Origin of the sequence: Acidovorax sp. sif1233, assembly GCF_019218755.1 — a bacterium.
In the GTDB taxonomy this organism is placed as follows: Bacteria; Pseudomonadota; Gammaproteobacteria; order Burkholderiales; family Burkholderiaceae_C; genus Acidovorax.
Genome location: NZ_JAHUWZ010000001.1, coordinates 904,350 through 962,020, shown reverse-complemented (window position 1 = coordinate 962,020; position 57,671 = coordinate 904,350). Strand labels below are relative to the sequence as shown.

Here is a 57,671-nt window from a genome sequence, read left to right as displayed (position 1 = left end):
TGCGCAACCTGGTGGCGGTGCAGACCCTGCGCATTGCCGTCGCCTACGAGAACAACGATTTCGGCAAGCTGCTGCTGCCGCTGGTTGAAAAAACGATCGCGGCCGAAGGCGCCACCATGGCGGGCTCGCACGCGCTGGACCCCAAAGGCCAGGACGCCGCCGATGCCGCCAAGGCGCTGGCCGCGCACAAGCCACAGGCCGTGCTGCTGGTGGCGGCGGGCCCTCCGGTGGTGGCGTACGTGCGCGCCAACCGCGCACACCTGGGCGTGCCGGTGTATACCTTGTCGCTGGGCGCGGGCTCGGCGGTGCTGCGGGCGCTGGGCGAAGACGCGCGCGGCCTGGCCGTGGCACGCACGGGCCCCTCGCCCAGCCGGCCGACCATCGCGCTCACGCGGGACTTCCAGGCGTCGATGAAGCGCCACGACAAGCCCGTGGACTACGACCGCTACACCGGCTACATGGATGCGCGCGTGCTCATCGAGGGCCTGCGCGCAGCGGGGCCCGGCGTGACGCGCGCGAGTCTGGTGCAGGCCATGCAGGGGCTGGGCAACCTGGACCTGGGCGGCTACGGCTACCAGTTCAGCGCACAGAACCACCACGGCTCGAACTTCGTGGACATCGCGGTGGTGGGCTCGGGTGGCGTGTACCGGCAATAGGCACCGGTTCGAGGGGCCTACCCGCCCCGTGCGAACGCTGCGGCGACAATGGCGGCCCGCCAACGCCGCCTTCGCCCCACCGTGCCCCACGCTTCCTCCCCTCCATTCGACGTAGTCATCATCGGCGCCGGCGCCGCCGGCCTGTTCTGCGCCGCCCAGGCGGGCCAGCGGGGCCTGAAGGTGCTGCTGATCGACCATGCCGAGAAGGTGGCCGAGAAGTTCCGCATCTCGGGCGGCGGGCGCTGCAACTTCACCAACCGCGACCTCGATCCCGCCGCGCCCCACAAGCACTTCGTGGGGCAGAACCCGCAATTTTGCCGCTCGGCGCTCTCGCGCTACACCCCCGCCGACTTCATCGCGCTGGTACAAAAACACGGCATCGCGTTCCACGAAAAACACAAGGGCCAGCTGTTCGCCGACCGCTCGGCCGAGGACATCATCGCCATGCTGCTGGCCGAGTGCGCGGCGGGCCAGGTGACGCACTGGCAGCCTTGTGCGGTCAAGAATATAGTGTTTTCAGCCCCTGGCGCTGATCCATCAAGCGCTGGCAGCTATCAAATTGATACCGACCGGGGCCCGGTGCGGGCGCGCTCGCTGGTGATCGCCACGGGCGGGCTGTCCATTCCCAAGATCGGCGCGACCGACTTCGGCTACCGGCTGGCGCAGCAGTTCAACATCCCGCTCATCGAACGCCGCCCGGGTCTGGTGCCGCTGACCTTTGATGGCGCGGGCTGGGCGCCGTATGCGCAACTCGCGGGCTTGGCGCTTCCGGTGCAAATCAGCACCGGTGCCAAGAAAGCCCGTATGGCCTTCGACGAAGACCTGCTGTTCACCCACCGCGGCCTCTCAGGCCCGGCCGTGCTGCAGATCTCCAGCTACTGGCAGGAGGGCACGCCGCTGGCCATCGACCTCGCGCCCACGGTGGATCTGCCCGCCGCGCTGGCGCAGGGCAAGGCCCGTTCGCGCAAGCTGATCGCCAACGAGCTGGCCGCCCTCGTCCCGGGCCGCCTGGCGGACGCCTGGGCCCAGCGCGAGGCCGACTGGCAGCGCCCCATCAACGAGGCCAGCGACAAGGCCCTGGCGCGGCTGGCCGAACAGCTGGCGCGCTGGGAGCTCACGCCCACCGGCACCGAGGGCTACAAGAAAGCCGAGGTCACGCTCGGCGGCGTGGACACGCGCGTGCTGTCGCAGCAGACCATGGAGTGCAAGACGCAGCCGGGCCTGTACTTCATTGGCGAAGTGGTGGACGTGACGGGCTGGCTGGGCGGCTACAACTTCCAGTGGGCCTGGGCCAGCGCCCATGCCTGCGCGCAGGCGCTGCCGCTGGCGGCGCATTGAGGCGGCGGAGGACGCCTGTGCAGGTGGCGCCCCAGGGATGGCTCCTGCACTCCGGTCAGACACACAAACAAACGCTTTACCAGCCATGGGGAGCCTCGGCATGGACGGATTCGAACGCGCGGAGAGGTGGCAAGCGGCTGCCACGGCCACGGGCGCGCTGATCGCCCTTGTACCGGCCGCAAGCATGGCCGGGAATATCTTCATCGCGATCCTTGCGGCACTGGGCATGGGGTCGCTGGCCGGGGGCGCGGTGATGGTGCGGTGGCTGCTCACCGACGAAGGTGACGCCTACCTGCGGGCCGACTCGCGCATTTCGGGCCGTTCGACCTCTCGCCTCTCCCTGTGTCTGGGCAATTTCTCGCCAGGCGTCCTCCTGGTCGGGCTCGCCGTTGCGCTGCACATCCGGCTCGCATGATGGGGACCACGGCGGCATTGAGGAGACATCATCCGGCCAGGGGGGCTAGCTGAATGCACTCGGAAGCCAGCCCGCGCACTGGCGCGCCATGGAGCACGCAGTGCTGCAATGCCCAGGCGAGCAGGGCCTCGGGCGGCAGCGGGCGGCTGAAGTGGTAGCCCTGCAGCTCCTCGCAGTCCAGCGCACTCAGCACCTGGGCCGTGGCCAGGTCTTCCACGCCCTCGGCCACGATGCGCAGCCCCAGCGTGTGGCCCAGGGCGATGATGGCCCGCGTGATCGCCATGTCGGCGGGGTTGCTCAGCATGTCGTGCACGAAGGACTTGTCGACCTTGAGCCGGTCGATGTCAAAGCGCTTCAGATAGGCCAGGCTGGAGTAGCCGGTTCCGAAATCGTCGATGGACAGCTGCACGCCCAGCGACTTGAGCGCGGCCAGCTGCTGCTCGGCCGCGTGGGCGTTGTCCATGAGCTGCGACTCGGTGATTTCCAGTTCGAGCCGGTGGGCGGGCATGCCGGTGCGGGCCAGCAGCGCCTCGATGTCGGCCACCAGTTGCGGGTCCGCCAGTTGCGCGGCCGAGAGGTTGACCGAGATGGAGACGTCCGACAGCGGGTGGGCCGGCGCACGCCCGGCGGGATGGCCGGCGGGCGGTGCCTGCCAGCGCGCCCACTGCTCGCAGGCCTGCTGCAGCACCCAGCCGCCCATCGCGCGGATCATGCCGGTCTCCTCGGCGATGGGGATGAACTCGCTGGGCGGGATGGCGCCCAGCGTGGGGCTGTTCCAGCGCAGCAGGGCCTCCACCCCCAGCAGGCCGCCGCTCTTGGCGCTCACCCGGGGCTGGTAGTGCAGGCTCAGCTCATGGCGCTCCAGCGCGCGGCGCAGGTGCTGTTCCATGGACTGGCGGGCCAGCGCGCGCTGGTCCGTTTCGGCCGAATAGAACAGCGCCATGTCGCGGCCCGTGGTCTTGGCCTCGTACATCGCCGCATCGGCGCGGCGCATCAGCTCGTCGATGTCGCCGCCGTCCTCGGGGTACACGGCGATGCCCACGCTGCATGACACATTGAGTTCATGCCCCTCCACCGGGTGGCTCTGGCGGATGAGGGGGATGAGGCGCCGCTCCACGAGCTGCTGCACGTCCTCGCGCCCGGCCACGTCGCGCATCACCACCACGAACTCGTCGCCGCCCAGGCGGCTGACGGTGTCGCGGCTGCGCACGGCCTGCGTGAGGCGCCCGGCCACCGAGCGCAGCAGCCCGTCGCCGATGTGGTGGCCCAGCGTGTCGTTGATGGCCTTGAAGCGGTCCAGGTCGATGAACAACACGGCGACCTTCTCGCCGGTGACGCTGGACTGCGCCAGCGCCAGCTGCAGGCGCTGCACGCACAGCGAGCGGTTGGGCAGCTCGGTGAGCACGTCGTGGTGCGCAAGGAACTGGATGCGTTCCTCGCTGCGCTTGCGGTCCGTGATGTCGATGGCGATGCCGATGTGGTTGGCCACGGCGCCGCCGCCCTTGCCCTCGCGCACGGCCGACACCATGAGCCAGGCCGGGTAGGTTTCGCCCGAACGGCGGCGAAACCGCACCTCGCCCTGCCAGGACTCCTTGTCGAGCATGGTGCGGCGGATCTGGGTGGACAGGGGCTCGCCGCCGGACTCCTCCAGCAGGAAGCCCAGGTCTTCGCCCAGCACCTCGTAGAAGTCGTAGTGCGTGCTGCGGCAGAACGCCTTGTTCACGCTGATGATCTGCTGGTCGGCATTCATGATGATGATGCCCTCGGACGACGCCTCGAACACCTTGGCCCACAGCTCCAGGCGCTGCTCCATGACCTTGAGCACGTTGATGGGCGTGAAGGCCGTGAGCACCGAGTCGCGCCCCTGGAACTGCAGCCGCCGCGCCGACAGCACCGCCCAGGAGGGCTCGGGGCTGCCCTTCCAGCGCACCTCGAACTCGTCCACCGAGCCCTGGTCCGCCAGGCGCTGGAAGAAGCGCGCGCGCACGCCCGGCTCCAGCCCGGCGGCCCAGGGGTCGGTCTTGCGGTCATTGAGCCAGTGGGCGGCGGGGGCGTTGGAATGCAGCACCTCGTGCTCGGGGATGGAGGTGACGACCATGGGGATGGGGAAGGCCTCCACCAGCTCGCGCTGGGCCTCGGCCGCGCGGGCGCTGGCCGCCAGCTCCTGCTGCAGCAGGCGTTCGCGGTCCAGCTGGGCCAGCATGTCGTTGAAGGCCGTGACCAGCCGGCCGATCTCGTCGCTGCTGCTCCAGTGGGCCCGCAGGGTGTGGTCGCCGCTCTTGCGCACCTCATCGGCCACGCGCGCCAGTTGCTGCAGCGGCTTGGCGATCTGCCGGGCCACCAGCGTCACCAGAGAGAGGATGCAGCCCAGCAGCACGAGCGCGGTGCCCAGGTGCAGCCACATGCGCGCGTACAGCCCGTCCACCCGGCGGTTGAGCAACCGCTCCAGGTCGACGATGCCCACCGCCCAGGCATCGCGCAGGGCGCCCAGCACCTGCGCCTGCTGCGCCCCCACCTGGGCCAGGGTCAGGCGCGATTCGCCCGCCGCCACGCCCTGCAGCAGCGCCTGGAAGCTCTCCAGCGAGGCCTTGAGCGCCTCGCGCTGGCCCATCAGGGCCGTGCGCATCTCGGGAGAGCCCGCGATGAAGGCCTGGTTGTAGTCCGACTCGATGCCCTGCATCACCGCGTCGAGCCGGCCCACCAGCGTGAGCAGCTCGGAGGACCACTGCGGCCCGCGCCCCGCGGGCGCGGCATGGAGAAACACCACGGTGTCGTGCACCGCCTGCAGCAGCTCGGGGAAGCGCAGCACCACCAGCGACATGCCGTAGTAGCTGTCCAGGTCCGGGTCCAGGATCAGGTTGGACTGGTTGCCCACGGTGGTGAGCAGTTCTCGGCCGTCGCGCAGCAGCTGGCTGCGCAGCCGGGTGAGGGACGGCGCATCGGTGGCCGCCGGCGGGTGGGCGGCCAGCTGCTGCAGCACCCCGCTGAAGCGCTCGCCCTGCTCCTCGGTATGCAGCTGCTCGTCGTGGGCCGCACGCACGCCCGCCAGCCGCGCAAGAACGTCCGCCACGAGCGGCGGCTGCTGGGATGCATCGAGGAACTGCCCCATGAGCCCGTCGCGCAGCACCGCCGCATAGGTGGTGCCCACGATTTCCTTGCGCGTGAAATCGATGGCCACGTACTTTTCGTGGATCAGGATGCTGGAGACATAGATCACCGCCGACAGGTCGAGCAGATAGATGAGCATGAGCTTGCGGCCCACACTGAGGCGGCCCAGCCAGCCCGATACGCGGTGCATGAATGCCATGGTGTCTGCGGCGAAGGCCCGCCCGGGCGGATGACCCGGGCAGCCCACCGACGGTGGAAGATGAGTGTTACAACATGAAGCAATTTCCACGCCATTTCGCCGATCCGCCTGCGATGCGCCCGGTTCGCCGACGCCGAGCCCCCCGGAAAGTCGGCGCGGCCCTGCCAGGGAGCCCGTGCGGGGCGATTGGCGGGGCCCCGCCACCCGTGCCGCGAGAGGGGGGAAGCACGAAGCACCCCAAGGCGGAACCCGCTTCAGCTATAATCTCCGGCTTTGCTGGCAATGCCCCGTCGGCCAAATACTAGTTACAGACGGGGAAACCGCCACGCACGGTCTTGAGGCCCGATCTCCCCAAGACCCTCTGCGGGCAACATTTTGGAAACCATTAGCTAATGACTACGATCCGCGTAAAAGAAAACGAACCCTTTGACGTCGCCCTGCGCCGCTTCAAGCGCACCATTGAAAAGCTCGGCCTGCTGACCGACCTGCGCGCCCGTGAGTTCTACGAGAAGCCCACCGCCGAGCGCAAGCGCAAGAAGGCAGCCGCCGTGAAGCGCCACTACAAGCGCGTTCGCAGCATGCAACTGCCCAAGAAGATGTACTGATGGATCTTCGGCCCCAAGCCTTCTTGCTTGGGTCCCAGAACCCGCGCTAGGGACGCCAAGCGCGGGTTTTTGCTTTTCCGGGCTTGCACAAAGCCCCTCTGGCGTCGTTGCAGCGCCTTGCCGTAGCAAGAAGACTACTGTCTGCGGCACTGCGCCTGGCCAGAGGGGCTTTGTGCAAACCCTCCGTCCCTGTCTGAAACCCCATAAAAAGGAAGCCATCATGAGCCTCAAGGACCAGATCACCGAAGACATGAAGACCGCCATGCGCGCCAAGGACAGCGAGCGCCTGGGCACCATCCGCCTGCTGCAGGCCGCGATGAAGCAAAGGGAAGTGGACGAGCGCATCGTGCTGGACGATGCGGCCGTGGTCGCCATCGTGGACAAGCTCATCAAGCAGCGCAAGGACTCGATCACCGCCTTCGAGGGCGCGGGCCGCCAGGACCTGGCCGACAAGGAGAAGGCAGAGATGGCCGTGCTGCAGGCCTACCTGCCCGAGCGCATGTCGGCCGACGAGACCCTGGCCGCCGTCAAGGCCATCGTGGCCGAGCTGGGCGCCGCGGGCCCGGGCGACATGGGCAAGGTCATGGGCGTGGTCAAAACCCGCCTGGCCGGCAAGGCCGACATGGGCCAGGTGTCCGCCGCCGTCAAGGCCGCGCTCGCCGGCTGACCGCCCGCCTCGCCACCCGGCGATTTACTATCAATTCAATAGCTGCCAGCGCTTGATCGACAAGCGCCGGTGGCTATTTTTACTTGAAATATCGCATCCACACGCTCCTTGGCGCACCCGCTCAGAAGCGCACCACCACCTTGCCGAACGCGCCGCGCTGCAGGTGCGCGAAAGCAGCCGGCACTTCGTCGGCGCCATACTCGCCCGCGATCACCGGCTGCAGCCCGGTGGCATCCACCGCGCGCACCAGGTCCTCCAGCGCGCGGCGGTGGCCCACACCGATGCCCTGCACGGTGGCCCGCCCCAGCAGGAAGCTGTAGACCGACGCACTCACCGTGTCGCCGGCCAGGGTGCCGATGACCGACACGCGCCCGCCGTGGCGCAGCGCCTGCATCGACCGGCCCAGGTTGGGGCCGCCCACCGTCTCCAGCACATGGTCGGCGCCCTGCCCCCCGGTCAGCGCCCGCACCTGCGCGGGCCAGTCGGCCTCGCGCGCCAGCGCATGGGCAGCGCCCAGGGCGAGCACCTGTTCGCGCTTGCCCGCATCGCCCGAGACCACGATGGGCACGGCCCCGTGCTGGCGGGCGATCTGCACGCCGAACAGTGCCACGCCGCCGGTGCCATGGATGAGCACGGCCTGCCCGGCGCGCACATGGCCGGTCTCCACCAGCGCGAACCAGGCCGTGAGCCCGGCGATGGGCAGGGTGCTCGCGGCGGCGGCGGCCAGCGTGGCCGGCGCGGCCACCGCCCAGTCCGCCTCCAGCAGCATGTGCGAGGCCAGCACGCCCGGCCCCGGCGCGCCCAGGGCCACGGCAGCGGCGGGGCGCTCGCCCTCCAGCCAGCCGCCCCAGAAGGTGCTCAGCACCCGGTCGCCGGGGCGCCAGCGGGTGATGCCCGCGCCCACGGCCAACACCGTGCCGGCCAGGTCCGAGGCGGGGGTGAACGGAAATTCCAGCGGCATGCCCATGCCGTCCTGCGCCATCAGCAGGTCGCGGTAGTTGAGGGCCACGGCCTCGGTGCGCACCAGGATCTGGCTCGGCCCGGGCGCGGGCATGGGCGCCTCGGTGCGCTCCAGGTGGGCGAGGCCGAAGCGGGGCAGTTGCCAGCGCTGGAGGGTGGCGGGTGTGTCGTGCATCGTCGAGTTCCAGGGAAAGAAAGAGATTTCGATGCTATTGGCGCTTCATGGATGCCAGTGGTTCTTGTTTTTCCCATGACTAGATAGCAAAATTCTCCAATGAACGAACGTTTGCAGGGAATCGAGGCCTTCGTGGCGGCCGTGGAGGCCGGCAGCTTCGCGCTGGCGGCGGCGCGGCTGCACCGCACCCGCTCGGCGGTGGGCAAGGGCATTGCGCGGCTGGAACAGCGGCTTGGGGTGCGGCTGTTCCACCGCACCACGCGCAGCCAGAGCCTGACCGACGACGGACAGGCCTACTACGAACGCTGCCGCCGCGCGCTGGCCGAACTCGACGCGGCCGATGCCGCCGTGGAGGCCGGCCGCCACGAGCCCGTGGGCACCCTGCGCATGAGCATGCCGGCGCTGTTCGGCCGCGCCTGCGTCGCGCCCGTGCTGCTGGGCCTGGCGCGCGAGCACATCGGCCTGCGGCTGGACCTGCACTTCAGCGACCGGCGGGTGGACCTGGTGGAAGAGCGGATCGATCTGGCCATCCGTAGCGGGGTGCTGGACGACAGCAGCACGCTCGCGGCCCGCCCGCTCGGGCATCAATGGATGGGCCTGTATGCCGCGCCGGACTACCTGGCGCGGCACGGCCGGCCGGCAAGCTGGGCGGCGCTGCAGGCCGAGGCGCCCCGCCACGCCTTCGCCAGCTACGGACGCGACGACGGGCTCAAGCCCTGGCACTACCGCGATGACGCCACGGGCGAGCCGCGCACGTTCGCGGTGCCCGCGCGCGTGCGCTGCGACAGCCTGGAAGTGGTGGCCGCCACGGCGGCGGCGGGGCTGGGCATCGCGCGGCTGCCCGAGTGGCTGGCGGCCGAGCCGGTGGCCGCCGGCACGCTGGTGAAGGTGTTCGACGAGGCGCGCCCCTTCGGCTACGAACTGCACGCCGTCTGGCCCCAGGCGCGCGCCCTGCCACGGCGCACGCGCATCGTCATCGACGCGCTGGCCGCGCAGCTGCCCGCGCTGCTAGGGACCCGCTGAACGGCGGGCGCGGGCCGCCGTGGGGCGGCACTGGCAGCGGCGCCCGCGCCGCGCCGGCCCATGGCAGCCCCGGCCGGCCTCAGGCCGTCCCGGGCATGCCCTGCAGGCGCCCCGCTTCCTGGCGGAAGTACACCTCCAGAAACTCCACGCACACCCGCACCTTGGCCGAGCGGTCCAGCCGCGTGGGGTACACGGCCCACACGTTGGCCTCCTGCCGCCAGTCGGGCAGCACCTGCACCAGCCTTCCCGCACGCAGGTGCGCCCCCACGTCCCACAGCGAACGCAGCACGATGCCGCGCCCGTCCACCGCCCACTGCACCGCCATCTCGCCGTTGTTGGCCGACAGCGGGCCGCGCACCTTCACCGTCTCGTCCACCGCGCCGCTGCGCAGCCGCCACACGCCGAACGGGTGGTCGCGCTCCTTGATCACCAGGCAGTCGTGGCTGGACAGCTCCGCCAGCGCGCGCGGCGTGCCGTGGCGCGCCAGGTAGGCGGGCGCCGCGCACAGCACGCGGTGGTTGTCCGCCAGACGGCGGGCGATCAGGTGCGGCGCGATCTCGTCGCCCACGCGCACGTCCAGGTCGAACCCTTCGCCGGCCACGTCCACCAGCCGGTCGAACACTTCCAGCCGCACCTGCAGGCCGGGGTGCTGCTCCACCAGCCGCGACAGCGCGGGCGCCACGATCTGGCGGCCAAAGCCAAAGCTGCTGCTCACCCGCAGCTGACCACGCGGCTCGCGCCGGGTGATGGCCACCTCCTGCAGCAACTGATCCATGTCGTCCAGGATGCGCTGCGCCCAGTGGAAGACACGCTCGCCCTCCTCCGTCACGGCCACGCGCCGCGTGGTGCGGTGCAGGAGCTTCACGGCCAGCTCCTGCTCCAGCAGGCGGATGCGCTTGCTCACGTACGCGGGCGAGGTGCCCAGCTCCGCCGCCGCGTCGCCAAAACTCGATTTGCGCACCACCACGGTGAACACGCGCAGGTCGTCGGTGGCCGGATTTTTATGCACGATGTGTGAAGAATATGAGCACAGTTGCCGGATTGTATTTTTTGCCGCACTGCCAAACAATCCGTGCTGATTCCCCCTGGCTTTCTTTTCCCTTCTTTCTCTTCCCCAGGCACCAAGGACCCCGAATGAGCACCAACACCCCCTACAAGATCGCCGTCATCCCCGGCGACGGCATTGGCAAGGAAGTCATGCCCGAAGGCCTGCGCGCGGTGCAGGCCGCCGCCCAGCGCTTCGGCATCCCGCTGGAGACCACCACCATCGACTGGGCCAGCTGCGACTACTACGCCGCCCACGGAAAAATGATGCCCGACGACTGGAAAGCCCAGCTCTCGGGCATGGACGCCATCTTCTTCGGCGCCGTCGGCTGGCCCGCCACCGTGCCCGACCACGTCTCGCTATGGGGGTCGCTGCTCAAGTTCCGCCGCGAATTCGACCAGTACATCAACCTGCGCCCCGTGCGCCTGTTCGAGGGCGTGCCGTGCCCGCTGGCGGGCAGGAAGCCCGGCGACATCGACTACTACGTGGTGCGCGAGAACACCGAGGGCGAGTACACCTCGCTCGGCGGCATCATGTACGAAGGCACCGACCGCGAGATCGTGATCCAGGAATCGGTCTACTCGCGCCATGGCGCCAACCGCCTGCTGAAGTTCGCGTTCGACCTGGCCCAGAGCCGCCCGCGCAAGCACGTGACCCTGGCCACCAAGAGCAACGGCATCGCCATCAGCATGCCCTGGTGGGACCAGCGCGCCGAGGAAGTCGCCAAGGACTACCCCGAGATCACGCTGGACAAGCAGCACATCGACATCCTCACCGCGCGCTTCGTGCTGCAGCCCGGGCGCTTCGACGTGGTGGCCGCCACCAACCTGTTCGGCGACATCCTCTCCGACCTGGGCCCCGCCACCACGGGCACCATCGGCCTGGCGCCCTCGGCCAACCTGAACCCCGAGCGCACGTTCCCCAGCCTGTTCGAGCCCGTGCACGGCTCGGCGCCGGACATCTACGGCAAGAACATCGCCAACCCCATCGCGATGATCTGGTCGGGCGCGCTGATGCTGGACTTCCTCACCCAGGGCCAGGGCGCGGGGCGGCAGGCGCACGATGCGATCGTGGCGGCCATCGAGGAGGTCCTGCGCAGCGGGCCGCGCACGCCGGACCTGGGCGGCTCGGCCGACACCACGCAGGTGGGCGCGGCCATCGCGGCGCTGGTTTCCAAGGGGTAGGCCCTCGCCCCGCACCCCCGGGGCGCGTGCCCGCGCACGGCATTTGCGCCGGGCCGCGCGCAGTGCCGGCGTGGGTTCACACGGGCGGCGGAGCCGGCCGCGCCCCTGCAGAAGAAGACCACCACGCCCCGAACCGCTGGAGGCCGGGCTGCGCCAGCAGGTACAGCCCTGTCAGCAGCAGCAGGCCCAGAGGGGGCAGCGGCGCATAGGTCACCCAGGGCGGCGGGCTGCCCTCCCGCAGGGCCATCGCCGCGAAATTCGCGACGACGGCCAGCGTGAAGGCCATCGACACCCAGCGGTGAAACCGCCGCACGCCCTGGCCCCGGCTCATTGCGGGCCTCCTGCGGCCTGGATCATCTTCCAGCCGTTGCCCGCCGGGTCGCGGAACCCCGCATCCACCTGGCCGAACCGGTCCACCGGCTCCTGGGTGAACTCCACGCCCTGGGCGCGCATGTGCGCGCATGCGGCGCGGCAGTCGCGCACATGCAGGACCAGCGGCGGCATCGCCCCCTTGGCCACCATGGCGCGCAGCGCCTGGGCCGTGGCCTCGTCGTGCATCGGCGGCCCCGGCGTGAACAGGCCGAGCTGAAACGCCGGCTGCTCGGGGTGCTGCACCGTCAGCCACCGGTAGGCACCATTGCGCACGTCCGTGTGGACGCGGAATCCGAGCTTGTCGACATAGAACGCCAGGGCTTCGTCCTGGTCGTTGACATACACACCCACCACACCGATACCTTGGCTCATCACATCTCCTTGGTTGAGGGCCGGTTTGTACCCTCCGCCAGGCGGCGGCGCTTCTCCGAAACTGCGGTGGCAAGGTCCGGGCGCTGCGCGGCCTTCAGAAAACAGGCGGGCACGCTGCCCAGCTGCTGCGCCTCGCGCCGGGCGTCGATGCGCAGGGTGCTCGGGCTTTTTCCGGTGACGTCCCGGAACGTGCGGCCGAAAGTGCCCAGGCTTTCCCAGCCGGTGGCATAGGCGATCTCCGTGATGGGAAGGTCCGTGTCCCGCAGCAGCGTGGTCGCCTGCTCGATGCGCCGGGTGAGCAAATAGCGGTGCGGCGGAATGCCGAAGGCCTGCCGGAACGAGCGCGCGAAATGGGCGTCGGAGACGCCGCTGACCCGGGCCAGCCGCTTCACCGGCCACGCTTCGTGCGAGGCGGCGTCCATGTGGTCCTTCGCCCGCAGCAGGCGGCGCAGCAGGGCCGGGTCCTGCTGCGCGCCGGTCCCGTCCGGCGTGGACGGCAGGTCGGCGGGGTCTTCGCGCGGGGGAATGAGATCCGGAGTCACGGGCGGCATGAGGACAGCATATCGCCTTCACCGCGGCCGCCGCGTTCCCTTTCCCTGGATGCCCGCGGCCACCTCCCGCAAGCATTCCACCAGCAATCCCGTGGTGGGTGTGGGCCTTTGCCCGCGCAGCGTGATCAGCCCCACGGGAGGCAGGTCCACCGGCACGGGCAGCGCAAGCACGGCCACCAGCCCCTGCGCGGCGTAATGCCGGCCCACCGTGCGCGCCATGAAGGCCACGGCGCCGCGCTGCTGGACGAAGCTGATCTGCGACAGGAAGGACGCCGATTCGATGATGTCCTGCGGCGGGTGCAGGCCGTGCGCGAAGAACTGCTGTTCCAGCTTCACCCGCAGCGACGCCCAGGGTGGGGGCAGCACGCACGGCTGCGCGGCCACCTCGGCCCACCCGACCTTGCGCTTGCGGGCCAGGGGGTGCGTGGGGTGCGCCACGGCCACCATGGGGTCGCCATACAGGGCCTCGGTCTCCAGGTCGGGCGAGGCATAGCCGGGCTCCAGGCGGCCCACGAACAGGTCCAGCTCGCCCAGGCGCAGCTTGGGCAGCAGGCGCGTGAGGTCCCCTTCGTCGATCAGCACCGTGGTGCGGCGGGACCGCGCCTTGAGCATCTCCACCGCCTGCGCCAGCAGCACCGGCGTGGCCGCCACCATGGCCCCCACGCTGGTGCGGCCCACGGCACCACTGGCCTCGGCGGCGATTTCGTCGCGCGTGCGGTCATACCCCGCCAGCACCGAACGGGCGAAGCGCACCACGCTCGCGCCCGCGGCCGTGGGCTCGGTGCCGCGCGTGGAGCGCTCGAACAGCGGCAGGCCGAACATGCGCTCGATCTCGGCCAGCGTCTTGGAGACCGCCGGCTGCGTGACCGACAGGAACTCCGCCGCGCGGCCCAGGTGGCGGAACTGGTCGAGCGCCACGAGCATCTGCAGGTGGCGCAGCTTGAGGTTGGAGCGCAGTACGCGGTCGATCTTGGCCATCGTGGTCTTCTTTCTGGCGGGCTCGATACATTACTTCAAGGCAATGAAGCCAGTCCATATCTTCATTGGATTGTTATGCACCGGTTCTGAACAATGGCGGCTCCCGACCCCACAAACAACAGGAGACAGGCATGCACAACACCCCCCGCATCGCAAGGCGCCAGTTCGTGCTGGGCGCATTGAGCGCCAGCGCACTGACGGCCACCCCGTCCGGCAGCCTTTTCGCCCAGGCCTGGCCCGAGCGCCCCCTCACCTTCATCTGCCCCTGGCCCGCGGGCGGCACGGCCGACCAGTCGATGCGCGCGCTGTGCGCGGTGGCGGGCCGGGTGCTGGGCCAGAGCATCGCGGTGGAAAACAAGGTGGGCGCGTCCGGCATGATCGGCGCCAAGGCGCTGGCCTCGGCCAGGCCCGACGGCTACACCGTCGGCCAGATCCCGATCTCGGTCACGCGCTTCTCGCAGCTGGGCACGCTGCAGGCCGACCCGCGCAAGGACTTCACCTACCTCGCGCGCACCTCGGGCCAGACCTTCGGCATCGCCGTGCCCGCCAGCTCGCCATTCAAGACGCTCAAGGACTTCGTGCAGCACGCCAAGGCCCACCCCGGCAAGGTGACCTATGCCCACGCCGGCGTGGGCGGCGCCACGCATGTGGGCATGGAGGAGTTCGCGGGCGCCGCGGGCATCCAGCTCAACCACGTGCCCTACAAGGGCGGCGCCGAGGCGCTGCAGGGCGTGCTGGGCGGCCACGTGGACGCGCTCGCCGACTCCAGCTCGTGGGCGCCGCACGTGGAGGCCGGCAAGCTGCGCCTGTTGGCCACCTGGGGCGAGCAGCGCACGGCCCGCTTCAAGGAGGTCCCGACGCTGCGCGAATCCGGCTATGACGTGGTGGTGGACGCTCCCAACGGCATCGGCGCGCCCCGGGGCCTGGACCCCGCCATCGCCGCCCGGCTGCGTGAAGCCTTCAAGCAGGCCGTGGCCAGCCCCGAATTCAAGACCGTGGCCGACAAGCTCGACGCGCCGCTGCTGTACCTGGACGGCCCTGACTACGAAAAGTACGTGAACACGGTCTACGCCAAGGAGACCGTGCTCATCGAAAAACTCAAGCTGCGAGAGCTGATGCGCAGTTGAGCCCCGCAGCCACCAGAATCACACCCCCACCACAAGGCCCACGATGAACGCCCCCACGGCCCCCGGCCTGCTCGCCAGCCCGCTGCTGCACTTGCACCCCCACGACAACGTGCTCGTCGCCAAGACGGCGCTGGCGCTGGGGCAGGAGATTCCCGAACTCGGCGTGCGCACGCGCGCCCAGGTGCCCGCGGGCCACAAGATCGCCGCGCGCCGCATCGCCGAGGGCGAGCAGGTCAAGAAGTACGACACCGTGATCGGCGTCGCCACGCGCGACCTGGAGCCCGGCGACTACGTGCACAGCCACAACCTGCGGCTGGTGGAGCACTACCGCGACCCGGCGTTTGGCGCCGACGTGCGGCCCGTGGCGTACGTGCCCGAGGGCGAGCGCGCCACCTTCCAGGGCTTCGTGCGCGCGGGCGGCGGCGTGGGCACGCGCAACTTCATCGGCATCCTGTCGTCGGTGAACTGCTCGGCCACCGTGATCAAGAACATCGCCGCGCACTTCACGCCCGAGCGCCTGGCCGACTTTCCGCACGTGGACGGCGTGGCCGCCTTCGCGCAGACCAGCGGCTGCGGCATGTCCTCGCCCAGCGAGCACTTCGACGTGCTGCGCCGCACGCTGGCGGGCTATGCGCGCCACCCCAACCTGGCGGGCGTGCTCATCGTGGGCCTGGGCTGCGAGCGCAACCAGGTCGCCTCCCTGGTGGAGTCGCAAGGGCTGCAGGAAGGCAAGCTCATGCGCACGCTGGTGATGCAGGACGTGGGCGGCACGCGTGCCACCATCGCGGCGGGCATCGCGGCCATCGAGGAGATGCTGCCCATCGCCAACCAGGCGCGGCGCAGCACCGTGAGCGCGAGCCACCTCAAGATCGGACTGGAATGCGGCGGCTCGGACGGTTTCTCGGGCATCACCGCCAACCCCGCGCTGGGCGCGGCCATGGACATCCTGGTGCGCCACGGCGGCACGGCCATCCTGTCGGAAACGCCCGAGATCCACGGCGTGGAGTTCATGCTCACGCGCCGCGCCATCAGCCCCGCCGTGGGCCAGAAGCTGCTGGACCGCCTGGCCTGGTGGGAACGCTACACCGCGGGCCAGAACGCCCAGTTCAACGGCGTGGTGGGCCATGGCAACCAGGCCGGCGGCCTGGCCAACATCTTCGAGAAGTCGCTGGGCTCGGCCATGAAGGGCGGCACCACGCCGCTGCGCGCGGTGTACGAATACGCCGAGCCCATCACCGAGCATGGCTTCGTGTTCATGGACTCGCCCGGCTACGACCCCGTGGCCTCCACCGGCCAGATCGCCAGCGGCGCGCAGCTCATCTGCTTCACCACGGGGCGCGGCTCCATGTTCGGCAGCAAGCCCGCGCCCACCATCAAGCTGGCCAGCAACACGCCCATGTACCAGCGCCTCGAAGAGGACATGGACATCAACTGCGGCGTGATCGTGGACGGCGAATGCAGCGTGCCCGAGATGGGCCGGAAGATCTTCGAGCAGATCCTGCGCCACGCGAGCGGCGAGGCCACCAAGAGCGAGGCCCTGGGCCTGGGCGACCACGAGTTCGTGCCCTGGCACCTGGGCATCGTGTCCTGAGAATTTGCTCCCAAAAACATAGCTTTCTGCGCTTGTTGCACAAGCGCTTCCGGCCTATTTCATTGAAAACCATGCCCCTGACCCTCACCCGCCCCGCGCTGATCCGCAGCGCCAACTTCATCGGTGGCGAATGGACCGTGGCCACCGGCGCCCGGCTTGACGTGACCGACCCCGCCACCGGCGACACCATCGCTTGCGTGCCGGACTCCGGCGCTGGCGAGGCGCTGGCGGCCCTGGACGCGGCCCACGCCGCATTTCCCGCCTGGCGCAAGGTGCCCGCCAAGCAGCGCGCCGCCATCATCAAGCGCTGGAACGACCTCGTGCTGGCCCACCAGGACGACCTGGGCAAGCTCATCTCGCGCGAGCAGGGCAAGCCCCTGGCCGAGGGCAAGGGCGAAGTGGCCTACGCCGCCAGCTACATCGAATGGTTCGCCGAAGAGGCCACGCGCATGAACGGCGAGGTCATCCCCGCGCCTGTGCCGGGCCGGCGCATGTTCGCCCTGCGCGAGCCCGTGGGCGTGGTGGCCGCCATCACGCCGTGGAACTTCCCGGCCGCGATGATCGCGCGCAAGATCGCCCCGGCCCTGGCCGCCGGCTGCACCGTGGTCTGCAAGCCCGCCGAGGACACGCCGCTGACCTCCCTGGCCCTGGTGCTGCTCGCGCACGAAGCCGGCGTGCCGCCGGGGGTGCTCAACATCGTCACCGCCTCGCGCGAGAAGACTCCCGAGGTGGTGGACGTGTGGCTCGACGACAGCCGCGTGCGCAAGATCACCTTCACGGGCTCCACCCCCGTGGGCAAGCACCTGGCGCGGCGCAGCGCGGAGACGCTCAAGAAACTCTCGCTCGAACTCGGCGGCAACGCGCCCTTCATCGTGTTCGAGGACGCCGACGTCGGCGCCGCCGTGGACGGCTTCATGGCCGCCAAGTTCAGGAACGGCGGCCAGACCTGCGTGTGCCCCAACCGCGTGTTCGTGCAGCGCCGCGTGTTCGAGGCGTTCGCCCACCAGCTCGCGGCGCGCGTGGCGGCGCTGCAGGTCGGCCCGGCCAGCGACCCGGCCTCGCAGATCGGCCCCATGATCAACGGCCGCGCCGTGCAGAAGATCGAGCGCCACGTGAATGACGCGGTGGCCAAGGGGGCGAGGGTGCTCACGGGCGGCAGGCGCCTGGCCGAGCTGGGCGCCACCTACTACGCGCCCACCGTGCTCACCGGCGCCGACGCCACCATGGCCTGCGCCTGCGAAGAGACCTTCGGCCCCGTGGCGCCGCTGACCGTGTTCGACACCGAAGAGGAAGTGATCGCCGCCGCCAACGACACGCCCTTCGGGCTGGCCGCGTACTTCTACAGCCAGGACGTGCGCCGCATCTGGCGCGTGGCCGATGCGCTGGAGACGGGCATCGTGGGCGTCAACGAAGGGGCGCTGGCGGCGGAGGCCGCGCCGTTTGGCGGCGTGAAGGAGTCGGGCTACGGCCGCGAGGGCTCCACGCACGGCCTCGACAACTACCTGCACACCAAGTACGTCTGCCAGGGCGGGCTCGATTGACCCGCAGCTTTCGCGCGGCGCCGCATGCGGCGCCCAGCTCCCCTCCCACAAGGAATCCCATGCCCGCACACAACCCCTTCAAGGCCGCGCTCGCCGGCCGCCGCCCGCAAATCGGCCTGTGGCTTTCCATGGCCGACCCGTACCTGGCGGAAACCGCCGCCACCTGTGGCTACGACTGGCTCTTGATCGACGGCGAGCACGCGCCCAATGACGTGCGCAGCACCCTGGCCGCGCTGCAGTCGGTGGCCGCCCACGCGTCGCAGCCGGTGGTGCGCGTGGTGGAAGGCAGCACGGCCCTGATCAAGCAGATGCTGGACATCGGCGCCACGACCCTGCTCGTGCCCATGGTGGACACCGCCGAACAGGCACGGAGCATCGTGGCGGCCACGCGCTACCCGCCGCTGGGCATCCGGGGCGTGGGCAGCGCCGTGGGCCGCGCGTCGCAGTGGAGCGCCCGCACCGACTACCTGAACATCGCGGACGACGAGGTGTGCCTGCTGGTGCAGGCCGAGACCACCACGGCGCTGGCCAACCTCGGCGCCATCTGCGCCGTGGACGGCGTGCATGGCGTGTTCATCGGCCCGGCCGACCTCGCCGCCTCCATGGGCCACCGGGGCAACCCCGGCCACCCCGAGGTGCAGGCGGCCATCGAAGGCGCCATGCGGACCATCATCGCCAGCGGCAAGGCCGCGGGCACCCTCACCTCCGACCCCACGCTGGCGCAGCGCTACCTCGACCTGGGCTGCACCTTCGTGGCCGTGGGCGTGGATGTGCTGATGTTCGCCAACGCGGCACGCAGGCTGCGGGCCCACTTCGGCGGCAGCGGGCCGAAGGCGCCGCCCGGCGGCGGCGCGGCGGCCGCCTATTGAGCCCGCCGCCTATTGAGCCCGGCCTGTCTTCGCCTCAGCGCGGCAGCGCGTCGCCGAAGACCTCCAGGGCCCGGCCGTGCAGCGAGCGCAGCGTGTCCGCAGGGTCCACGGCCTGCCCCAGGGCCAGTGCCCCACTGCGCTGGAACGACGGTGCCATCAGGCGCTGCGCCGCCTCGATCACCAGGGGCGCCGTCACGGCATAGATGTCCTGCCCGCGCACGCCCGCCGTGCGGGCCTGCCCGTTCTGCACAAGCCGCACCGCCAGCTCGAAGCGCTGCGCCGACCGGCCGCTGCCGTCCACCGCCGTGGGCGGCGGCGTCGCCGCATCGCGGATGTCCGCGAGCGCCGAGCGGTTCAGGAACGAACGGATCGTGTCGGCCCGCAGATGGTGCGCGAGCGTGATCGTTTCGCTGAACGGCAGCTCCACCATCGGATACGTCCCGAGCGGCGGTGCGAAGGTCCAGTCCGGCACATCGGACGACGGGACCAGGGGCACCAGGGCACCGCCCTGGACCACTTGGCGCGGCGCCTTGTTGCGCTCGCCCGTCTCGCGGGTGCCCGCGGTGGGCCACCAGCGGTCCAGCCCCATGGCCACCGTGATCTCGTCAATGCGCCCCGCCGAGGCCAGCGCGCTGGCCAGCAGATCGGCCAGCCCTCCATAGAAGCCGGCGGCCGGCATCACCACCCGCCCGGCGGCCCGCGCTGGCGCATCCAGGTCGGCAAAGCTCGTCTGCGCGCTGGGCTGCTCCGCCGTGACGTCGATGTAGTGGCAGCCGGCCCGCAGCGCGGCCTGCGCCACCGGGGGCGCGGTGTCGAGGAAAGGACCCGCGCAGTTGATGACCACCGCGCAGCCCGCGAAGGCCTGCCCGAGCGCGCCGGGGTCGTCCAGGCCCGCCACGCGGCAGGCGATGCCGGAGGGAAACAACGCGCCAAGCCGGGCGGCACTGCGCCCCACCGCCACCACGGGCAGGCCGCGCAGCCGGGCCTCGCGAACGACAAACTGGCCGGTGTGGCCCGTGGCGCCATAGACGGCGATGGACTGGAGAGGGGAATGCATGGTGACCTTTCAAAAGATAGATACAGACCTGTATGTTCTTAATACTACATACAGGTCTGTATCATGTCAACACGCAATGATGCCGGCGTGTGTCCCGTCGATGGACCCGCTCGGCCGCACGGCCGCGCGGCCCGGTGTTCAGGGGCCGAATGCAAAAAGGCCCTCGCCATGGCGAGGGCCCTTGTTTGCCGGAAGTTGCCCTGAACGGGCCCGTCCGCCGTCCGCTCAGCTGCCTGCGACCTTCATGCGGTTCACGAGGATGGAGCCCACGGTCTTGGCGCCATAGTTGTAGGCATCGGCGCCCACGGCCTCGATGCCCTTGAGCATGTCCTTGAGGTTGCCCGCGATGGTGATCTCGTGCACGGGGTAGGCAATCTTGCCGTTCTCGACCCAGAAACCGCTCGCACCGCGCGAGTAGTCGCCCGTCACGTAGTTCACGCCCTGGCCCATGAGCTCGACCACGAAGAGGCCCGTGCCCAGCTTCTGCAGCATGGCGTCCAGGTTGTCGCTGGCCTGGGTGAGGCGCGATGTCATCACCAGGTTGTGCGAGCCGCCCGCGTTGCCCGTGGTCTTCATGCCCAGCTTGCGCGCCGAGTAGCTGGACAGGAAATAGCCCTGCACGCGCCCGCCCTGCACCACCTTGCGGGGCGCCACGCGCACGCCCTCCTCGTCGAACGGCGAGCTGCCCTTGCCGCGCAGGATGAAGGGATCTTCCAGAATGTCGATGTGCTTGGGAAACACCATCTTGCCCAGCGAGTCGAGCAGGAAGCTGCTCTTGCGGTACAGCGAGCCGCCGCTCACGGCCTGCACGAAGCCGCCCAGCAGGCCAGCGGCCAGGGTGGATTCGAACAGCACGGGGCATTGGGTGGTGGGGATCTTGCGTGACCCGAGACGGCTCAATGCGCGCTGCGCGGCGTACCGGCCCACGGCCTCGGGCGATGCCAGTTCGGTGGCGTCGCGCATGGAGCTGTACCAGGCGTCGCGCTGCATCTCTGCGTTGCGGCCGGGCAGCGAGGCGATGGGCGCCACCGAGAAGCTGTGGCGCGAGCTGGCATAGCCGCCGCGAAAGCCGCGTGTGTGGGCGCTGAAGAAATGGCTTTGCTGCGCCGACACGCCCGCGCCTTCGCTGTTGGTGATGCGGCGGTGGGTCTTGAGCGCGGCGGCCTCGCAGGCCTTGGCGATTTCAGCGGCCTCTTCGCTCGTGAGGGCCCAGGGGTGGAACAGGTCCAGGTCACGGTGTGTGTCCGCGGGGGCGATGTCGTCGGCATCGGGCAAACCCGCCACGGGGTCTTCGGCCGTGAAGCGGGCGATGTCATACGCGGCCTGCACGGTCTGCTCGATCGCCCTGCTGGAGAAATCGGATGTGCTGGCGTTGCCGCGGCGGTTGCCGATGTAGACCGTCACGCCCAGCGACTTGTCGCGGTTGCGCTCCACGTTCTCCAGTTCGCCCTTGCGCACGCTGACCGACAGGCCGCAGCCCTCGGACGCCTCGGCGCCCGCGTCGGTGGCGCCGAGCTTTTTGGCATGGGCCAGGGCGCGGTCGACCAGTTCCTCGAAGAAGGGGCGGCTGTAGCTGAAACCGCTGTCAGGGGTGGCGCGGGAAGTGGCAGGGGCTTGCGCGGCGGGCGGGGCGCTTTGGAGGCGCGCGGCGCGGGTGGAGGGTTTATTCATAGCGGAAGCTATGATACTTGCCGCTGTGGCGCGCTCTGCGCCGCTTCTCTTTTTGCCCCCACCCATGTCACGCAAACCCAAAAAAGGCTACTTTGTGCGAGGCCAGTTCGTTGCCGAAGGCAGCGAAATGGACATTCAGCTCAAGGCCGAACTCAAAGGCACGCCCGATGCCAGCCGCACCGACCTCAAGCGCGAAAGCGACGAACTGCAGGAGCTGGGCAAGGAACTGCTGACGCTGCGCGCCGACCTGTTCGACGCCGTGGGCCTGCCCGACAAGCTGGTGGACGCACTGGCCGAGGCCAAGCGCATCACCAATTTCGAGGGCAAGCGCCGCCAGATGCAGTACGTGGGCAAGATCATGCGCAAGCTCGAACCCGAGCTGGTGCAGGCGGCCCGCCAGGCGCTGCAGGAGCAGCACAAGGGCTCGGCCACCGAAAAGATGCAGCTGCACCTGGCCGAACACTGGCGCGACCGCCTGATCGCCGACGACGAGGCGCTGGCCCCCTGGATGGCCGAACACCCCGGCACCGACACCCAGCAGCTGCGCGCGCTGATCCGCCAGGCGCGCAAGGATGCGCCCCCCGCCGACAAGGCCGCCGTGTCGCAAGGCCTGGCCCCACGCAAGGGCCGCGCCTACCGCGAACTGTTCCAGCTGGTGCGCGAGCACCTGGGCGGCACGGGCACGGATGATGCCAGCGGCATCGACGAGGACGACGGCGATGAGTGAGGCCCGACACGACCCGGTGAAGGTCGGCATCGTCTCCATCAGCGACCGCGCCAGCTCCGGGGTCTATGAAGACAAGGGCCTGCCCGCGCTGCAGGACTGGCTCGCGCGCGCCCTGCTCAACCCCATCGCCTTTGAATCGCGCCTGATCCCCGACGAGCAGGACGGCATCAGCGCCGCGCTGATCGAGCTGGTCAACGCAGGCTGTTGCCTGGTGCTGACCACCGGCGGCACCGGCCCCGCCCCGCGCGACGTGACGCCCGAGGCCACGCTGGCCGTGGCGCACAAGGAGATGCCGGGCTTTGGCGAGCAGATGCGCCAGATCAGCCTGAAGTTCGTGCCCACCGCCATCCTGTCGCGCCAGGTGGCCGTGGTGCGCGACCAGAGCCTCATCATCAACCTGCCCGGCCAGCCCAAGGCGATTGCCGAGACGCTGGAAGGCCTGAAGGACGCCGACGGCAAGCAGATCGTGCCCGGCATCTTTGCCGCCGTGCCGTACTGCGTGGACCTGATTGGCGGCCCGTATCTGGAAACGCGCGACGAAGTCTGCAAGGCGTTCCGGCCCAAGAACGCGGTGCGAGCGCCTCGCCCGGCCTGATTTCTCACGGTTCAAAGAAAAAATAGCTGCCAGCGCTTATTCAACAAGCGCTGGCAGCTATAATTTTTATAGCATTCTGATTCTTGAATGCAGCGCAGGCAAGCCGCTACTTGCCCACCAGCTCGTTGAGCTTGCCCGCCTCGAACTGCTCCTTGAGCGCCGCATCACACGGCACGCAGTCCTTGTTCTGCGGGTTGGCGGACAGTTTCTCGATGGCCTGCCACAGCAGCGCGATCTGGTGCTCCTGCGACGAGGCGTTGTCGATCAGCCCGCGCATGGCCTGCGAGAGGGGGTCGTCCTCCTGCGTGATGCCATAGGCCGTGAACTTGCGGGCCTGCTGGGGTTCGGTCACGTCGGCGCTTTCGCCCGCCTTGGACGGAATGATGCGCGCCGGGATGCCCACCGCCGTGGCGCCCGGGGGCACCGGCTTGATGACCACGGCGTTGCTGCCGATCTTGGCGCCGTCGCCCACTTCAAAGCCGCCCAGCACCTTGGCACCGGCGCTCACCACCACATCCTTTCCGAGCGTGGGATGGCGTTTGGCGCCCTTGTAGAGCGAGGTGCCGCCCAAGGTCACGCCCTGATAGATGGTGCAGCCGTCGCCGATCTCGGCAGTCTCGCCCACCACCACGCCCATGGCGTGGTCGAAGAACACGCGCTCGCCGATCTTGGCACCGGGGTGGATCTCGATGCCGGTGAGCCAGCGCGAGAAGTTGGAGATGAAGCGGCCGGGCCATTTGAGGCCGTTGTTCCAGCACCAGTGCGCGGGGCGGTGCAGCCAGATCGCGTGCAGGCCCGGATAACAGGTGATCACCTCCCACGTGCTGCGCGCGGCAGGATCGCGGTCGAGGATGCACTGGATATCGGAACGCAAGCGGGCGAACATCGGTTCTTTTCGTTATGTGTTTATGGGCTGCACAGTCTATCGTTTTGACTGGCTCGCCTCGATCATGGCCTTGGCGACACCTCGCAGGATGTGGATTTCCTCAGGGGCCAGCTGCGCGCGGTTGAAAAGCTGGTTAAGGCGGGGCATGAGCTTCTTGGGCGCGGCGGGGTCCAGGAAGCCGATGGTGGTGAGCGCCTGCTCCCAATGGCCCAGCATGCCCGCCACCTGGGCGGCGTCGGCCAGGGCGCGGGCGGGCGTGGCGTCCTGCACCGGGAATCCGCCCAGCGCCATGCGCCATTCGTAGGCAATCACCTGAATGGCCGCGCCCAGATTGAGCGAGCCAAAGCCGGGATTGGTGGGGATGGAGAGCGCCACGTGGCAGCGGTAGACGTCTTCGTTGGTCATGCCAAAACGCTCGGAGCCAAACAGAAAGGCCACGCCTGCCTGGCGGCCCGCCACCGATGCGGTGGGTGCCGATTCCTCAATGTTGTGGGTGTTTTTGGCCTCCAGCGCCTTTCCGTCAAGCGCTGATAGCTCATTTTTTAATAGCAAATCGAAATGCGCACGGGGTGCTGCCGTGGGCGGCCCGAAGTCGCGCGGGGTCATGGCCGTGGCGCACAGGTGGCTCATGCCGTCCAGGGCCTCGTCCAGCGTGGCGACGATGCGGGCGTTCTCCAGCACGTCCAGGGCGCCGCTGGCGCGCTGGATGGTCTCCTCGCGCCGCAGCACGTTGGCCCAGCGCGGGGCCACCAGCACCAGGTCGTCAAAACCCATGGTTTTCATGGCGCGGGCGGCGGCGCCCACATTGCCGGCGTGGCTGGTGTTGATCAGGACAAAACGGGTCTTCATGGCAGCGGAAAAGGAGGGTGTGCGGGGCACGAACAGGACAGGCGAAGCGTGGAAGCGGTGCGGACAAAGGCCCGCGGGTTAGGCAAAAAATGGCACTGCGGGTAAAATCCCGCCCTCATTGTCGCCGCCCGCATCGCCGGGACGGATCGCACCGCTCCTGATTCGCAGGCTGCCCCTTCGGCGGGCGCCCTGCCCACCACCACAATCTATGTCGTCCAATCTGCACCCCATGCTCAACGTGGCCATCAAGGCCGCACGCGCCGCCGGCGCCATCATCAACCGCGCGGCCCTGGACGTGGAATCGGTGCGGATCTCGCAAAAGCAGATCAACGACTTCGTGACCGAAGTGGACCACGCGTCCGAAAAGATCATCATCGAGACGCTGCTCACGGCCTACCCCGGCCACGGCATCCTGGCCGAGGAGTCGGGCAGCGAATACGGCGCCAAGGATTCGGAATTCGTCTGGATCATCGACCCGCTGGACGGCACCACCAACTTCATCCACGGCTTTCCCGTGTACTGCGTCAGCATCGCGCTGGCTGTGCGCGGCAAGGTCGAGCAGGCGGTCATCTACGACCCCTCGCGCAACGACCTGTTCACGGCCACCAAGGGCCGCGGCGCCTACCTGAACGAGCGCCGCATCCGCGTCTCCAAGCGCACCCAGCTCAAGGACTGCCTGATCTCCACGGGCTTCCCCTTCCGCCCGGGCGACAACTTCAAGAGCTACCTGAACATGATGGCCGACGTGATGCAGCGCACCGCCGGCCTGCGCCGCCCCGGCGCCGCCGCCCTGGACCTGGCCTACGTGGCCGCGGGCTTCACGGATGGCTTCTTCGAGACCGGCCTGTCGATCTGGGACGTGGCCGCCGGCTCGCTGCTGGTGACCGAGGCCGGCGGCCTGGTGGGCAACTTCACGGGCGAAGCCGACTTCCTGGAGCAACGCGAATGCCTGGCCGGCAACCCCCGCATCTACGGCCAGCTGGTGCCCATCCTGGGCAAGTACAGCAAGTTTGCGAGCGCGGGCGACAAGGCGGCCGTGCGCCAGGCGGCTGCGGCAGACGCACCCGTCAGCGCTGAAGCCGAGGCTGCAGCCGATGTGGAGTCCGACACCGCGGGTACCGCCCCACAGGCCGACGCCCCCAAGAGCGAAGACGCGCCGTTCTGATGTATGCCTGAGCACCGTCCCCTATCGGGACTGTGCTCAGTTCGGGTCGGGGTATTTCTGGGCAATGCTGCGGAAATCTTCCGCAATGTCCACGAACGCATCCACCATGTCGGGGTCGAAATGCGTGCCCTTGCCCCGCACGATGGTGTTGCACGCCTGGTCGTGCGAGAACGCGGGCTTGTAGACCCGTTTGCTGATGAGCGCGTCGTACACGTCGGCCACGGCCATGAGGCGCGCCGACACCGGAATGGCATCCCCCGCCAGCCCCTGCGGGTAGCCCGAGCCATCCCACTTTTCCTGGTGGCAGTAGGCGATCTCCTTGGACACGCTCAGAAAAGCCACCCGCATGCCCAGGCGCCGCTCGGCCTCCTCAATCGCGTTGCGGCCCAGCGTGGTGTGGGTCTTCATGATCTCGAACTCTTCCACGGTGAGCTTGCCCGGCTTCAGGAGGATGCTGTCGGGGATGCCGATCTTGCCGATGTCGTGCAGCGGCGCCGACTTGTAGAGCAGCTCGATCATCCGGTCGTTGAGCACCGGCTCGAACCGCGGGTGGTGGCGCAGCCGCTCGGCCAGCGTCTTCACGTACAGCTGGGTGCGGCGGATGTGGTTGCCGGTTTCGTTGTCGCGCGTCTCGGCCAGCGAGGTCATGGCCATGATGGTCACGTCCTGGATGGCCTGCACCTCCAGCGTGCGCATGGCGACCTCGCGCTCCAGGTAGGAGCTCTTGTCGCGCAGGAAATCCGCCGTGGCCTTGAGCGCCAGATGGGTGTTCACGCGCGCGAGCAGGATGGGCGGACTGATGGGCTTGGTGATGTAGTCCACCGCGCCCAGCGCCAAGCCCATGCGTTCGTCATCGGGGTCGGAGCGCGCGGTGAGGAAGATCACCGGGATGTCGCGCGTGGCGGACGCGGCCTTCAGGCGCCGGCAGACCTCGTAGCCGTCCATCTCGGGCATCATGATGTCCAGCAGGATCAGGTCGGGCGGCGTGCCCGACTGCGCGATCTTCAGGGCCTTTTCCCCATGGTTGGCCACTTTCACCAGGAAATGCTCGCGCAGCAGGCTGCCCATCAGGGTGAGGTTGTCGGGCGTGTCATCCACCACCAGCACCGTGGCGATCGGTTTTTCAACGAGAACGGCCTGCGGGGAGGCAAAGGGCGCGTTGTCCATGGAATTTCCTGCGTGTTGTGCCGCTCAGGGGGTGTGGGCGGCAGGGTGTTCGGAGCCTGGCGCATCGGCCATGGCCCCCAGGGCCTGCTCGAAATCAAAATTCAGGGTGTGCATCTCGACCACCGTGAAGGCGCTCCCCAGCACGGGCTTCAGCACAGGGGCATTGTGTTGGAAAAACTCCGGCGCTGCAGGATCGTCCTGCTCCAGCAGGCCGCGCAGGTGCTGCAGGGCACCTGCGCCGTCCAGCCCCTCGTGGCCCGCACCCGCGCCAGCCACGCTGTCCGGCGCCGCCGGCCGGTGCCGCTGCATCCACGCCTGCAGGCCGTCCAGGAGGGGCTGCAGCGCAGAGTCCACGGCCCCCAGAAGGGCCGCGGCGGCACCCGCCTCCTGCCCGCTGCGCAGGGCGTGCTCCAGCGCCTGGGCATGGGAGGACACCTCCTCGGCCCCGATGTTGGCCGCCACGGAACGCAGCGTGTGCGCCAGGCGCTCGGCGAGCACCGTGTCGCCGCCGGCGCTGGCCTGCTCCATGTCGGCAAGCACCCGTGACTGTCCCTGCACGAACCGGCGCAGCATCTCGGCGTACAGGGCCGGCTTGCCCAGCGCGCGCTGCAGGCCCAGGGCCGTGTCCAGCCCCGCCACCGTGGGCAAGGACAGGCCGGGCGCCGCCTCGCCATCCGGCGGAGCCGTGGCGGGCAGGCCCGGCGCGGGCGGCTTGCCCAGGCCTGGCCGGGGCCGGATCCAGCGGCCCAAGGCGCTCCAGAGCGCCGCGGGCTCGATGGGCTTGGCCACATGGTCGTTCATGCCCGCGGCAAAGCAGCGCTGGCGGTCGGCCTCCATCGCGTTGGCCGTCATGGCCACGATGGGCAGCTGGGCATACCGCGGGTCGCTGCGCAGCCGCCGCGTGGCGGTTTCTCCGTCCATGACGGGCATCTGCATGTCCATCAGCACCACGTCATAGGGCTTGCGCTCGATGCGCTCGATCGCAATCTGGCCGTTTTCGGCCACATCGACGGAAAAACCGGCTTCCCGCAACAGCTCGACCGCCACCATCTGGTTGAGTTCGTTGTCTTCCACCAGCAGCACGGACGCGCCCCGGATCGCGAGCGGCAGCTCGTCCGCCGCAGGCGCCGGGGTGACCGCGCGGCGCGGGCTGTAGGTGGAGTGTTCCAGCGGCTGCATCAGCGTGTCGAACAGCAGCGACGCGTTGACGGGCTTGATCAGCACCGTGTCGATGCCCTGCGCGCGCGCGGCGCGCATCACATCCTCTCGCCCGTAGGCCGTGACCATGAGCATCTTGGGCACCTGCGCCATCCCGAGCCCCCGGATGTGGCCCGCCAGCTGGATGCCATCCATGCCCGGCATGTGCCAGTCGAGCAGCAGCAGGCCGAAAGGCTGGTGCCGCGCCATGGATTCGCGCAGCCTGTCGAGCGCTTCCAGCCCGGAATAGGCCTGTTCCACCTCGAAGCCCATGGCGTGCAGCATGTCGGAGAGCACCGTGGCCGCCGTGTGGTTGTCGTCCACCACCAGCACCCTGCGCCCCCGCAGGTCCGGCGGCGGCAGCAGCATCCGCGCGGGTGCCCCGCGCTCGAGCGGCACGGCGACCCAGAAGGTGGAGCCTTGGCCATGGATGCTCTGCACGCCGACCTCGCCGCCCATCAGTTCCGCCAGGCTCTTGCAGATGGCCAGCCCCAGCCCCGTGCCGCCGTAGCGGCGCGTGGTGGACGTGTCCGCCTGCTGGAAGCTCTGGAACAGCCGCCCCATCTGGTCCACGGTGAGCCCGATGCCCGTGTCGCGCACCTCGAAGCGCAGCAGCACGCGGTTGCCCGCCTCCTCCACCAGCCGCACGGCAATGCTGATCTCGCCGGTGTCGGTGAACTTGATGGCGTTGTTGGCGAAGTTGATGAGGATCTGCCCCAGCCGCAGCGAGTCCCCCACCAGGTTCGGGGGCACGTCGGCCCCCACGTCGCAGACCAGCTCCAGCCCCTTGGCACCGGCCTTGTAGCCCACCACGTCGGACACGCTCTCCAGCATGCGGTCGAGCACGAAGGGCTGCTTCTCGACCGTGAGCTTGCCCGCCTCGATCTTGGAAAAATCGAGGATGTCGTTGATCACGCCCAGCAGGTGCTGGCCCGCCTGCTGGATCTTGCTCACGTAGTCGTGCTGGCGCGCCGAAAGGCCCGACTTGAGCGCCAGGTGCGACATGCCGATGATCGCGTTCATGGGCGTGCGGATCTCGTGGCTCATGTTGGCCAGGAAGTTCGACTTGAGCGCGGTGGACTCCTCGGCCAGCTCCTTGGCGCGGCGCAGGTCCTGCTCGGCGCGCTGCCGGTCGGTGATGTCCACAAACGTGCCGATGGCGCCCCCGGGCGAGCCGTCGGGCCGCGAGAATCCGTGCAGCCAGAACAGGGTGTGGTGGACCATTCCGTCGGCATACGGCAGGTCCACCTCCTTGTGCACCGACTGGACCCCGTTCAGGGCTTCCTCGGCATCCGCGTCGAAGCGCTCCCGCTCGGCCTCGGGCAGGAAGGCCAGGTCCAGCACCGTCTTGCCGATCAGCGCCTCGCGCTGCACGCCAAAGGCCTGCTCGTAGGCGCGGTTGAAGCCGATGTAGCGGCCATCCGCTCCCTTGTAGAACAGGGGCACGGGAATGGCGTCGATCAGCGCCTGCTGAAAGTCCAGCTGCTCGGCCACGCGGGCCTCGAGCAGCTTCTGGTCGTGGACGTCCACGTTGACGCCCACCACGCGCACCGCCTTGCCCCTGCCGTCGCGAAAGATGCGGGCGGCCGACAGGAACCAGCGCTCCTCGCCCTGCGGCCGCACGATGCGCCACGAATCACGCAGATGCATCTCGCCCCCCGCCAGCGCACCGGCAAACGCGGCGGCGGCCCGGTCGCGGTCCTCGGGGTGCAGGCGCTCCATCCAGTCCTGCTGCGTACGCTCCCCGGTGCCGGGCGGCAGGCCGAACATGGCCAGGAGCTTTTCGCTCCACAACACCTGGCCGGTGGCCAGGTCGATGTCGAACACACCGATCTTGCCGGCCTCCTGCGCCAGTTCCAGCCGCTCCTTGGCCTGCTGCATCGCGATCTCGGCGCGCCGCTGTTCGCTGACATCCTCGATCACCCAGATGGAGGCGGTCCTGCAGCCGTCCATCTGCAGGCTTCGGCCCGCCAGCCGCGCCTCGAACCGGCTGCCGTCCAGGCGGCACAGGGACGTGGTCTCGCGCACGGCCTCGCCAGCCGCCAGGTCCCCCCCCACGCGCGCGTTGAACCGGTCCGAGCCGGCCGCGCCGCCGAACAGCGCCGACACGCCCTGCCCCAGCAACTGGGACGCGGTACCCCCCATCAGCTCCATGAACGCCGGGTTGAACTGGCGGACCTGCCCATCGCACAGCAAGACGATGGGAGGCGCGTTGTCGAAGATCGCGGTCTGCTGCTCCAGCAGCTCATTGAGCAGGCGCTCGCGCCGCTCCAGCTCCTGCTGGGCCTGGATGCGCTCGGACACATCGGCGTGCAGGCCGACGATGGCGATGCGCTTGCCGCGTTCATCGAACACCGGAGACAGCGTGGCCTCGTCGTGGTAGATGGTTCCGTCCTTGCGGCGATTCACGAACTGGCCCCGCCAGGAACGGCCCGACAGCAACGTGGACCACATGTCCTGGTAGGTCCGTGCGGGGGTCTGGCCGCTGGCGACCATCGATGGCTTCTTGCCCCGGACCTCTTCCAGCGTGTACCCGGTGTTGCGCTCGTACTGCGGGTTGACCCAGTCGATGCGGCCATCCCCGTCCGTGATCACCACCGAGGCGGGGCTGCTTTCGAGCGCGGCCCCCAGCACGCTGAAACGCTCGAGCGCGGCGGCCATCCGCGCGCGGCTGCGCAGCAGATCCAGCAGCAGCAGGCCCAGCAGGCACAGCAGCACGAACGCCCCGCCCCCCACCTGCAGGCGCTCGGTGGCGGGCATGAGCGCGCTCACATCGTCCAGCATCGCCAGCTGCCACTGGCCGCCCGGGTCGCCCCAGTCAACGCGGCGGCGCTCCACCGCATAGGTCATTCCGTCGAGGACGACCTCGCCCGCATCCGGCGCAAAAGGCAGGGCGGACGCCAGGCCCTTGTCGAAATGATTGCCGAACTGGCGCGAGGCGCGGATCGCGTCAATGCGCGCCTGGGTGAGCGGCGGCGCCACGGCGAACAGCCATTCGGGCCGTGTGGACGCAAACACGACACCGTGAGGAGACAACAGCACGGTCGGCATTTCGGTGCGCCGCAGCACTTCGTCGAACGACTCGAAGCCCACCTTGAACATCACCACGCCGATGATCGTGCTCGACGGCGTGTCGCTTTCGTACAGCGGCGCGGCGTAGTACAGGCCCCGCTCCTGCGAGTTGCTGCCGATCGCGGCATACACGCTGATGGCGCCCTTGATGGCCTGCTGGAAATAGGGCCGGAACGCAAGGTTCAGGCCGGTGGAACGGGTGCCCGGCGTCTCGTGCGCCACCACGGTGCCGTCGCCGGACATCACGTAGACCCCGCTCACCAGGAACCGGCCGCGCGCCACCCCCAGGCGCGCCAGGGCCTCGGGATCGTCCGGCGGCAGCTCGCCACGGGCCATCGCCTTGAGCAGCGGCTCGCTCAGGCCCAGCAGCGACACCGCCCCCAGCATGCCACCGCCGGTGATGCGGTTTTGCAGCACGTCGACGGTCTGCTGCAGCAGCTTCGCGCGCTCGGCGGCGCGTTCCGCGCCCTGCCAGTGCATCGCGGCCAGCACCACCAGCCACGCACCCGCCAGCGCCGCCACCACCACCAGCACAAAGCCCCGCGCGCCCGGGGCATTGCGGTCCAGCACCTTGTCCAGGAACACTCCCACGCCTGCGCCAACCCGCGTCACGCCCCACCCCCAGCCGTGCCTGGACCGTGCCCCGGGCAGGGCCTACCGTGCGGGATACAGCAAGGCATCGATATCTCCCACCGGTCCGGGCCGCCCGAAAAGAAACCCCTGGAACCCCTCGCAGCCATGCAGCCGCAGGAACGACAGCTGCCCCGTCGTCTCCACCCCCTCGGCCACCACCTGCAGGTCCAGGCTCTTGGCCAGCGCCAGGATCGTGCGCACGATCGCCGCGTCGTTGGGGTCCGCCAGCACGTCCCGCACGAAGCTCTGGTCTATCTTCACCTGATCCAGCGGCAGTCTCTTGAGGTACGACAGGGACGAGTACCCTGTCCCGAAGTCGTCCAGCGCAAATCCCACCCCTTCGCTCTTGAGCTGCACCATCCGCGCGATGGTGTCCTCGATGTCTCCCAGCAGCAGGCTTTCTGTCAGCTCCAGCTTGAGCCTGCGCGGGTCCGCCTGGTGGCTGTGCAGGGTCTGCAGCACTTCGGCCACGAAGCCGGCCTGGCGAAACTGCCGCGCGCTCACGTTCACGGAGATGGACAGGTGCGCCGTGTCCGGGTGCTCTGCCCAGCGCTGCAGTTGCCGGCACGCGGTCTGCAGCACGTATTGCCCCAGCGGCAGGATCAGGCCTGTCTGCTCTGCCAGGGGGATGAAGTCGCCGGGGCTGATCATCCCGCGCTGGGGGTGGCGCCAGCGCACCAGGGCCTCGGCGCCCATGAGCTGGGACTGGTGGTCCACGACGGGCTGGTAGTGCACCAGCAGTTCTCCCCGCGCCAGCCCCTGGCGCAGGTCGGCCTCCAGGTTGGAGCGCGCGTTGACGGCCGCCTGCATGTCCGGGTCGAAGAAGCGCTGGGTGTTGCGCCCCGCCGCCTTGGCCTGGTACATGGCCAGGTCGGCGCGTTTGAGCAGTTCGTCCACGCTCAGGCGTTCGTCCCCAAAGAGGGTGATGCCGATGCTGGGGGTGCTGTAGTGCTGGGCGCCGTCCAGTTCGAAGGGCTGGTTCAGGCTGGCCAGAAGTTTCTCGGCCACGGTTTCCGCCTGCGCGGCCGCCTGCGGCAGCTGGGGCGCCAGGACTTCGAGCATGACGACGAATTCGTCGCCGCCAAAGCGCGCGACGGTGTCGGCCTCGCGCACGCTGCCCACCAGGCGCGTGGCCACCTGCGCCAGGAGCTGGTCGCCCATGTCGTGGCCCAGGGTGTCGTTGAGGTCCTTGAAGTTGTCCAGGTCGATGAACAGCAGCGCGCCCAGGTTCCTGGTGCGCTGGCACGCGGCGATGGAGCGCTGCAGGCGATCGAGCAGCAGCCGCCGGTTGGGCAGGCCCGTCAGCGCGTCGAAGAACGCCAGGCGCTCGATCTCCTGCTCCGCTCGCTTGCGGTCCGTGATGTCCATCGTGAAGCCGTGCGATACCACCGAGCCATCGGGCTCGCGGTGCGGAATGGCATTGGTCATGTGCCAGCGGACGCTGCCGTCGGGCATGCGCACGCGGTATTCGCACTGCCAGGGCACCAGCTTGCGCACCGAGGTGATGGCGGAGCGCTGCACCTGGGGCAGGTCCTCGGCCAGCACGCGGTGCATGAGCACGCCGTGGTCGGCCGTGACCTCGTGCGGCTCCACGCCCATGAATTCGCGCACCGCATCGCTGATGTACTGCACGCTGGTGCCGCCATCCGCGTGCAGGCGGTATTCGTAGATGAAGCCCGGAATGCGGCTGGCGATGCGCTGGATGAACAGCAGCTGTTCGCGCAACTGCTCGGCGGCGCGGTGCTCGTCCGTCACGTCCTGCACCACGCCCATCACCACCTGCACCCCGTCGCGCGGGAGCGTGCGCCGCACGCGGGAACGCATCCACCGCACCTCGCCATCGGGACGGCGCCAGCGGTATTCCACATCCCCGCCGGCTCCACGCTCGCGCACCTTGTCGAACACCTGGCGGTCTTCGGGCAGGATGCCGCTCACGGCGCGCTCCGGGTCCACCCATTCCTGCTGCTCGAAACCCGCGATCTCGCACAGCCCCGGGGACCACAGCAGCACCGTCTCGCCAGGGTCTTCGATGCGGCGCCAGTGGCCGGTGCGCGCCAGGCTCTCCATGGCGTTGAAGACCTCGGTCTGCTCGCGCAGCTCGCGGCGCACCTCCTCCAGCGCGCGTTCGGAAGCGGCCAGCGCCGAGCGCAGGGTTTCGGCCTCGGTGGCATCGCGCACCGTGACCACGATGCAGTCATTGGTCACGCGGCGGGCAGAAAGATCCCAGGCCAGCAGCAGCCGGCCCGGCTCGCGCACCACCTGGCGGCATTCGAGCGGCGCCCCCACCCGGACCACGCCGTGCAGCTGGTCCAGCAGCGCCGTGCCTTCCAGCAGGTCGAACACCTCGCTCGCATCCGCGCCCGGGTTGCGCACGGCGCCCAGGCCGGGCATGCGGCGGGCGGCGGCGTTGGCGGCCAACAGCAGCAGGCGGCCCCGCTGCAGCCGGAACTCCATCAATGCCACCGGAACGGCATCGACCAGGGCCTGCAAGCGCGCCTGCGCCATGGGCTCTATGGGGCCCTCACCAGCGGGGGCGAGGAGATCGGTCAACAGTTCGGACGAGATCACGGTCGCTCTGGAACCTCTGAAGCCTGCGGTTGGGATGGGTCCCGCCTGCGCAGGGCGGGGCCGACGGTCAAAAGCCAAAGTGCCAGCATACAGGCAAGAGTATGTCTAAACGTAACATTCGTTCAAAACCTGGGGCATTTTCCCAAGGGAAAACCCGAGGCCCGCCGGACACGCCGCAGGGACCGGCACGGGCCCGCCGCCAGGTTTCGCCGCGCGGGGCCCGCGGCGGCGCGTGCCGGGCGAACTGCTACAGTCCACGCCTCATTTCCCGGCCCCCCGCATGTCCGACACGCTCGAGCACCACACCCCCATGATGCAGCAGTACCTGGCCCTGAAGGCCGGGTATCCCGAAACGCTTGTGTTCTACCGCATGGGCGATTTCTACGAGGTGTTCTATGGCGACGCCGAAAAGGCGGCGCGCCTGCTCGACATCACCCTCACGCAGCGCGGCCAGTCGGGCGGCCAGCCGGTGACCATGGCGGGCGTTCCCTTCCATGCGCTGGAGAACTACCTGGCCCGCCTCATCAAGATGGGCGAGTCGGTGGCCATCGCCGAGCAGGTGGGCGAAGTGGGCGCGGCCAAGGGGCCGGTGGAGCGCAAGGTCGTGCGGGTGGTCACGCCCGGCACGCTGACCGACACGGAGCTGCTGTCCGACAAGTCCGAATCGCTGCTCATGGCCGTGCACCAGGCGCCGCGCGCGCGCTGCGGCCTGGCGTGGCTGAGCGTGACGCAAGGGCGCGTGCACCTGGCCGAATGCGCGCAGGACGAACTGGGCGGGTGGATCGCGCGCGTGGGCCCCAGCGAGCTGATCTACAGCGCGGGCGTGACGGACCGCTTCGAGCAGCAGCTGCAGGCGCTGCGCCAGGGCGGCGCCTTCAACTGCCCCATGAGCCCCCGGCCCGACTGGCAGTTCGACAGCGCCCTGGGCGAGCGCAAGCTGCTCGAAAACCTGGGCGCCGCCAGCCTGCAGGCCTGGGGCGCGCAGGACCTGGGCGAGGCGCACGCCGCGGCGGCCGGCCTGCTGGCCTATGCCGAGCACACCCAGGGCCGCACGCTCACGCACGTGCACAGCGTGCAGGTGCAGCGCGGCGACGACCTCATCGACCTGCCCGCCACCACGCGGCGCAACCTGGAGCTCGTGAAGACCCTGCGCGGCGACGACGCGCCCACGCTGTTCTCGCTGCTGGACACCTGCATGACCGGCATGGGCAGCCGCCTGCTCAAGACCTGGCTGCTGGAGCCGCGCCGCGACCGCGCCGAGGCACGCCAGCGCCTGTCGGCCACCACAGCCTTGCGGGGTGCGGGCGGCGCAGGCGGCGGTGCGGGCCCCTGGTCCACACTGCGCGGCGAACTCAAGGGCGTGAGCGATGTGGAGCGCATCACCGCCCGCATCGCGCTGCGCCAGGTGCGCCCGCGCGAGCTGGTCGCGCTCTGCAAGACGCTACAAAAATCAGAGCTGCTAGCGCTTTCTGGACAAGCGCCAGAGCCCTATTTGATTCAGATCTTCAGCCACCTGCATCCGCCCGAGGGCTGTACCGCCCTGCTGTGCGCGGCCATCGCCGAGGAGCCCGCCGCGCTGGTGCGCGACGGCGGCGTGATCGCCCCGGGCTTCGATACCGAACTCGACGAACTGCGCGCCATCCAGACCAACTGCGATGCCTTTCTGCTGGACCTGGAAACGCGCGAGAAAACCCGCACCGGCATCGCCAACCTGCGCGTGCAGTTCAACAAGGTGCACGGCTTCTATATCGAAGTGACAAGCAGCAACCTTGGCCGGGTGCCCGACGACTACCGCCGCCGCCAGACCCTGAAGAACGCCGAGCGCTTCATCACGCCTGAGCTCAAGGCCTTCGAGGACAAGGCGCTGTCGGCCAACGAGCGCGCCCTGTCGCGCGAGAAGTGGCTGTACGAGCAGATCCTCGACCAGCTCCAGCCCCACGTGCCCGCGCTCACCCGCCTGGCGCAGGCCCTGGCCACGCTGGACGTGCTGTGCACGCTGGCCGAGCGCTCGCTCACGCTGAACTGGTGCGCGCCGCAGTTCGTGCCCGAGCCCTGCATCGAGATCGAAGGGGGCCGCCACCCCGTGGTCGAGGCGCGCCTGGCCGAGACGTCGAGCGGCAGCTTCATCGCCAACCACACGCGGCTGAACGCCAATACGCGCATGCAGGTCATCACCGGCCCCAACATGGGCGGCAAGTCGACCTACATGCGGCAGGTGGCGCTGATCGTGCTGCTGGCCAGCATGGGCAGCCACGTGCCGGCCGCGAGCTGCCGGCTGGGGCCCATCGACGCGATCCACACCCGCATCGGCGCGGCGGACGACCTGGCCAACGCGCAGTCGACCTTCATGCTGGAGATGACCGAGGCCGCGCAGATCCTGCACGCGGCCACGCCCCACAGCCTGGTGCTGATGGACGAGATCGGCCGGGGCACCAGCACCTTCGACGGCCTGGCGCTGGCCAGCGGCATCGCCACGCACCTGCACGACAAGACCCGCGCGTTCGCGCTCTTTGCCACGCACTACTTCGAGCTGACCGAGCTGCCCGCCAAGGCGCGCCACGCGATCAACATGCACGTGAGCGCCACCGAGTCGGGCGCGGACATCGTGTTCCTGCACGAGATCCAGCCCGGGCCGGCCAGCCGCAGCTACGGGATCCAGGTGGCCAAGCTCGCGGGCATGCCCTCGCCGGTGCTGCACCACGCCCGCCATGCGCTGGCCGCGCTGGAGGAGCGCGCGGGCGAGAACGACCTGCAGGTGGACCTGTTCGCCACCCCGGCCGCGCCCGAGGGCGCGGGCGCCAGCCCGGTGGAGGCCGCGCTGGCGGGCATCAATCCCGATGCGCTGAGCCCGCGCGAGGCGCTGGATGCGCTCTACCAGCTCAAGAAGATGGCGGGCTGAGGCGACGGCGCCAGGCTCCCGGCCCGGCGCCCCGGCTCAAAGATCCTGCGCCACTGGTGCCAGCTGCCCGAGCATGAAGGTGATGAACGGCGGCACACACTGCAGATGCCCGGCCACCGGTCGTGCGCGGCACTCGGTCAGGCCGGCCAGGTCGCCCGCGCCGCGATTCTGCATGGCGCGCACGGTGCTGACCGAGCTGGCGTAGGGCACCGTGCGGTCGTCGCGGCCGTGGTACAGGCGCACGGGCACGTTGGGTTTCCAGTCGTAGACGTTGCTGGCGCTGGCCAGGGCCTGCACATCGTCGGCCAGGAAGTGGTCGATGAAGCGCGTGTCGTAGGCCACGTCGGCATCGCCCGGGATGAGCGCACGCAGCAGCAGGCGGCGCACCTCGCGCTGCACGCTGCCGCCCAGGTAGCGCAGGAAGCCCGGGTTGATGAGTGCGCCGATCACCGGCTGTTCTTGCCGCACCAGGTCCACCAGGCCATCCATGGTGGTCTGCACGTTGTAGGGCCCCGCGCCCGGCACCACCATGCGCAGCTGCTGCAGGTGCGGCGATCCGCCCGCCTGCAGCGCGCGGTGCGTGGCCAGGGTGACGTAGCCGCCTTCGGAGTAGCCGGTCAGAAAGAGCTGGCCGTTGTCCGCCACGTTGGCCTGGCCGCGCCAGGTGCGGGCGGCCGTCAGAAAATCCGCCGTGGCGGCCGCCGAGGGCGCCGCCAGCAGGTAGGGGTGGGGCGTGCCCTTGGAGGCGCCAAAACCCACGTAGTCGGGCGCCAGCACGATATAGCCCAGCGACGCGAGCACCACCGACACCTCGGACGCCACCGCGTTGTTGCTGGGCGCCTCGGCATCGCGGAAGATGGTGCCGTGCTGGTAACTGAGCACCGGGCTCTTGGCGCCGGCTGGCTTTTGCGGCACGCTGACCAGGCCGGAGGCGCGCACCTCCTTGCCGTCGGCATCGGTGGTGAGGTATTCGAGCCGGTAGGAGGCGACGCTGTAGCGCGGCACCACGTCCTGGGCCAGCGATTCCTTGGCGGCCAGGGCTGCGGCGATGCCAGCGGCCGGCACCGTGCCAAGCAAGGCGGCGGATTCGAGCTGGCCGGAACGCGCCGGTGCGGGGGGTGGCTCCGGAGGGTTGCCTCCATCGCCGGGGTCTTGCGCGCTGCCTCCGCCACAGGCCGCCAGCAATGCAACCAAAGCCAGCGCGCAGGCGCGGCGGGTTCCAGACAAAATCAGTGGGTTCAACACGGCAAGGCCCCTCCAGGTGAAGCGGCGGATGATAGGAGCGGCGGGCGCATGCTGCCTGGCCTGGGAGGAATAGCCCTTTGCCCCCTCGGCGGACCTTGCCTTGCCAACTGCTGTGGCCCCGGGTTGGCGGCGGGGGTTGCAGCAAGCCGATTCTTATTAAAAATTGCCTGCAGCGCTTGTCCATCCCCCCTCCATTGCTATCAATTTCGCATACCCGCCACGAAGCACAGGAGAGCCGTCCGGCACCACCTCCCAAGGGGGCCTTCCCACGCCAGACTAAACTCGCGGGTTCCTCTCTTCCAACGACCCCACTTTTTCCATGACGTATTGCGTCGCCATCAAACTCAACGCCGGGCTGGTTTTCCTGTCCGATTCGCGCACCAACGCCGGCCTGGACCAGATCAGCTCTTTCCGCAAGATGATGGTGTATGAGAAGGCGGGCGACCGCTTCATGGTGCTGTTGTCGGCGGGCAACCTGTCCATTTCGCAGTCGGTGCGCGAGATCCTGCAGACCGAGCAGCTCAAGGATGGTGACTCGGGCGAGACGATCTCCATCTGGAACGCCAAGAGCATGTTCGACGCGGCCCGCGTGCTGGGCGCCGCCGTGCGCCACGTGCACGAGCGCGACGGGGCGGCGCTCAAGCGCTCGGGCGTGGACTTCAATGTGTCCATGGTGTTCGGCGGCCAGATCAAGGGCGAGGGCATGCGCCTGTTCCAGGTGTATTCGGCCGGCAACTTCATCGAGGCGACGTCCGAGACGCCGTACTTCCAGGTCGGCGAATCCAAGTACGGCAAGCCCGTGCTCGACCGCGTGCTGACGCCCGAAACACCGCTGGACGAAGCCGCCAAGTGCGCGCTGGTCTCCATGGACAGCACGCTCAAGTCCAACCTCTCGGTGGGCCTGCCGCTGGACCTCGTCGTCTATGAGGTGGACCGTTTCTCGACCGAGAAAGTGGTGTGCATCGACGAGAACAATCCCTACTTCCGCATGCTGCACGACAGCTGGGGCCAGAAGCTGCGCCAGGTGTTCGACAGCATCGAAGACCCCGCCTGGGGCGGCGGCGTGACCACCGTGCCCATCATGGTGAACCCGGCGCGCAGCAAGCCGCTCAAGAAGATCACCAACCATCTGGACAAGCTGATCTGACGGCCGCGGGGCCGCAGCGCCCGACCTTCACTCCTGCCGGGTACCCCATGCTTCCCATCGTCTTTTCGCACGCCAACAGCTTCCCAGCGAGCACCTACCGCGTCCTTTTCAAGCACCTGCGGGCCCGCGGGTTCGAAGTGAGCGCGGTGGATCGGTATGGGCACGACCCCAGGTACCCCGTCACCAACAACTGGCCGCACCTGGTGCAGCAGCTCGCCGACTTCGCCACGGCGCAGGTCCAGCGCCTGGGTGCGCCAGTGTTTCTGGCAGGGCATTCGCTCGGCGGTTTTCTGAGCGTGATGGCAGCGGCCCGCCACCCCGAGCTCGTGCGCGGCGTGCTGCTGATCGACTCGCCCCTGCTGGGCGGCTGGAAGGCCAACGCGGTCGGGGTGGCCAAGCGCACGCAGGTGGTGGGCTCCATCTCGCCCGGCAAGATCAGCCGGCAGCGGCGCTTCAGCTGGGCCAGCAATGACGAGGCGCTGGAACACTTCCGCAAGAAGAAGGCCTTTGCACAGTGGCATCCGGACGTGTTGCAGGACTACATCAGCCACGGACTGCAGGACCACGATGGCAAGCGCGTGCTCGGATTCGACCGTGCGGTGGAAACCGCCATCTACAACACGCTGCCGCACAACCTGGGCCGGCTGCTCAGCACCCATCCGCTGCAATGCCCGGCCGCCTTCATCGGCGGGCGGGACTCGGACGAAATGAAGCAGGTGGGCATGGCCATGACGCTGCGCATCACCCAGGGCCGCACGATGATGCTCGACGGCAGCCACCTTTTCCCCATGGAGCAGCCGCTGGCCACGGCCGCCGCCATGGAGGCCTCCCTGCTCAACCTGGCGTCGCTGAACCCCTGAGCCCAGCGGCATAGCACCGGAACAGCCGCCAAAAGCGCCGAAAAAGCGCGCTGATGCGCAGGACACACAGGCCGCGCCATTTTGGGCTCCATCCTCTACACTGGAGGTTTGTTACAGCGTGATACACCCATGCCTGCACGGACCCCACTGGCCGCGCGCCTGCCGGCGCTGAGCTTTGCCCTGCTGGCCGCCTTCCTGGTGGCCACGGCGGTGCGCACCCACAACGACACCACCATCGCCATCGTCACGGCCTCGGTGCTCATGTTCGCGTGCTGCTGGGCCAGCGCCACGCACCTGCTGGGCGCCCGGCCCGCGCTGCAGTTCGTGCTGATCGCCCTGGGCTTGGGCTGGTTCGCCGAGCAGATGGGTACCACGCATGGCTGGTTCTTCGGGCACTACACCTACACCGAGGTACTGGGCGCGCGGTTTGTGGATGTTCCCATCGTCATTCCCATGATGTGGTTCGCGCTGACGTATGCGGGCTACGTGATCAGCAACCTCATCGTCTGGCAGTCGCCGGTGGACGGCGCGCCGGGGCTGGGCCACGCCGCGATGCTGTCGTTCCTGGCGGCGATGATCGTCACCGCGTTCGACCTGGGCGCCGACCCCTACCTGGTCTACACCCTGAAAGCCTGGATCATGGCCAAGACCGACGGCGCCTGGTTTGGCGAAACGGTGCAGGGCTTCTTTGGCTGGGTGTTCGTGGCCTTCGTGATCATCTTTGGCTTTCGCATGTCGGTGCGCAAACTCGCGCTTCGCCCGACCAGCCCCTTCCTGCGCCGCCATGCGCTGGTGCCACTGGCCATCTACGCATCGGGCATGGTGTTCCAGATGATCCTGGGCAATCCTGTGGAGATCCGCTCGATCGCGCCGTTCGCCATGGGCATCCCGTTGCTGTGCGCCCTGGCGGGCTTTCAGCGCTGGCGCGCAACCACGGAGACCGCAGCATGAACCACGGCAAGACCCTCTCACCATCCCCTCTGCCCGATTCGGAGCTTGCAGGCATGCAGCGCCACGCCGACCCGCTGGCCGACCAGACCATCGCCGACATCCTGGGCGACTGGCCCGAAGGGGACGTGGCGATGGACGCACCGCAATGGGCGCGCATCGACACCGTGAACCGCCTGTTCAGCCAGTGGGCGGACAACGCAAGCCTGGTGGGCTGGACCGCCCAGGGCGAGGGGGTGGATGCGGCCATGTCCAAGGCCCTGGACCACTATGTACAGACCGCCCAGGTGCTGCCGCCCTGGGCCGATGCCCGCAAGATCGAGCGCGCCGAGAAGCTGTTCATGGAACACGGGGCGCTGTCATGCATCCTGCTGTTCTGCGCCAGCCTGCCCGAGTGCTACGTGATTCCCGACCTGTCGAGCGTGCTGCACACCTCCGGCCAGCTGGAGCAGAACGCGGAGTACCGCATCCGCTCCACCGCCGCGATGATCTTTCCGGTGATGATGCATGGTGGCCTCAGCCAGCGCGGCGCCGGCGTGGCGCAGGTGCTCAAGGTACGCCTGATCCACGCCACCATCCGCAACCTGATCCTGCATGGCAGCCCCCAGAATGCCGTCAGGGACCTGCTGGCGGGCGGCGCGGGGCGTATTGCGCCGCAGGCCCTGCAGACCCAGGGCGGACGCCAGGCCATGTTCCAGACGCTGTATGCCCGTGGCTGGAACCTCCAAGGTGACGGCCTGCCCTGCAACCAGGAAGAACTGGCCTACACCCTGCTCACGTTTGGCTATGTGTTCCTGCGCAGCCTGCGCCGCCTGGGCATCGGTTTGCGGGCGGCCGACGAGGAAGCCTATCTGCATGCCTGGAACGTGGTGGGCCACATCCTGGGCATCGACCGCGCCCTGATGGTGGACACCATGGACCAGGGCAAGGCCCTGATGGCGCGGATGCAGGCCCGCGGCCGCGCCGAACCCGTCACGCCAGACCCCCGTCCCGCCCTGGGCCAGGCCCTGATGCAGACCATGGAGAACGCCCTGCCCTGGCCCATCGTGAAGCCCTTTCCCCGGCTCATGACCCGCTACCTGTGCGGGCGTGACACGGCGAGCGACCTGGGCCTGACACAGCCCGTGCCCTGGCCGTCGGCGCTGCTGTTTTGGGGAGTGCTGCTGCTGGCGCGGGCCGTCGACGTGGCTGCGCGGATGGTGCTCCCCCGCTTCTCCATCGTGCGGGCCCTCACCCGCATCCTGGGCTACCACTTCATGAGCAAGGTGCTCATGAGCCAGACCCGCCCCCTCCAGCTGCCCACCGAGCTGCTCAACCAGGTGGACGAAGTGATGCACAGCTGGAGCGATGACCCCCACGCCCCCCGCTGGCTCAACCGCATCGAGGACCGGCTGACCACCCATGGCAGCTGGAGCCAGGGCCTGGCCGGGAAGGCGCAGGCCGCCAGCGCGGGCCCGGCGCGGCAAGCCACGTAGCCGTTGTTCTCACGCCGATGCACCTGCTGCCCCGCGTTCTCCTGATGCTGGCCCGGCTTTGGCGCGCGCATTGCCGCAGGGCATCCATCCTGCTGTGGCTGCTCGCTCCCCTGGCCCTGCCCGTGGGCGCACAGGCGGGCACGCCCCTGGTGCTCACGCAGGAGAGGCCGCAAGTGAATGCCTGGGAGGCCATCACGCTCAAGGCCGACCCCACGTACCAGCTCTCGGCGCAGGACATGCTGGGCCGCCTGGACGAATTCGAGGCGCCCGCGCGGCGCGGCGGCTCGCTGGGCGTGCACAAGGCAGCGATGTGGCTACACATCCCCCTCGTCGCGCCCGAGGCGCCGCGCACCCCCTGGGTGGTCAATATCGGCTACAGCTCGCTGCAGGCCGAAATGTACCTGGCCAGCGGCGGCCAGGTGCTTCAGCAGGTCCGCACAAGCCCGTCTGACCAGACGCAGCGGTCCAGCCGCACGCCGGCGATGATGTTCGACCTGCGGGCCGGGCAGCCCTACGACCTGTTGATACGCGTGCAGGCCACCGGTCCGCTGATCCTGCCCGTCACGGTCAGCGAAATGCCCATTCACATGCGCCAGGCCCTGGGCGAGCAGATGCTGCAGGGCCTGCTCAACGGGCTGGCGCTCTGCCTGCTGATGTACAGCCTGATGCAGTGGGTCACGCAGCGCGATCCCATGTTCGGCTTCTATGCGCTGGTGGTGCTGGGCAGCGCGGGCTTTTCGCTGCAGTTCTTCGGCATCGGTCCGCAGTACCTGTGGCCTGGCAATCCATGGATGGATCGGTATTCGGGCCTGGTGGCGGGGCTGGCGGCCCTCGCGGGCTCATTCCTCTTCCTGGGCCACACCCTGGCCGGCCACACGCAGGGCAGCCGGTACGCACGCACCATGCGGGCGGGCGCAGCGATCACGGCCATGGTCTGCGCAGGCGTCGTGTTCGGCTGGTTGAGCGTGCCCATCGCCATCGCGTTCATGAGCCTGGCGGGCACCCTGCCTTCCCTCATCAGCCTGCCTGCCGCCGTCGCGCGGGTGCGGCAGAAAGACCCCATCGGCGCCACCCTGCTGGTGGCCTGGATCGCCTTCGGCGTGGCCGCCGCCGTGATGGTGTGCCTGGTCCAGGGCTGGGTGCCCGCGAACTTCTGGACCCTGCACTCGTTCCAGTTCGGCGCCACGGCGGACATGCTGCTCTTCTTTCGCGTGCTGGGCCTGCGCGCCCAGGCCGCCAAGGCACAGGCCCAGGAGGCCATGCGAGAGCGCGACGTGATGCACTCGCTGGCCCACACCGATCCGCTCACGGGACTGAGCAACCGGCGCGACCTGCAGCACGCCCTGGAGGCCGCGCTGGCGCAGTGTTCGCCGCAGCGGCTGGTGGCGCTGTACCTCATGGACCTGGATGGATTCAAGCCCGTGAACGACGCGCACGGCCACGATGTGGGCGACGATTTGCTCGTGGCAGTGGGCCGTCGCCTGCAGGCCAACGTGCGGCACCAGACCGACCTCGTGGCCCGGCTCGGCGGCGATGAATTCATCATCATGGCCCGCGACCTGGCGACCCCCGAGCAGGCCGAAGATCTGGGCCGCTCGCTGTTGCGGGCCTTCGAGCAGCCTTTCACATTGAGCCACCTGCACATCCAGGTGGGGCTGACCATCGGGTACGCACTGGCGCCCCTGGACAGTGATGACCCGCAGGCCCTGATGCGGCACGCAGACGCCGCGATGTACGCGGGCAAACAAGGCGGCAAGCACTCGGTGCGGCGCATCACCACCACACCGGCGCTGGCGGGATGATGGAGCACCGCAGCCCCTTGTCGCCCTGCAGGCCGGGGAGCAACATGGCAAGCACAGATGGCGACGCGCCCGCCGTGAATCCATGCTCGCGCAGTGGCACGCTGGCCGCTGTGGCGAACATCCGGCAGCGCGCCCACAGCGTCCGGGCGGGCGGGGCCGGCGGGGCGGGCATCACATCCTCCCTGGAAGCGCGGGACCCCGGCGCGCGCAAATACCGCGTGCCAGGCGTTGCGGGCCTTCCTATACTCACAGCGCATTGACGAGCACCATGCGCCCAGTCCCTTCCCTGCTCCCGTGGCAATGGCTGCCGGCCCCGGCCTGGCAATGGGTGCTGGGATGCCTGCTGCTGCTCGTGCACGCGGGCGAAGGCTGCCAGGCCGCCACGGACCGGCTGCTTCTGCGCGACGACGTGCCTTCGGTCAACGTCTGGCCGGCGGTCACGGTGCTGGCCGATCCCACCCGGCTGCAGTCGGTGCAGGATGCGATGGCCCGCGCCCCGGATTTCTCCGCGCCGCCCGGAACCAGCGGAACACTGGGCGTGCGGTCCGACGCCATGTGGATCCGCATCCCGCTGACGGTATCGCCCACCTCCGACGGCATCTGGATCGCCGACATCGACTACCCGGTTCTCAACCGCGTCGAGGTCTATCTCACCACAGACGGCCATGTCAGCCAGCAGGCCACGCTGGGCAGCCTGCAGCCTTTTTCACAAAGACCGCTGCGCAGCCGCACCCACGCCCTGGCCCTCGCCATGCAGCCCGGGCACGACTACGACCTGCTGCTGCGCGTGGAAACCCGGGGCGCCATGGTGCTGCCGGTCACGCTGAACAAACCCACCGCATGGCACAGCGCCGCGATGAACGAGCAGATGCTGCAGGGCATCCTGACGGGCCTGGCACTGTGCCTGCTGGTTTACAGCCTGGCGCAATGGATCAATCTGCGGGATGTGCTGTTCATCCAGTACGCGCTGCTGCTCACGGGCAGCCTGCTGTTCTCACTGCATCTCTTCGGCCTGGGCACGCAGTACCTCTGGCAGGACAGCCTCTGGTTCGAAATCCACGCGGCGGGCCTGTCCGCGCTGATGGCCACCTGCGGATCGTTTCTCTTCATCAGCCAGGCCCTCGTGGGGCACCGCCCCAAGAGCCTCCTGCTGCGCACGATGCGCGGAGGCGCCCTGCTGTGCGTGCTGCTGGCTTTCATCCATGCGCTGGACATCCTGAGCACGCCGGCCGTTGCCGCCATCGTGAGCATCCTCGGCCTGGTTCCCGCGCTCATGGGCATCCCGGGCGCCGTGCGCCGCGCGCGCCAGGGCGACCCCGTGGGCAGCAGCCTGCTGCTGGCGTGGCTGGTCTATTTCGCGGCCACGGCCACGGTGATCGGCGTGATCCGTGGCTGGGTGCCGGTGAACTTCTGGACCCTGCACTCCTTCGAGTTCGGCGCGACGCTGGACATGCTGCTCTTCATGCGCGTGCTGGGCCTGCGCACCAAGGCACTGCGCCTGGAGGCGCTGGACGCCAACCGCGAGCGCGACGCCATGCGCTCCCTCGCGCACACGGACCCCTTGACCGGCCTGCCCAACCGGCGCGGCCTGAACATCGCGCTGGCATCCGCGCTGGCGCGCTGCGGGCCCGACAAGCTGCTGGCCGTGTACGTGATGGACCTGGATGGGTTCAAACCCGTGAACGACCAGCACGGCCACGACGTGGGCGACGAATTGCTCGTCGCGGTGACCCGGCGCCTGCAGGGCCACGTGCGCCAGAGCGACGTGGTGGCCCGCCTGGGGGGTGATGAGTTCGTCGTGATGACGGGCCACCTGGGCAGCGAACAACAGGCGCAGGAGCTGGGGCACAAGCTGCTGGACGCATTCCGCTCGCCCTTCTCGCTGGGCAACGTGCGGGTGGAAGTGGGCCTGACCATCGGCTATGCCATTGCCCCGGACGACAGCAACGATGCCATCGGTCTTCTGAAGCTGGCGGATGCGGCCATGTACAGCGGCAAGCAGGGCGGCAAATTCTGCCTTCGGCGCAATACCGGCGACCTCGCACTGTCCTCCGCCTGAGCACCGCCGGCAACACGGGCCATTCCGAACTGGTCAAACAGCCTGGCTTCAGTTAAACACGGGACTTCGCGTTTTCACGAAGGATTGTTCGCCATGGCCCATCGCAAAAGTCCCGCCCGCGTTGCCAAAGACGCCCGCATCGCGCACTTCCGGTCGCTTGCCGCCCGGCAGGCCACCGCCCAGAACGCGCCCGGCGCGACACTCACCTGGGACGCGGTCGCTGCGCTGGAGGCCAGGCTGGTGGGCCGCATCGTGCTGCCATCGAGCCCCGACTACAACGCGGCCCGCCAGGAGTCCAATCCCGCGTTTCAGGCCTATCCCGAGATCATCGTGTACTGCGCGTGCGAGAACGATGTGCTCGAATGCCTTTCCGTCGCGCGCACCTATCAGGTCTGGGTGGCCGTGCGTTGCGGCGGTCACAGCACGGCGGGCTATTCCGTCAACAGCGGCATGGTGGTGGACCTGAGCGAACTGCAGGGCGTGGTGCTCGATCCCGCCCGGGAGCGCGTCTACGTGCTGCCGGGTACGGATTTCGATCATTTCAACGGCGCCATGAACCACACCGGCTGGCATGTGCCCACCGGGGCATGCGGCAGCGTCTGCGTGGGCGGGTTCGTGCAGGGGGGCGGCTACGGCTATACGTCGCGCGCCTTCGGCATCCAGAGCGACCTCGTGGAGTCGTTGCGGGTGGCGCTGGCCGACGGCACCATCGTCACCGCCAGCGCGCAGGAGAACCCCGATCTCTACTGGGCCCTGCGGGGCGGCACGGGCGGCAACTTCGGGGTGCTGCTGCAGGTCACCTACCGCATGCTGAGGCTGGACCAGGTGTGGGCCTGGGCCATCAGCTGGGATGCGGCGCACGCGGCGGACGTGCTCACGACGATGCAGGCCCACTACATGAAAACCGGTGCCCCCGATGCGCTGGGCTACATGATGAATCTGGGCTACCAGAACGGTGTGCCGGTCTATATGGTGCAAGGCATGTTCTGCGGCACGCGCGAGGCGGGCATGCAGGCCATCGCACGGCTGATGGCGATCCCGAGCGCGCAGCTGCTGGTCGACAAGACGGGTACCTACCCCGAGATGAACATCTGGCTCGAGGACCATCCCTACACCTTGCCGGACAACCTGCCCGACGGCGTGGCGGAGACCAAGGCCAGCGGCTACATCAGCGCGCCTTTGTCGCGCTCGGACTGGCAGCGCATCATCGACTACTTCCAGACCTCCCCCAATCCCTGGTCGCTCGCATACCTGGAGCCCTATGGCGGCGCCATCAACCGCTACCCGGTGGCCGACAGCGCCTTCATCCACCGCCATGTCGATGCAGACCTGGTGGTGGACGTGTTCTGGACCAATGCGCAGGAGCGCACCCAGATGGAAGCCTGGCTCGATGGCTTCATGAACCTGGTCAAGCCGTTCCTGAACGGGCATGTGTACCAGAACTACCCGGACGCGAGCCTGCAGGACTTCCCCACGGCCTACTGGGGCCCGGCCTATCCGCGCCTTCAGCAGGTCAAGGCGCGGTACGACCCCTCGAACTTCTTCCACTTCCAGCAGAGCATCCGGCTGCCCAACGGCTGAGCAAGCCGCGCGGCCCCGGCGCCGGGGCCAGGGCCCCCGGTCCGGCAGGCTCTCAAGGGCAGACGGCGTCCGCGTAGTGCAGCCGGCCCTTGCCCGCGCGCTTGGCGGAATACATCGCCTGGTCCGCCCGGTTCATCAGGGCATCGATGTCGCCCTCCAGCGGGGGGTGCACCGCGACACCGATGCTGGCGCCGACGAACAGATCCCGCCCTTCCACGGTCATGGCCTGGTGCAGCGCGTCAATGATGCGCTGGCCGATGGTGTCGGTCACATCGCGCGTCACGTCCCGGTCCAGCATGACAAGGAATTCGTCGCCGCCCAGGCGCGCCAGGGTGTCGCCCGCACGCACCGTGCTGGCAATGCGCTGGGCGACGATGCGCAGCACCTCGTCGCCGGCGCGATGGCCTTCGGAATCGTTCACCCCCTTGAAGCCGTCCAGGTCGATGAACAGCAGCGCCACGGAGCCCGCATTGCGCCGCGCCTGGCTCAGGGATTGCTCCAGCCGGTTCTGAAAGGCCGCCCGGTTGAAAAGGCCCGTGAGCGAATCATGGTTGGCCAGGTAGTGCTGCTGGCGTGCGATCTGGATCTTGGCCGAGACGTCCTGCACCAGCGCCATGATCGAAGTGACCTGGCCCTGGGCATCGGTCAACGCGGAGTTGAACCACTCGCAATGCACCTCGGTCCCGTCCTCCCGCGTGAAGCAGGTCTCCGCGCGGTTCTGGGACTCCTGCCCGGACTGCAGGCGCTGCAGGGCATGCTCGAGCCCATCGTCCTGGGACGACAGGTCCACGAGCTCCGTCAGCAGCCGCCCCTCCAGCCCCGCCACATGCAGCCAGCCCATGAGCTGCACGGCACGCTGCGAACAATGCAGGAGCTTGAGGTTGTGGTCCATCTCCAGCACCGCGAGCGGGCTGTTTTCCATGTGCGAGGAAAGCCGCTGGTTGGCGGCGCGCAGCGCGTTCATGGTGACCTGCAGCTCATGGACGTCGAGCGCCGTGGTAATGAAGCCATCGATCACGCCGTGCGGGTTGTGCCAGGGCGTCAGGCAGATGGTGCGCCATTCGTCAAAGCCATAGGGCGTGCGCAGCAGGCGCTGGTACTGCACGCGCTCGCCCTGCAGCACGCGCTCGACAAAGGGCATGAAGCGCGCGCAATCGATCTCGCCGTACACCTCCACCAGGGACTTTCCGATCAGGTGGTGGGGCACGGTGCCGAACCACCGGGCATACTCATCGTTGACATAGATCATGGTCAGGCTGCGGTCCACCACAGCCATGGTCGCCCCGGCGCTGCGGGTGATCAGATCGAGCAATTCCGCTTTGGACCAGGACTCCTTGCGGGCGGCGTAGGCGGGCGGCGGCAACTCAGGCTCGTCTTGCATCATGCGGCGAAAGCCCCCGGCGGGGAAAGGATCATCAACAGATGAGGCAACACGCGCCGGCCCCGCCGTGGCGGAACGCGTTTCGCATTGCCCTGCTACAGGTAACAGTGTGTCTACCCCAGCTTATCACTTTCGATGGGCACCCGTCCCCGGCCTGCCTGCGGGTGCTCTCGCCCCCACCGCGTTCTTTCGCACCGGCGGCCAGGTCCGCCCACGCCGCTACCGGCAGCAGCGGTACGCCAGGCCCACGGTCACGGAGTACCCCGTGGGCTCCACCGTCAGCGGGCTGCGGCGTGCGTCGCCCTTGAGCTGCGACACGCGCGCGGCACCCAGCACGACCCAGTGGCGATTGATGGCGGACATGACCTCCACGCCCGCATCCACGCTGTACAGCCCGGCGCCGGGGTCAAATGCCGGCAAGGGGCTGGCACCGCCCGCCGGCACGCCGAAATGGCCGCGCAGGTAGCTGCGGTCGCCAAAGCTGGCACCCGCGCCGAAGGTCACCGTGGTCTGCGCGGTGACGGGCCATGCATACCCGACGCTGGCGGACATCTGCGCGCCCCCGTCGCGCCCGAGAATGTCCTGCGAGAAGCCCGCGCCCACGGACCACCGCGGCGTCAGCGCATACCCGGCACTCACCCTCGCGCGCAAGGTGGAGCGCACCGAGGGCAGCCCCACGAGGATGGGCGCATCCGATCCATCGCGCCCCTTGTCGATGCGCAGCGACGCGCCCAGGTGAAATTGGTCCCCCTGCGCCAGCGTGGCACTGGCGCCCGATTCGCGTGGACCGAGCCCGTGGCCCATGAAGGCGCTCCCGCGCGATGTGCTGAGCCGAAAGCGCCCATACTCGATCGCCCATGCCGGCCGCAGGCTGTTCTTGCGGCCATCGCCCCCCGCATAGTCGGGGCTGGAGCCCATGATGGCGCCCAGCGCATAGTTGAACTGGGGGGCGGGCGGCCCCTCGGCAGCGCGCGATTGCGCGCCGCGCGCCAGCGGCGTGGCGCCCAGGCACGCCAGCGCCGCAGCACAGGACCACAGACAGGCAAACGGAACAGGACGGTTCATGCGCGGATTATCAGCCCGCCCATTGCACCCAGCCCGTCCATGCGGTCGCCAGGACGACGATGCCGAACACGATACGGTAGTATGCAAACGGCACGAAGCTGTGGCTGCTGATGTAGCGCAGCAGCCAGCGCACGCAGAGCCAGGCGCTGACGAACGAGAACACCAGGCCGGTCGCGAACATCGGAATGTCGGCCACCGACAGCAGCGCGCGCTCCTTGTACAGGCTGTACACCCCGGCACCGATCAGCGTGGGGATGGCCAGGAAGAACGAGAAGTCCGTGGCCGCCTTGCGCGACAGGCCCAGCAGCATCCCGCCGATGATGGTGGCGCCGCTGCGGCTGGTGCCCGGCACCATGGCCAGGCACTGCACCAGGCCGACCTTGAGCGCATCGAGCGGCGTCATCTCATCCACCGTCTGGATGCGCGTGGCGGACGGCGGGCGGCGCTCGGCCCACAGGATGATGAAGCCGCCGACGATGAAGGTGCTGGCCACCACGACCGGCGTGAAGAGGTGCGCCTTGATCATCTTGCCAAGCAGCAGGCCCAGCACCACGGCCGGCAGGAAGCCGATCAGCACGTTGAGCGCGAACCGCTGCGCCTGGCGCTCGGTGGGCAGGGCCACGAGCGTCTCGCGGATCTTCTGCCAGTACACCAGGATGACGGCGAAGATGGCGCCCGTCTGGATGGCGATGTCGAACACCTTGGCCTTGGCGTCGTCGAAACCCAGCAGCGAGCCCGCCAGGATCAGGTGCCCCGTGGAGGAAATGGGCAGGAACTCGGTCAGGCCTTCGACCACGCCCATGATGGCGGCCTTGACCAGCAATACAACGTCCACGCGCGCTCCTTGAGAAAACTTTAAGTCAAATCAGCCCCTACCGCTTATCTGACAAGCGCTAGCAGCTATCAAAACAGGAGTATATGCGCAGCGGGACCTGGCACCCCTCAGGACCGTGCCTGCGGGAGCGTCTGCCCAGTTGTCTGTTGCGGCACCTGCCACGGTGCCTGCCACCCGCCGCCCAGCGCCTGCACCAGCGTCACCACCGCGAGCTGGCGGTTGACCTGCAGCTGCAGCAGCGCGCGCTGCGCAGAGAGTGCCGAGACCTGGGCCGTCACGACCTCCGTGTAGCTCACCTGCCCTTCGCGGTAGCGGTTGAGCAGTTGCTGCGCGGTGCGCTCCGCCGCGGCCACCGCCTCGCGGCGCAGGGGCTCCTGCTCCTGCAGCGTGCGCAGCACCGTGAGCTGGTCTTCCACCGTCTGGAAGGCCGTCAGCACCGTCTGGCGGTAGACCGCCACGCGGCCCTCGCGCGCGGCCTGGGCTTCTTCCACGCGGGCCGCGGTGGCCCCGGCATCGAAGATCGTCTGCGCCACCGACAGCCCGAGCGACCACACCAGCGTGGACGCCTTGAACAGGTCGGCCACGCTGCTGCCCCCGCTGCCCACCGACGCGCCCAGGCTCAGGTTCGGAAAGTAGCCCGCGCGCTGGATGCCGATCTGCGCATTGGCGGCCGCCACCGCGCGCTCGGCCGCCGCGATGTCGGGCCGGCGCTGCAGCAGCGTCGAGGGCACGCCCAGCGGAACCTCGGGCACCGCCGCCACCCACTGCGCGCGCGGCAGCGAAAAATCGGCCGGGGCGCGCCCGGTCAGCACGGCCAGCGCATGCTCGAAGCGCGCGCGGTTTTGCCGCACGGTGGCCAGGTCGGCGCGCGCATTGGCCAGCTGGGTCTGTGCCTGCAGCACATCGGTCTGGGCCACCACGCCCGCGCCGTAGCGGTTGCGGGCGATCTGCAGGCTGCGCTCATAGCCCTCCACCGTGGCCTGCAGCAGCTCGATCTCCGCATCCGCCTCGCGCAGCTGGAAGTAGGCCGAGGCCAGCGTGCCCACGGCCGACAGGCGCGCGGAGGCCAGGTCCGCCTCGCTCGCCTGCGCGCTGGCCTGGGCGCTGTTCACGCCGCTTTGCAGGCGTCCCCAGAGGTCCGGCGCCCAGTCCACCCCCAGCGATGCCTGGGTGGACAGGCCCGAGCGCGTGGCGCCCTCGCCGCCCGTGCGCGTGGCGCCGCCCGAGAGGCTCACGGACGGCAGCAGGCCCGCGCGCTGCTGCCGCACCACGGCCTGCGCCTGGGCGTAGGCCGCCACGGCGGCGGCGATGTTCTGGTTGGACAGCTGCACCTGCTCGGCCAGGCGGTTGAGCTCGGCATCCTGGAACAGCTCCCACCAGGGGCCACGGTCCAGCGCGTCGGCAGGCGCCGCGGGGGCCCAGGTGGCGCCCGCCTCCTTGAACGACGTGGGCACCGCCATGTCGGGTTGCTGGTAAGGCGGCGTGACCGAGCAGGCGGACAGCAGGGCCGCGATGGCCACCACCAGCGCCAGGGAGGCCGGGCGAGCCATGGGGCGTGGCGCAGGGTGGCGGGCGGCGCGGCGCGCCGTGGGCGCGCCGGGTGTGAGCGGGGCATGGAAATGTGTCATGGGCACCGATCAGGTGGCCGCGCCGGGGGCTCCGGCGCGGCTCAGGTGTTGTTCGTTGGGGGCGGGCGTGCGCAGCTTGTCGAGCAGCACGTAGACCACCGGGGTGGTGAGCAGGGTCAGCAGCTGGCTGGCGATCAGCCCGCCGATGATCGCCACGCCCAGGGGCTGGCGCAGCTCGGACCCCTGGCCGAAGCCGATGGCCAGCGGCAAGGCGCCCAGCGCGGCGGCCATGGTGGTCATCAGGATGGGGCGAAAGCGCAGCACACAGGCCTCGCGCACGGCCTCCAGCGCCGTCAAGCCGCGGGCACGCTCGGCCTCCAGGGCAAAGTCGATGATCATGATGGCGTTCTTCTTCACGATCCCGATGAGAAGAAACACCCCGATGAGCGCGATGATGGTGAACTGCATGTTGAACAGCAGCAGGGCCAGCACGGCCCCCACCCCCGCCGAGGGCAGGGTGGTGAGCACGGTGATCGGATGGATCAGGCTTTCATACAGCACGCCCAGCACGATGTAGATCACCACGACGGCCGTGATGATCAGGAACGCCTGCTGCCCCTGGGATTGCTGCGCGCTCAGCGCCGTGCCCTGGAAGCTGCCACGCACATTGGTCGGCATGGCGATGTCGGCCTCCGCCTGCTCGATCACCTGGCGCGCCTGGCCCAGCGTGGTACCGGGGTCGATGTTGAACGAGATGGTGGTGGCCAGTTCACCGTCCTGGTGGCTGATGGAGGTGGGCGAGGCCCTTTCCACCACGCGCGCGATGGCGCTGAGCGGCACCATGGTGGAGGGCGTGGTGCTGATCACCTGCCCCGTGGACGCGCCGCGCTGTCCCGGGTTCGCCGCCGTCCCCGTGGCGCCGGTCGGGTTGGACGCCACGTAGATGTCCTTGAGCGCCGGCGGACCCCGCGTGTATTCGGGCGCCCACTCCATGATGACGGCGTACTGGTTGAGTTCGCCATAGATCGTGGCCACGGAGCGCTGGCCGAACGCGTTGTACAGCGCGTTGTCGACGGCCGATGAACTCACCCCCAGGCGCGAGGCACTGGCGCGGTCCACCTCCACATAGGTCTCCACGCCATTTTCCGCCTGGTCCGTGTCCACGTCCTTGAGCAGCGGTTCATCTTTGAGCCGCTCCGCCAGCTTGCCGGCCCATTGCTTGAGGTCCGCCATGTTGTCGCTCTTGAGCGTGTACTGGTAGGTTGAATTGCTGGAGCGCCCGCCCATCCGCAGGTCCTGCACCGGGTTCAGGAACACGCGCAGTCCCGTGATCTGGTTGAGCTGCGGCCGCAGGCGCGCGATGACGGCCGGCGTGCTGTCCGTGCGCTGCGCCAGGGGCTTGAGATTCACGAACATGAAGCCGCCCCCCGCGCGGCTGCCCCCCGAGAAGCCCACCACGGTATCGACCGCTGGATCCTTGCGGATGATCTCCACGGCCTCGCGCAGCTTGCGCGCCAGCGCGTCGGACGAGATGCTCTGGTCGGCCCGCAGCCCCGCATTGAGCTGTCCGTTGTCCTGCTCGGGGAAGTACCCCTTGGGAATCTTGGCGAACAGGTACACGTTGAGCCCGATCACCGCCAGCAGGATGAGAACCACCAGCGCCTTGCTGGCCAGCGCCCAGTCCAGGCTGTGCTCGTAGCCGCGCAGCACGCCCTGGTAGCCGCGCTCGGCCCATCGCGCCAGGCGCGACGGCGGCTTGTCGCTGGCAGGATCATGTTCGCGCAGCAGCCACGCGCACATCATGGGCGTGGTGGTGAGCGAGATCACCAGCGAGATCATCACCGCCGCCGACAGCGTGATCGCGAACTCACGGAACAGCCGCCCCACCTGCCCGTCCATGAACAACAGTGGAATGAACACCGCCACCAGCGACAGGCTGATCGAGAGCACGGTGAACCCCACTTCGCGCGCGCCGCGCAGCGCGGCCTCCATGCGGCCCATGCCGGCCTCGATGTGCCGCATGGTGTTTTCCAGCACCACGATGGCATCGTCCACCACGAAGCCGGTGGCCACCGTCAGCGCCATCAGGCTCAGGTTGTTCAGGCTGAAGCCCAGGAAATACATGACGCCGAAAGTGCCCAGCAGGGACACCACCGTGGCGACCGCCGGAATCACGGTGGCGCGCGCCTTGCGCAGAAAGAGGCCCACCACCAGCACCACGAGGGCGATGGACACCATCAGGGTGAGCTCGATCTCGTGCAGGGACGAACGGATGGAATTGGTGCTGTCAGACGCCACCGCCACCTGGATGTCCTGCGGCAGCTGCGCCTGCAGATCGGGCAGCAGGGCGCGCACGGCATCCACGGTCTCGATGATGTTGGCGCCGGGCTGGCGCGTGACCAGCACGATGATGGCGGGCTCGCCATTGAACAGCCCCACGGTGCGCAGGTTCTCCACGCCATCCACCACGCGCGCCACATCCCCGAGCCGGACGGCGGCGTTGTTGCGCCAGGCGACGATCAGCGATTCGTACTCGGCGGCCTTGCGCGCGGGCGACGGCGTGTAGATCTGCAGCCGGCGGCCATCGCCCTCGATGGCGCCCTTGGGGCGGTTGGCGTTCGATGCCTGGATCGCCGCGCGCACATCCTCGGTGCTGATGCCGTAGCGGTTGAGCGCGAACGGCAGCAGCTCCACCCGCACGGCGGGCAGCGAGCCGCCACCGATCTCCACCTCGCCCACACCCTCCACCTGCGACAGGCGCTGGCTCACCACGTTGGAGACGGCATCGTAGATCTCGCCCGGCGTGCGGGTCTTGGACGTCAGCGCGAGGATGATGACGGGCGACGCCGCCGAGTTGCGCTTTCTGTAGGTGGGGTTGCTGCGCAGCGTGGCGGGCAGGTCGGCGCGGGCGGCGTTGATGGCGGCCTGCACCTCCCGCGCCGCCGCGTCGATATCGCGGTTCAGGTCGAACTGCAGGCTGACCCGCGCCGAGCCATTGGAACTGGACGAGGTCATTTCATTGACCCCCGCGATCACCCCCAGCCGCCGCTCCAGCGGCGTGGCCACGCTGGTGGCCATGGTCTCGGGGCTGGCCCCCGCCAGGCTGGCCGATACCGAAATGGCGGGATAGTCCACCTGCGGCAAAGGCGAGACCGGCAGCACGAAAAAAGCCGCGATCCCCGCCAGCGCCATGCCGATGGTGAGCAGCACGGTCGCGACCGGCCGCTCGACAAAGGGGCGCGACAGGTTCATGGCGCCTCTCCTGCCTGCAAGGGCGCCGCCGCCGTGCCCCTGCCCGTCCATCGGCGGCCCAGCCGGTCAAACGCCAGGTAGATCACCGGCGTGGTGAACAGCGTGAGCATCTGGCTCAGGATGAGCCCCCCGAAAATCGCGAGCCCGAGCGGGCGGCGCAGTTCGGCGCCCTCGCCCCAGCCCAGCATCAGCGGCAGCGCCGCGAACAGCGCCGCCAGGGTCGTCATGAGAATGGGCCGAAAGCGCAGCAGCGCGGCCTGGTGGATGGCCTGCTGCGGCGGCATGTTCTGATGGCGTTCCGCGTCGATGGCGAAGTCGATCATCATGATCGCGTTCTTCTTGACGATGCCGATCAGCAGGATGATCCCGATGATGCCGATCACGCCCAGGTCGTTGCCCGACACCATGAGCGCCAGCAGCGCCCCCACCCCGGCAGATGGCAGCGTGGAGAGGATCGTCACGGGGTGGATGTAGCTTTCGTAGAGCACGCCCAGCACGATGTAGACGCACACCATCGCCGCCAGGATCAGCCACAGCTGGCTGGAGAGCGACTTTTCGTAGGCCCCCGCGGCACCCAGGAACTCCATCGACAGCCCCGGCGGCACACCGATTTCCTTGGCCGCGGCGCGGATCGCGTCCACCGCGCTGCCCAGGGACACGCCTTCGGCCTTGTCAAATCCCAGCGTCGCGGCCGGGTACTGGGCCACGCGCGTCACCTGCAGCGGAGCCAGCTGTTCCCGGATGGTGGCCACGGCCGCCAGCGGGGTCGGGGTGCCGGAGCCGGTGCGCAGCTGCAGCGTGCCAAGCGCCTCGGGCGTATTGAGCTGCTCCTGCTGCGCCTCCAGGATCACCCGGTACTGGTTGGTCTCGGTGAAGATCGTGGACACGATGCGCTGGCCAAACGCGCTGTACAGCGTGTCGTCCACGGTGCTGGCCGTGACCGACAGGCGCGACGCCGTGTTGCGGTCGATGTCCACATAGGCCGACAGGCCCTGCGCGCCCGCATCGGTGGTGGCGTTGCGCACCTTGGGTTCGCTCTGCAGCCGCTCGACCAGCTTGCGCGTCCAGTCGTTGACCTGCGCGGAATCCACGCCGCCGATGGATACGCGGTACTCGGTCGGCCCCGTCTCCGCGTCGATCGTCAGGTCCTGCGTGGGCTGCAGGTACAGCGTGACCCCCGCCACCGCCTGA

43 protein-coding genes (2 of these 43 cut by a window edge) are annotated in these 57,671 nt (G+C 69.0%); 22 read left to right on the top strand and 21 right to left on the bottom strand.

The window, feature by feature from the left end; all coding sequences use genetic code 11:
• The 3 genes from KW843_RS04340 to KW843_RS04330 form a co-directional block, all read left to right on the top strand.
• On the top strand, nt 1-656 hold the 3' portion of the coding sequence (locus tag KW843_RS04340; protein WP_218293858.1) for an ABC transporter substrate-binding protein. The gene continues 547 nt to the left of window position 1, outside the view; 656 of the gene's 1,203 nt are visible here — the last part of the coding sequence; its start codon lies off the left edge, out of view; it ends in the stop codon at nt 654-656.
• A gap of 81 nt (nt 657-737) precedes the next feature.
• Nucleotides 738-1,994, top strand: a complete 1,257-nt coding sequence (locus tag KW843_RS04335; protein WP_370628431.1) for an NAD(P)/FAD-dependent oxidoreductase — start codon at nt 738-740, stop codon at nt 1,992-1,994.
• 100 nt (nt 1,995-2,094) lie between these two features.
• Nucleotides 2,095-2,409 carry a hypothetical protein gene (locus tag KW843_RS04330; protein ID WP_218293856.1) on the top strand — a complete coding sequence of 105 codons (315 nt, stop codon included), beginning with the start codon at nt 2,095-2,097 and terminating at the stop codon, nt 2,407-2,409.
• 28 nt (nt 2,410-2,437) lie between these two features.
• Here the strand turns inward: KW843_RS04330 and KW843_RS04325 are convergent, their stop codons facing one another.
• Nucleotides 2,438-5,716, bottom strand: coding sequence for an EAL domain-containing protein (locus KW843_RS04325; RefSeq protein ID WP_218293855.1), 3,279 nt, complete (start codon nt 5,714-5,716; stop codon nt 2,438-2,440).
• A 392-nt stretch (nt 5,717-6,108) separates the two neighbouring features.
• On the opposite strand from KW843_RS04325, the gene rpsU reads away from it, so the two are divergent.
• Both rpsU and KW843_RS04315 read left to right on the top strand, forming a co-directional pair.
• On the top strand, nt 6,109-6,321 hold the full coding sequence (gene rpsU / locus KW843_RS04320) for a 30S ribosomal protein S21 (RefSeq protein WP_005799779.1): 213 nt from the start codon (nt 6,109-6,111) through the stop codon (nt 6,319-6,321).
• Between the two features lie 220 nt (nt 6,322-6,541).
• Nucleotides 6,542-6,988, top strand: coding sequence for a GatB/YqeY domain-containing protein (locus KW843_RS04315; protein ID WP_218293854.1), 447 nt, complete (start codon nt 6,542-6,544; stop codon nt 6,986-6,988).
• A 121-nt stretch (nt 6,989-7,109) separates the two neighbouring features.
• Here the strand turns inward: KW843_RS04315 and KW843_RS04310 are convergent, their stop codons facing one another.
• Nucleotides 7,110-8,123: an NAD(P)-dependent alcohol dehydrogenase gene (locus tag KW843_RS04310; RefSeq protein WP_218293853.1), complete on the bottom strand. Its 1,014-nt coding sequence runs from the start codon at nt 8,121-8,123 to the stop codon at nt 7,110-7,112.
• A gap of 99 nt (nt 8,124-8,222) precedes the next feature.
• Here KW843_RS04310 and KW843_RS04305 point away from each other — a divergent pair, with 99 nt between their 5' ends.
• Nucleotides 8,223-9,146 (top strand): LysR substrate-binding domain-containing protein, encoded by a 924-nt coding sequence (locus KW843_RS04305; protein ID WP_218293852.1) that lies wholly within the window; start codon nt 8,223-8,225, stop codon nt 9,144-9,146.
• 79 nt (nt 9,147-9,225) lie between these two features.
• On the opposite strand, the gene KW843_RS04300 is transcribed toward KW843_RS04305, so the two are convergent.
• Nucleotides 9,226-10,155 carry a LysR substrate-binding domain-containing protein gene (locus KW843_RS04300; RefSeq protein ID WP_218293851.1) on the bottom strand — a complete coding sequence of 310 codons (930 nt, stop codon included), beginning with the start codon at nt 10,153-10,155 and terminating at the stop codon, nt 9,226-9,228.
• A 125-nt stretch (nt 10,156-10,280) separates the two neighbouring features.
• Between KW843_RS04300 and KW843_RS04295 the strand changes: the two genes are divergently transcribed.
• On the top strand, nt 10,281-11,375 hold the full coding sequence (locus tag KW843_RS04295; protein ID WP_218293850.1) for a tartrate dehydrogenase: 1,095 nt from the start codon (nt 10,281-10,283) through the stop codon (nt 11,373-11,375).
• Nucleotides 11,376-11,451: 76 nt separating this feature from the next.
• Here KW843_RS04295 and KW843_RS04290 read toward each other — a convergent pair whose 3' ends face one another.
• The 4 genes from KW843_RS04290 to KW843_RS04275 are packed head-to-tail and all read right to left on the bottom strand — an operon-like array spanning nt 11,452 to nt 13,648.
• Nucleotides 11,452-11,706 carry a hypothetical protein gene (locus tag KW843_RS04290; RefSeq protein ID WP_218293849.1) on the bottom strand — a complete coding sequence of 85 codons (255 nt, stop codon included), beginning with the start codon at nt 11,704-11,706 and terminating at the stop codon, nt 11,452-11,454.
• Nucleotides 11,703-12,119: a VOC family protein gene (locus KW843_RS04285; RefSeq protein ID WP_218293848.1), complete on the bottom strand. Its 417-nt coding sequence runs from the start codon at nt 12,117-12,119 to the stop codon at nt 11,703-11,705. Before KW843_RS04285 ends, KW843_RS04290 begins: the two co-directional genes overlap by 4 nt.
• Nucleotides 12,119-12,670, bottom strand: coding sequence for a helix-turn-helix transcriptional regulator (locus tag KW843_RS04280; protein ID WP_218293847.1), 552 nt, complete (start codon nt 12,668-12,670; stop codon nt 12,119-12,121). The genes KW843_RS04285 and KW843_RS04280 overlap by 1 nt, the downstream gene beginning before the upstream one ends.
• Nucleotides 12,671-12,688: 18 nt before the next feature.
• A complete protein-coding gene (locus KW843_RS04275; protein WP_218293846.1) occupies nt 12,689-13,648 on the bottom strand; it encodes a LysR substrate-binding domain-containing protein in 960 nt (319 codons plus the stop codon).
• Nucleotides 13,649-13,779: 131 nt separating this feature from the next.
• Between KW843_RS04275 and KW843_RS04270 the strand changes: the two genes are divergently transcribed.
• The 4 genes from KW843_RS04270 (at nt 13,780) to hpaI (ending at nt 18,776) form a co-directional block, all read left to right on the top strand.
• On the top strand, nt 13,780-14,775 hold the full coding sequence (locus tag KW843_RS04270) for a tripartite tricarboxylate transporter substrate binding protein (RefSeq protein ID WP_218293845.1): 996 nt from the start codon (nt 13,780-13,782) through the stop codon (nt 14,773-14,775).
• Between the two features lie 43 nt (nt 14,776-14,818).
• A complete protein-coding gene (locus KW843_RS04265) occupies nt 14,819-16,366 on the top strand; it encodes a UxaA family hydrolase (RefSeq protein WP_255594528.1) in 1,548 nt (515 codons plus the stop codon).
• Nucleotides 16,367-16,437: 71 nt separating this feature from the next.
• Nucleotides 16,438-17,907 carry an NAD-dependent succinate-semialdehyde dehydrogenase gene (locus KW843_RS04260; protein WP_218293844.1) on the top strand — a complete coding sequence of 490 codons (1,470 nt, stop codon included), beginning with the start codon at nt 16,438-16,440 and terminating at the stop codon, nt 17,905-17,907.
• 59 nt (nt 17,908-17,966) lie between these two features.
• Nucleotides 17,967-18,776 carry a 4-hydroxy-2-oxoheptanedioate aldolase gene (hpaI, locus tag KW843_RS04255; RefSeq protein ID WP_218293843.1) on the top strand — a complete coding sequence of 270 codons (810 nt, stop codon included), beginning with the start codon at nt 17,967-17,969 and terminating at the stop codon, nt 18,774-18,776.
• A gap of 34 nt (nt 18,777-18,810) precedes the next feature.
• On the opposite strand, the gene KW843_RS04250 is transcribed toward hpaI, so the two are convergent.
• Both KW843_RS04250 and pmbA read right to left on the bottom strand, forming a co-directional pair.
• Nucleotides 18,811-19,833 carry a saccharopine dehydrogenase NADP-binding domain-containing protein gene (locus KW843_RS04250; RefSeq protein ID WP_218293842.1) on the bottom strand — a complete coding sequence of 341 codons (1,023 nt, stop codon included), beginning with the start codon at nt 19,831-19,833 and terminating at the stop codon, nt 18,811-18,813.
• Nucleotides 19,834-20,058: 225 nt separating this feature from the next.
• Nucleotides 20,059-21,504 carry a metalloprotease PmbA gene (gene pmbA, locus KW843_RS04245; protein ID WP_218293841.1) on the bottom strand — a complete coding sequence of 482 codons (1,446 nt, stop codon included), beginning with the start codon at nt 21,502-21,504 and terminating at the stop codon, nt 20,059-20,061.
• Between the two features lie 64 nt (nt 21,505-21,568).
• Between pmbA and yjgA the strand changes: the two genes are divergently transcribed.
• Together yjgA and mog are read left to right on the top strand one after the other, a co-directional pair.
• A complete protein-coding gene (gene yjgA, locus KW843_RS04240; protein ID WP_218293840.1) occupies nt 21,569-22,231 on the top strand; it encodes a ribosome biogenesis factor YjgA in 663 nt (220 codons plus the stop codon).
• The gene (mog, locus tag KW843_RS04235; protein ID WP_218293839.1) at nt 22,224-22,826 is read left to right on the top strand and encodes a molybdopterin adenylyltransferase; all 603 of its coding nucleotides are present in this window, start codon (nt 22,224-22,226) and stop codon (nt 22,824-22,826) included. Before yjgA ends, mog begins: the two co-directional genes overlap by 8 nt.
• 106 nt (nt 22,827-22,932) lie before the next feature.
• On the opposite strand, the gene cysE is transcribed toward mog, so the two are convergent.
• Nucleotides 22,933-23,712: a serine O-acetyltransferase gene (gene cysE / locus KW843_RS04230; protein WP_218293838.1), complete on the bottom strand. Its 780-nt coding sequence runs from the start codon at nt 23,710-23,712 to the stop codon at nt 22,933-22,935.
• A gap of 36 nt (nt 23,713-23,748) precedes the next feature.
• Nucleotides 23,749-24,561 carry an RNA methyltransferase gene (locus KW843_RS04225; RefSeq protein WP_218293837.1) on the bottom strand — a complete coding sequence of 271 codons (813 nt, stop codon included), beginning with the start codon at nt 24,559-24,561 and terminating at the stop codon, nt 23,749-23,751.
• Between the two features lie 208 nt (nt 24,562-24,769).
• Between KW843_RS04225 and KW843_RS04220 the strand changes: the two genes are divergently transcribed.
• Nucleotides 24,770-25,726: an inositol monophosphatase family protein gene (locus KW843_RS04220; RefSeq protein ID WP_218293836.1), complete on the top strand. Its 957-nt coding sequence runs from the start codon at nt 24,770-24,772 to the stop codon at nt 25,724-25,726.
• Nucleotides 25,727-25,762: 36 nt separating this feature from the next.
• Here KW843_RS04220 and KW843_RS04215 read toward each other — a convergent pair whose 3' ends face one another.
• The 3 genes from KW843_RS04215 to KW843_RS04205 are packed head-to-tail and all read right to left on the bottom strand — an operon-like array spanning nt 25,763 to nt 34,363.
• Complete coding sequence (locus KW843_RS04215) at nt 25,763-26,893, bottom strand: two-component system response regulator (protein ID WP_218293835.1); 1,131 nt, start codon at nt 26,891-26,893, stop codon at nt 25,763-25,765.
• Between the two features lie 24 nt (nt 26,894-26,917).
• Nucleotides 26,918-31,774 (bottom strand): PAS domain S-box protein, encoded by a 4,857-nt coding sequence (locus KW843_RS04210; RefSeq protein ID WP_218293834.1) that lies wholly within the window; start codon nt 31,772-31,774, stop codon nt 26,918-26,920.
• 42 nt (nt 31,775-31,816) lie between these two features.
• Nucleotides 31,817-34,363 carry a putative bifunctional diguanylate cyclase/phosphodiesterase gene (locus KW843_RS04205; protein ID WP_370628430.1) on the bottom strand — a complete coding sequence of 849 codons (2,547 nt, stop codon included), beginning with the start codon at nt 34,361-34,363 and terminating at the stop codon, nt 31,817-31,819.
• Nucleotides 34,364-34,643: 280 nt separating this feature from the next.
• Here KW843_RS04205 and mutS point away from each other — a divergent pair, with 280 nt between their 5' ends.
• On the top strand, nt 34,644-37,262 hold the full coding sequence (mutS, locus tag KW843_RS04200; RefSeq protein WP_218293833.1) for a DNA mismatch repair protein MutS: 2,619 nt from the start codon (nt 34,644-34,646) through the stop codon (nt 37,260-37,262).
• Nucleotides 37,263-37,298: 36 nt separating this feature from the next.
• Here the strand turns inward: mutS and KW843_RS04195 are convergent, their stop codons facing one another.
• The gene (locus KW843_RS04195; protein WP_370628429.1) at nt 37,299-38,507 is read right to left on the bottom strand and encodes an alpha/beta hydrolase family protein; all 1,209 of its coding nucleotides are present in this window, start codon (nt 38,505-38,507) and stop codon (nt 37,299-37,301) included.
• Nucleotides 38,508-38,826: 319 nt separating this feature from the next.
• Between KW843_RS04195 and KW843_RS04190 the strand changes: the two genes are divergently transcribed.
• The 7 genes from KW843_RS04190 (at nt 38,827) to KW843_RS04160 (ending at nt 48,379) form a co-directional block, all read left to right on the top strand.
• Nucleotides 38,827-39,654, top strand: a complete 828-nt coding sequence (locus KW843_RS04190) for a proteasome-type protease (RefSeq protein ID WP_218293832.1) — start codon at nt 38,827-38,829, stop codon at nt 39,652-39,654.
• A gap of 47 nt (nt 39,655-39,701) precedes the next feature.
• Complete coding sequence (locus KW843_RS04185; RefSeq protein ID WP_218293831.1) at nt 39,702-40,514, top strand: alpha/beta fold hydrolase; 813 nt, start codon at nt 39,702-39,704, stop codon at nt 40,512-40,514.
• Between the two features lie 129 nt (nt 40,515-40,643).
• On the top strand, nt 40,644-41,465 hold the full coding sequence (locus tag KW843_RS04180) for a carotenoid biosynthesis protein (protein ID WP_218293830.1): 822 nt from the start codon (nt 40,644-40,646) through the stop codon (nt 41,463-41,465).
• The gene (locus tag KW843_RS04175; protein ID WP_218293829.1) at nt 41,462-42,937 is read left to right on the top strand and encodes an oxygenase MpaB family protein; all 1,476 of its coding nucleotides are present in this window, start codon (nt 41,462-41,464) and stop codon (nt 42,935-42,937) included. Before KW843_RS04180 ends, KW843_RS04175 begins: the two co-directional genes overlap by 4 nt.
• Nucleotides 42,938-42,981: 44 nt before the next feature.
• Nucleotides 42,982-44,739: a diguanylate cyclase gene (locus KW843_RS26905; RefSeq protein WP_218294438.1), complete on the top strand. Its 1,758-nt coding sequence runs from the start codon at nt 42,982-42,984 to the stop codon at nt 44,737-44,739.
• Between the two features lie 268 nt (nt 44,740-45,007).
• Complete coding sequence (locus KW843_RS04165) at nt 45,008-46,798, top strand: diguanylate cyclase (protein WP_218293828.1); 1,791 nt, start codon at nt 45,008-45,010, stop codon at nt 46,796-46,798.
• Between the two features lie 93 nt (nt 46,799-46,891).
• Nucleotides 46,892-48,379, top strand: coding sequence for an FAD-binding oxidoreductase (locus KW843_RS04160; RefSeq protein ID WP_218293827.1), 1,488 nt, complete (start codon nt 46,892-46,894; stop codon nt 48,377-48,379).
• A 52-nt stretch (nt 48,380-48,431) separates the two neighbouring features.
• Here the strand turns inward: KW843_RS04160 and KW843_RS04155 are convergent, their stop codons facing one another.
• From KW843_RS04155 to KW843_RS04130, 6 genes are all read right to left on the bottom strand, one after another.
• Entirely contained in the window at nt 48,432-49,763 is a 1,332-nt protein-coding gene (locus KW843_RS04155) for a diguanylate cyclase domain-containing protein (protein WP_218293826.1), read from the bottom strand.
• A 216-nt stretch (nt 49,764-49,979) separates the two neighbouring features.
• A complete protein-coding gene (locus KW843_RS04150) occupies nt 49,980-50,825 on the bottom strand; it encodes a MipA/OmpV family protein (RefSeq protein ID WP_255591799.1) in 846 nt (281 codons plus the stop codon).
• 10 nt (nt 50,826-50,835) lie between these two features.
• Nucleotides 50,836-51,660, bottom strand: a complete 825-nt coding sequence (locus KW843_RS04145) for an undecaprenyl-diphosphate phosphatase (protein WP_218293825.1) — start codon at nt 51,658-51,660, stop codon at nt 50,836-50,838.
• Between the two features lie 107 nt (nt 51,661-51,767).
• Nucleotides 51,768-53,210 carry an efflux transporter outer membrane subunit gene (locus KW843_RS04140; RefSeq protein WP_218294436.1) on the bottom strand — a complete coding sequence of 481 codons (1,443 nt, stop codon included), beginning with the start codon at nt 53,208-53,210 and terminating at the stop codon, nt 51,768-51,770.
• Nucleotides 53,211-53,297: 87 nt separating this feature from the next.
• A complete protein-coding gene (locus KW843_RS04135) occupies nt 53,298-56,480 on the bottom strand; it encodes an efflux RND transporter permease subunit (RefSeq protein WP_218293824.1) in 3,183 nt (1,060 codons plus the stop codon).
• A protein-coding gene (locus KW843_RS04130; RefSeq protein ID WP_218293823.1) for an efflux RND transporter permease subunit crosses the window boundary here: on the bottom strand, nt 56,477-57,671 show its 3' end. 1,910 nt of this gene lie beyond the right edge of the window; the window shows 1,195 of its 3,105 coding nt (coding positions 1,911-3,105); its start codon lies beyond the right edge, outside the window; it ends in the stop codon at nt 56,477-56,479. Before KW843_RS04130 ends, KW843_RS04135 begins: the two co-directional genes overlap by 4 nt.

What these genes read in the sequence shown, in the direction of transcription:
- KW843_RS04330 (WP_218293856.1), top strand. Translation starts at nt 2,095, where the DNA reads ATGGACGGATTCGAACGCGCGGAGAGGTGGCAAGCGGCTGCCACGGCC.
- KW843_RS04325 (WP_218293855.1), bottom strand. Translation starts at nt 5,716, where the DNA reads ATGGCATTCATGCACCGCGTATCGGGCTGGCTGGGCCGCCTCAGTGTG.
- rpsU (WP_005799779.1), top strand. Translation starts at nt 6,109, where the DNA reads ATGACTACGATCCGCGTAAAAGAAAACGAACCCTTTGACGTCGCCCTG.
- KW843_RS04315 (WP_218293854.1), top strand. Translation starts at nt 6,542, where the DNA reads ATGAGCCTCAAGGACCAGATCACCGAAGACATGAAGACCGCCATGCGC.
- KW843_RS04310 (WP_218293853.1), bottom strand. Translation starts at nt 8,123, where the DNA reads ATGCACGACACACCCGCCACCCTCCAGCGCTGGCAACTGCCCCGCTTC.
- KW843_RS04305 (WP_218293852.1), top strand. Translation starts at nt 8,223, where the DNA reads ATGAACGAACGTTTGCAGGGAATCGAGGCCTTCGTGGCGGCCGTGGAG.
- KW843_RS04295 (WP_218293850.1), top strand. Translation starts at nt 10,281, where the DNA reads ATGAGCACCAACACCCCCTACAAGATCGCCGTCATCCCCGGCGACGGC.
- KW843_RS04290 (WP_218293849.1), bottom strand. Translation starts at nt 11,706, where the DNA reads ATGAGCCGGGGCCAGGGCGTGCGGCGGTTTCACCGCTGGGTGTCGATG.
- KW843_RS04285 (WP_218293848.1), bottom strand. Translation starts at nt 12,119, where the DNA reads ATGAGCCAAGGTATCGGTGTGGTGGGTGTGTATGTCAACGACCAGGAC.
- KW843_RS04280 (WP_218293847.1), bottom strand. Translation starts at nt 12,670, where the DNA reads ATGCCGCCCGTGACTCCGGATCTCATTCCCCCGCGCGAAGACCCCGCC.
- KW843_RS04275 (WP_218293846.1), bottom strand. Translation starts at nt 13,648, where the DNA reads ATGGCCAAGATCGACCGCGTACTGCGCTCCAACCTCAAGCTGCGCCAC.
- KW843_RS04270 (WP_218293845.1), top strand. Translation starts at nt 13,780, where the DNA reads ATGCACAACACCCCCCGCATCGCAAGGCGCCAGTTCGTGCTGGGCGCA.
- KW843_RS04265 (WP_255594528.1), top strand. Translation starts at nt 14,819, where the DNA reads ATGAACGCCCCCACGGCCCCCGGCCTGCTCGCCAGCCCGCTGCTGCAC.
- KW843_RS04260 (WP_218293844.1), top strand. Translation starts at nt 16,438, where the DNA reads ATGCCCCTGACCCTCACCCGCCCCGCGCTGATCCGCAGCGCCAACTTC.
- hpaI (WP_218293843.1), top strand. Translation starts at nt 17,967, where the DNA reads ATGCCCGCACACAACCCCTTCAAGGCCGCGCTCGCCGGCCGCCGCCCG.
- KW843_RS04250 (WP_218293842.1), bottom strand. Translation starts at nt 19,833, where the DNA reads ATGCATTCCCCTCTCCAGTCCATCGCCGTCTATGGCGCCACGGGCCAC.
- pmbA (WP_218293841.1), bottom strand. Translation starts at nt 21,504, where the DNA reads ATGAATAAACCCTCCACCCGCGCCGCGCGCCTCCAAAGCGCCCCGCCC.
- yjgA (WP_218293840.1), top strand. Translation starts at nt 21,569, where the DNA reads ATGTCACGCAAACCCAAAAAAGGCTACTTTGTGCGAGGCCAGTTCGTT.
- mog (WP_218293839.1), top strand. Translation starts at nt 22,224, where the DNA reads ATGAGTGAGGCCCGACACGACCCGGTGAAGGTCGGCATCGTCTCCATC.
- cysE (WP_218293838.1), bottom strand. Translation starts at nt 23,712, where the DNA reads ATGTTCGCCCGCTTGCGTTCCGATATCCAGTGCATCCTCGACCGCGAT.
- KW843_RS04225 (WP_218293837.1), bottom strand. Translation starts at nt 24,561, where the DNA reads ATGAAGACCCGTTTTGTCCTGATCAACACCAGCCACGCCGGCAATGTG.
- KW843_RS04220 (WP_218293836.1), top strand. Translation starts at nt 24,770, where the DNA reads ATGTCGTCCAATCTGCACCCCATGCTCAACGTGGCCATCAAGGCCGCA.
- KW843_RS04215 (WP_218293835.1), bottom strand. Translation starts at nt 26,893, where the DNA reads ATGGACAACGCGCCCTTTGCCTCCCCGCAGGCCGTTCTCGTTGAAAAA.
- mutS (WP_218293833.1), top strand. Translation starts at nt 34,644, where the DNA reads ATGTCCGACACGCTCGAGCACCACACCCCCATGATGCAGCAGTACCTG.
- KW843_RS04190 (WP_218293832.1), top strand. Translation starts at nt 38,827, where the DNA reads ATGACGTATTGCGTCGCCATCAAACTCAACGCCGGGCTGGTTTTCCTG.
- KW843_RS04185 (WP_218293831.1), top strand. Translation starts at nt 39,702, where the DNA reads ATGCTTCCCATCGTCTTTTCGCACGCCAACAGCTTCCCAGCGAGCACC.
- KW843_RS04180 (WP_218293830.1), top strand. Translation starts at nt 40,644, where the DNA reads ATGCCTGCACGGACCCCACTGGCCGCGCGCCTGCCGGCGCTGAGCTTT.
- KW843_RS04175 (WP_218293829.1), top strand. Translation starts at nt 41,462, where the DNA reads ATGAACCACGGCAAGACCCTCTCACCATCCCCTCTGCCCGATTCGGAG.
- KW843_RS26905 (WP_218294438.1), top strand. Translation starts at nt 42,982, where the DNA reads ATGCTGGCCCGGCTTTGGCGCGCGCATTGCCGCAGGGCATCCATCCTG.
- KW843_RS04165 (WP_218293828.1), top strand. Translation starts at nt 45,008, where the DNA reads ATGCGCCCAGTCCCTTCCCTGCTCCCGTGGCAATGGCTGCCGGCCCCG.
- KW843_RS04160 (WP_218293827.1), top strand. Translation starts at nt 46,892, where the DNA reads ATGGCCCATCGCAAAAGTCCCGCCCGCGTTGCCAAAGACGCCCGCATC.
- KW843_RS04155 (WP_218293826.1), bottom strand. Translation starts at nt 49,763, where the DNA reads ATGATGCAAGACGAGCCTGAGTTGCCGCCGCCCGCCTACGCCGCCCGC.
- KW843_RS04150 (WP_255591799.1), bottom strand. Translation starts at nt 50,825, where the DNA reads ATGAACCGTCCTGTTCCGTTTGCCTGTCTGTGGTCCTGTGCTGCGGCG.
- KW843_RS04140 (WP_218294436.1), bottom strand. Translation starts at nt 53,210, where the DNA reads ATGGCTCGCCCGGCCTCCCTGGCGCTGGTGGTGGCCATCGCGGCCCTG.
- KW843_RS04135 (WP_218293824.1), bottom strand. Translation starts at nt 56,480, where the DNA reads ATGAACCTGTCGCGCCCCTTTGTCGAGCGGCCGGTCGCGACCGTGCTG.